The 54,571-nt window shown below is 67.4% G+C and carries 48 protein-coding genes and 1 CRISPR repeat array (1 of these 49 running past the window's edge); of the genes, 31 read left to right on the top strand and 17 right to left on the bottom strand.

All coding sequences use genetic code 11. The features are described 5' to 3' along the window. Positions 1 to 109: 109 nt before the first annotated feature. Positions 110 to 991: direct repeats of the CRISPR family, unit length 28 nt; unit sequence ATGCTCCCCGCGCACGCGGGGATGAGCC. 150 nt (positions 992 to 1,141) lie between these two features. From cas2e to ACFFN1_RS16325, 10 genes are all read right to left on the bottom strand, one after another. Further along, on the bottom strand, positions 1,142 to 1,501 hold the full coding sequence (gene cas2e, locus ACFFN1_RS16370) for a type I-E CRISPR-associated endoribonuclease Cas2e (RefSeq protein WP_376841961.1): 360 nt from the start codon (positions 1,499 to 1,501) through the stop codon (positions 1,142 to 1,144). After that, a complete protein-coding gene (gene cas1e / locus ACFFN1_RS16365) occupies positions 1,498 to 2,481 on the bottom strand; it encodes a type I-E CRISPR-associated endonuclease Cas1e (RefSeq protein WP_376841960.1) in 984 nt (327 codons plus the stop codon). Before cas1e ends, cas2e begins: the two co-directional genes overlap by 4 nt. A 1-nt stretch (position 2,482) precedes the next feature. Further along, positions 2,483 to 3,181, bottom strand: coding sequence for a type I-E CRISPR-associated protein Cas6/Cse3/CasE (cas6e, locus tag ACFFN1_RS16360; protein WP_376841959.1), 699 nt, complete (start codon positions 3,179 to 3,181; stop codon positions 2,483 to 2,485). Continuing rightward, positions 3,181 to 3,885 carry a type I-E CRISPR-associated protein Cas5/CasD gene (gene cas5e, locus ACFFN1_RS16355; protein WP_376841958.1) on the bottom strand — a complete coding sequence of 235 codons (705 nt, stop codon included), beginning with the start codon at positions 3,883 to 3,885 and terminating at the stop codon, positions 3,181 to 3,183. The genes cas6e and cas5e overlap by 1 nt, the downstream gene beginning before the upstream one ends. After that, the gene (gene cas7e, locus ACFFN1_RS16350; protein WP_376841957.1) at positions 3,882 to 5,012 is read right to left on the bottom strand and encodes a type I-E CRISPR-associated protein Cas7/Cse4/CasC; all 1,131 of its coding nucleotides are present in this window, start codon (positions 5,010 to 5,012) and stop codon (positions 3,882 to 3,884) included. The genes cas5e and cas7e overlap by 4 nt, the downstream gene beginning before the upstream one ends. Positions 5,013 to 5,060: 48 nt before the next feature. After that, complete coding sequence (gene casB / locus ACFFN1_RS16345; RefSeq protein ID WP_376841956.1) at positions 5,061 to 5,699, bottom strand: type I-E CRISPR-associated protein Cse2/CasB; 639 nt, start codon at positions 5,697 to 5,699, stop codon at positions 5,061 to 5,063. Continuing rightward, positions 5,692 to 7,485, bottom strand: coding sequence for a type I-E CRISPR-associated protein Cse1/CasA (casA, locus tag ACFFN1_RS16340; RefSeq protein WP_376841955.1), 1,794 nt, complete (start codon positions 7,483 to 7,485; stop codon positions 5,692 to 5,694). Before casA ends, casB begins: the two co-directional genes overlap by 8 nt. After that, positions 7,466 to 10,600 carry a CRISPR-associated helicase Cas3' gene (gene cas3 / locus ACFFN1_RS16335; protein ID WP_376841954.1) on the bottom strand — a complete coding sequence of 1,045 codons (3,135 nt, stop codon included), beginning with the start codon at positions 10,598 to 10,600 and terminating at the stop codon, positions 7,466 to 7,468. The genes casA and cas3 overlap by 20 nt, the downstream gene beginning before the upstream one ends. Before the next feature lie 528 nt (positions 10,601 to 11,128). Beyond that, positions 11,129 to 11,395, bottom strand: a complete 267-nt coding sequence (locus ACFFN1_RS16330; protein ID WP_376841953.1) for a hypothetical protein — start codon at positions 11,393 to 11,395, stop codon at positions 11,129 to 11,131. A 104-nt stretch (positions 11,396 to 11,499) separates the two neighbouring features. Next, on the bottom strand, positions 11,500 to 13,191 hold the full coding sequence (locus ACFFN1_RS16325) for an AMP-binding protein (RefSeq protein WP_376841952.1): 1,692 nt from the start codon (positions 13,189 to 13,191) through the stop codon (positions 11,500 to 11,502). 239 nt (positions 13,192 to 13,430) lie between these two features. Between ACFFN1_RS16325 and ACFFN1_RS16320 the strand changes: the two genes are divergently transcribed. The 9 genes from ACFFN1_RS16320 (at position 13,431) to ACFFN1_RS16280 (ending at position 20,340) form a co-directional block, all read left to right on the top strand. Further along, positions 13,431 to 13,799: a PH domain-containing protein gene (locus tag ACFFN1_RS16320; RefSeq protein WP_259844142.1), complete on the top strand. Its 369-nt coding sequence runs from the start codon at positions 13,431 to 13,433 to the stop codon at positions 13,797 to 13,799. A 100-nt stretch (positions 13,800 to 13,899) separates the two neighbouring features. Beyond that, positions 13,900 to 14,439 (top strand): MaoC family dehydratase, encoded by a 540-nt coding sequence (locus ACFFN1_RS16315; RefSeq protein ID WP_376841951.1) that lies wholly within the window; start codon positions 13,900 to 13,902, stop codon positions 14,437 to 14,439. Beyond that, the gene (locus ACFFN1_RS16310) at positions 14,439 to 15,257 is read left to right on the top strand and encodes an HpcH/HpaI aldolase/citrate lyase family protein (RefSeq protein ID WP_376841964.1); all 819 of its coding nucleotides are present in this window, start codon (positions 14,439 to 14,441) and stop codon (positions 15,255 to 15,257) included. The genes ACFFN1_RS16315 and ACFFN1_RS16310 overlap by 1 nt, the downstream gene beginning before the upstream one ends. Further along, on the top strand, positions 15,254 to 15,970 hold the full coding sequence (locus ACFFN1_RS16305) for a peptide deformylase (protein WP_376841950.1): 717 nt from the start codon (positions 15,254 to 15,256) through the stop codon (positions 15,968 to 15,970). Before ACFFN1_RS16310 ends, ACFFN1_RS16305 begins: the two co-directional genes overlap by 4 nt. A 55-nt stretch (positions 15,971 to 16,025) precedes the next feature. Then, complete coding sequence (locus tag ACFFN1_RS16300) at positions 16,026 to 17,000, top strand: hypothetical protein (protein WP_376841949.1); 975 nt, start codon at positions 16,026 to 16,028, stop codon at positions 16,998 to 17,000. Positions 17,001 to 17,162: 162 nt separating this feature from the next. After that, positions 17,163 to 17,402 (top strand): hypothetical protein, encoded by a 240-nt coding sequence (locus tag ACFFN1_RS16295; protein WP_376841948.1) that lies wholly within the window; start codon positions 17,163 to 17,165, stop codon positions 17,400 to 17,402. 245 nt (positions 17,403 to 17,647) lie between these two features. Beyond that, the gene (msrA, locus tag ACFFN1_RS16290) at positions 17,648 to 18,169 is read left to right on the top strand and encodes a peptide-methionine (S)-S-oxide reductase MsrA (protein ID WP_376841947.1); all 522 of its coding nucleotides are present in this window, start codon (positions 17,648 to 17,650) and stop codon (positions 18,167 to 18,169) included. Then, positions 18,169 to 18,966, top strand: coding sequence for a nitroreductase family protein (locus ACFFN1_RS16285; protein WP_376841946.1), 798 nt, complete (start codon positions 18,169 to 18,171; stop codon positions 18,964 to 18,966). The genes msrA and ACFFN1_RS16285 overlap by 1 nt, the downstream gene beginning before the upstream one ends. Continuing rightward, positions 18,967 to 20,340: an MFS transporter gene (locus ACFFN1_RS16280; protein WP_376841945.1), complete on the top strand. Its 1,374-nt coding sequence runs from the start codon at positions 18,967 to 18,969 to the stop codon at positions 20,338 to 20,340. On the opposite strand, the gene ACFFN1_RS16275 is transcribed toward ACFFN1_RS16280, so the two are convergent. The 4 genes from ACFFN1_RS16275 to ACFFN1_RS16260 form a co-directional block, all read right to left on the bottom strand. Further along, positions 20,319 to 20,966: an O-methyltransferase gene (locus ACFFN1_RS16275; RefSeq protein WP_376841944.1), complete on the bottom strand. Its 648-nt coding sequence runs from the start codon at positions 20,964 to 20,966 to the stop codon at positions 20,319 to 20,321. The genes ACFFN1_RS16280 and ACFFN1_RS16275 overlap by 22 nt on opposite strands. Before the next feature lie 115 nt (positions 20,967 to 21,081). Next, positions 21,082 to 21,846: a heme ABC transporter ATP-binding protein gene (locus tag ACFFN1_RS16270; RefSeq protein WP_376841943.1), complete on the bottom strand. Its 765-nt coding sequence runs from the start codon at positions 21,844 to 21,846 to the stop codon at positions 21,082 to 21,084. Next, positions 21,843 to 22,925, bottom strand: a complete 1,083-nt coding sequence (locus tag ACFFN1_RS16265; RefSeq protein WP_376841942.1) for a FecCD family ABC transporter permease — start codon at positions 22,923 to 22,925, stop codon at positions 21,843 to 21,845. Before ACFFN1_RS16265 ends, ACFFN1_RS16270 begins: the two co-directional genes overlap by 4 nt. Next, positions 22,925 to 23,953, bottom strand: a complete 1,029-nt coding sequence (locus tag ACFFN1_RS16260) for a heme/hemin ABC transporter substrate-binding protein (protein ID WP_376841941.1) — start codon at positions 23,951 to 23,953, stop codon at positions 22,925 to 22,927. Before ACFFN1_RS16260 ends, ACFFN1_RS16265 begins: the two co-directional genes overlap by 1 nt. 191 nt (positions 23,954 to 24,144) lie before the next feature. Here ACFFN1_RS16260 and ACFFN1_RS16255 point away from each other — a divergent pair, with 191 nt between their 5' ends. The 3 genes from ACFFN1_RS16255 (at position 24,145) to ACFFN1_RS16245 (ending at position 29,015) form a co-directional block, all read left to right on the top strand. Then, positions 24,145 to 24,609 carry a MarR family winged helix-turn-helix transcriptional regulator gene (locus ACFFN1_RS16255; RefSeq protein ID WP_376841940.1) on the top strand — a complete coding sequence of 155 codons (465 nt, stop codon included), beginning with the start codon at positions 24,145 to 24,147 and terminating at the stop codon, positions 24,607 to 24,609. 168 nt (positions 24,610 to 24,777) lie between these two features. Next, a complete protein-coding gene (locus tag ACFFN1_RS16250) occupies positions 24,778 to 28,236 on the top strand; it encodes an efflux RND transporter permease subunit (protein ID WP_376841939.1) in 3,459 nt (1,152 codons plus the stop codon). Continuing rightward, positions 28,233 to 29,015, top strand: coding sequence for a CPBP family intramembrane glutamic endopeptidase (locus tag ACFFN1_RS16245; RefSeq protein ID WP_376841938.1), 783 nt, complete (start codon positions 28,233 to 28,235; stop codon positions 29,013 to 29,015). Before ACFFN1_RS16250 ends, ACFFN1_RS16245 begins: the two co-directional genes overlap by 4 nt. A 23-nt stretch (positions 29,016 to 29,038) precedes the next feature. On the opposite strand, the gene ACFFN1_RS16240 is transcribed toward ACFFN1_RS16245, so the two are convergent. Both ACFFN1_RS16240 and ACFFN1_RS16235 read right to left on the bottom strand, forming a co-directional pair. Further along, complete coding sequence (locus ACFFN1_RS16240; RefSeq protein ID WP_376841937.1) at positions 29,039 to 29,680, bottom strand: VOC family protein; 642 nt, start codon at positions 29,678 to 29,680, stop codon at positions 29,039 to 29,041. Between the two features lie 234 nt (positions 29,681 to 29,914). Next, the gene (locus ACFFN1_RS16235; RefSeq protein WP_376841936.1) at positions 29,915 to 30,403 is read right to left on the bottom strand and encodes an inorganic diphosphatase; all 489 of its coding nucleotides are present in this window, start codon (positions 30,401 to 30,403) and stop codon (positions 29,915 to 29,917) included. 162 nt (positions 30,404 to 30,565) lie between these two features. Between ACFFN1_RS16235 and dacB the strand changes: the two genes are divergently transcribed. The 16 genes from dacB to ACFFN1_RS16155 all read left to right on the top strand — a co-directional run bounded on the left by dacB (position 30,566) and on the right by ACFFN1_RS16155 (position 48,605). Next, positions 30,566 to 32,092 (top strand): D-alanyl-D-alanine carboxypeptidase/D-alanyl-D-alanine endopeptidase, encoded by a 1,527-nt coding sequence (gene dacB / locus ACFFN1_RS16230; RefSeq protein WP_376841934.1) that lies wholly within the window; start codon positions 30,566 to 30,568, stop codon positions 32,090 to 32,092. Continuing rightward, on the top strand, positions 32,089 to 33,216 hold the full coding sequence (locus ACFFN1_RS16225; RefSeq protein ID WP_376841933.1) for an Rv3626c family coenzyme F420 biosynthesis-associated protein: 1,128 nt from the start codon (positions 32,089 to 32,091) through the stop codon (positions 33,214 to 33,216). The genes dacB and ACFFN1_RS16225 overlap by 4 nt, the downstream gene beginning before the upstream one ends. Then, on the top strand, positions 33,213 to 34,268 hold the full coding sequence (gene tilS, locus ACFFN1_RS16220) for a tRNA lysidine(34) synthetase TilS (protein ID WP_376841932.1): 1,056 nt from the start codon (positions 33,213 to 33,215) through the stop codon (positions 34,266 to 34,268). The genes ACFFN1_RS16225 and tilS overlap by 4 nt, the downstream gene beginning before the upstream one ends. Before the next feature lie 116 nt (positions 34,269 to 34,384). Further along, positions 34,385 to 34,936, top strand: a complete 552-nt coding sequence (gene hpt, locus ACFFN1_RS16215; RefSeq protein WP_376841931.1) for a hypoxanthine phosphoribosyltransferase — start codon at positions 34,385 to 34,387, stop codon at positions 34,934 to 34,936. 176 nt (positions 34,937 to 35,112) lie between these two features. Continuing rightward, a complete protein-coding gene (gene ftsH, locus ACFFN1_RS16210) occupies positions 35,113 to 37,116 on the top strand; it encodes an ATP-dependent zinc metalloprotease FtsH (RefSeq protein ID WP_376841930.1) in 2,004 nt (667 codons plus the stop codon). Between the two features lies 1 nt (position 37,117). Next, complete coding sequence (gene folE, locus ACFFN1_RS16205) at positions 37,118 to 37,681, top strand: GTP cyclohydrolase I FolE (protein WP_376841929.1); 564 nt, start codon at positions 37,118 to 37,120, stop codon at positions 37,679 to 37,681. A 53-nt stretch (positions 37,682 to 37,734) separates the two neighbouring features. After that, positions 37,735 to 38,631, top strand: coding sequence for a dihydropteroate synthase (gene folP, locus ACFFN1_RS16200; protein WP_376841928.1), 897 nt, complete (start codon positions 37,735 to 37,737; stop codon positions 38,629 to 38,631). Between the two features lie 67 nt (positions 38,632 to 38,698). Continuing rightward, complete coding sequence (gene folK / locus ACFFN1_RS16195) at positions 38,699 to 39,622, top strand: 2-amino-4-hydroxy-6-hydroxymethyldihydropteridine diphosphokinase (protein ID WP_376841927.1); 924 nt, start codon at positions 38,699 to 38,701, stop codon at positions 39,620 to 39,622. Then, positions 39,619 to 40,080 (top strand): DUF3180 domain-containing protein, encoded by a 462-nt coding sequence (locus tag ACFFN1_RS16190; protein ID WP_175293131.1) that lies wholly within the window; start codon positions 39,619 to 39,621, stop codon positions 40,078 to 40,080. The genes folK and ACFFN1_RS16190 overlap by 4 nt, the downstream gene beginning before the upstream one ends. After that, a complete protein-coding gene (locus tag ACFFN1_RS16185) occupies positions 40,077 to 40,631 on the top strand; it encodes a PH domain-containing protein (RefSeq protein ID WP_376841926.1) in 555 nt (184 codons plus the stop codon). Before ACFFN1_RS16190 ends, ACFFN1_RS16185 begins: the two co-directional genes overlap by 4 nt. Then, entirely contained in the window at positions 40,631 to 42,499 is a 1,869-nt protein-coding gene (locus ACFFN1_RS16180) for a PH domain-containing protein (protein WP_376841925.1), read from the top strand. Before ACFFN1_RS16185 ends, ACFFN1_RS16180 begins: the two co-directional genes overlap by 1 nt. Continuing rightward, a complete protein-coding gene (locus tag ACFFN1_RS16175) occupies positions 42,496 to 43,395 on the top strand; it encodes a Rossmann-like and DUF2520 domain-containing protein (protein WP_376841924.1) in 900 nt (299 codons plus the stop codon). Before ACFFN1_RS16180 ends, ACFFN1_RS16175 begins: the two co-directional genes overlap by 4 nt. Before the next feature lie 99 nt (positions 43,396 to 43,494). After that, positions 43,495 to 45,027, top strand: a complete 1,533-nt coding sequence (gene lysS / locus ACFFN1_RS16170) for a lysine--tRNA ligase (protein ID WP_376841923.1) — start codon at positions 43,495 to 43,497, stop codon at positions 45,025 to 45,027. A gap of 134 nt (positions 45,028 to 45,161) precedes the next feature. Then, the gene (locus ACFFN1_RS16165; RefSeq protein WP_376841922.1) at positions 45,162 to 45,410 is read left to right on the top strand and encodes a hypothetical protein; all 249 of its coding nucleotides are present in this window, start codon (positions 45,162 to 45,164) and stop codon (positions 45,408 to 45,410) included. A gap of 23 nt (positions 45,411 to 45,433) precedes the next feature. Beyond that, positions 45,434 to 45,775 (top strand): histone-like nucleoid-structuring protein Lsr2, encoded by a 342-nt coding sequence (locus ACFFN1_RS16160; RefSeq protein WP_376841921.1) that lies wholly within the window; start codon positions 45,434 to 45,436, stop codon positions 45,773 to 45,775. Positions 45,776 to 45,983: 208 nt separating this feature from the next. Continuing rightward, on the top strand, positions 45,984 to 48,605 hold the full coding sequence (locus tag ACFFN1_RS16155; RefSeq protein WP_376841920.1) for an ATP-dependent Clp protease ATP-binding subunit: 2,622 nt from the start codon (positions 45,984 to 45,986) through the stop codon (positions 48,603 to 48,605). Between the two features lie 975 nt (positions 48,606 to 49,580). Here the strand turns inward: ACFFN1_RS16155 and ACFFN1_RS16150 are convergent. Beyond that, positions 49,581 to 52,478, bottom strand: coding sequence for a zinc ribbon domain-containing protein (locus ACFFN1_RS16150; RefSeq protein WP_376841919.1), 2,898 nt, complete (start codon positions 52,476 to 52,478; stop codon positions 49,581 to 49,583). 223 nt (positions 52,479 to 52,701) lie between these two features. Between ACFFN1_RS16150 and ACFFN1_RS16145 the strand changes: the two genes are divergently transcribed. From ACFFN1_RS16145 to ACFFN1_RS16135, 3 genes are all read left to right on the top strand, one after another. After that, positions 52,702 to 53,538 carry a hypothetical protein gene (locus ACFFN1_RS16145; RefSeq protein ID WP_376841918.1) on the top strand — a complete coding sequence of 279 codons (837 nt, stop codon included), beginning with the start codon at positions 52,702 to 52,704 and terminating at the stop codon, positions 53,536 to 53,538. Between the two features lie 206 nt (positions 53,539 to 53,744). Then, positions 53,745 to 54,038 carry a hypothetical protein gene (locus ACFFN1_RS16140; RefSeq protein WP_376841917.1) on the top strand — a complete coding sequence of 98 codons (294 nt, stop codon included), beginning with the start codon at positions 53,745 to 53,747 and terminating at the stop codon, positions 54,036 to 54,038. 120 nt (positions 54,039 to 54,158) lie between these two features. Continuing rightward, a protein-coding gene (locus tag ACFFN1_RS16135) for an amino-acid N-acetyltransferase (RefSeq protein ID WP_376841963.1) crosses the window boundary here: on the top strand, positions 54,159 to 54,571 show its 5' portion. 88 nt of this gene lie beyond the right edge of the window; the window shows 413 of its 501 coding nt (coding positions 1–413); the start codon lies at positions 54,159 to 54,161; the stop codon falls past the right edge of the window.

Here is a 54,571-nt window from a genome sequence, read left to right as displayed (position 1 = left end):
GGCGCGTCGCCGACTGAACGTCATGTACGCGATGATGAAAACAGGCACGCTATACGAGCCCCGAATCTCTGCAGCTGCTTGACAACCACCATAGGGACACCCCCCCCACATGCTCCCCGCGCACGCGGGGATGAGCCCCGTTCCTGTCTGACGGCGCGCGCGACTCCGAGATGCTCCCCGCGCACGCGGGGATGAGCCCCGCAGCGAGCGGCCCATGATCACCGCTGACCGATGCTCCCCGCGCACGCGGGGATGAGCCTGCCGTGCCCTTTACCGCGGCGTTAGCCGATTCATGCTCCCCGCGCACGCGGGGATGAGCCGCACGTTCACCGTCGCGGTAGTGGAAGTGCAACATGCTCCCCGCGCACGCGGGGATGAGCCCAGTCTGCTCGCCGGCGTGGTCGCGCTGCGCGAATGCTCCCCGCGCACGCGGGGATGAGCCGCTCACCGAGGTCATGACCGCCCGCGACTCGGAATGCTCCCCGCGCACGCGGGGATGAGCCGCCCATTGAGGACAATTCGAAATGGACTAACGGATGCTCCCCGCGCACGCGGGGATGAGCCACGACATCACCCACACATACAGGCGTCTCGACCATGCTCCCCGCGCACGCGGGGATGAGCCGCGAGGGTGCGGGCGATGAACGACCGGATTTCAATGCTCCCCGCGCACGTGGGGATGAGCCCACCGGCAAACTCGGCTTCGACCAGGCTGGTGAATGCTCCCCGCGCACGCGGGGATGAGCCGGTCCTCGCTCATCTTGACGTCGGCGAATTGCTATGCTCTCCGCGCACGCGGGGATGAGCCCCACGCACCGGCCAGCTCACCGGCATCCACCACATGCTCCCCGCGCACGCGGGGATGAGCCCCAACACCACTCACGTGCCCCGACGAACCACGCATGCTCCCCGCGCACGCGGGGATGAGCCTTCACTATCCCGGACTTGAACAGACTGGTCGGCATGCTCCCCGCGCGCGCTGGGATGAGCCACCCGCCGGCAGCGGCTGAAACTCGATCAGCCCGTGCTCCCTGCGTACGCGGAGGACGGCCCGTGTGCGTCGGCGCCGTCCTGCTACCGCTCTCATTCGCCTGCTCATGCGGTTGCTGCGACAAACACGATTCTGAGTTGCGACCGCCAATCAACGTCGCCGGAATTTCCTCGCGTTCTGCTGTGCGGCGGCGCGACTCCATCCTTTGCGCATCTGCCCGCTGTATCGACTTTTCTGCGCAGCGGGACGGCGCATGAGCGTCAGGCCGTCCAGATCCACGGGAATCCAGGAATGGTCCTTGACTGCGAATCTCATGCGCTGCTCGCCATCTGAGGACCAGATAAGGATCGCGCGTCCGGTACCGGCATGCTCATGAACCTCATCCCACAGCTGATGTCGAATACGGGCGCTGACGTTGCCGACGAACACTCCGGAGGTCACCTCATACATCCACTTGGTGAGAGAACCGCGCAGGCCTTGAGGACAGGCAGAAAGGACGAGCACGATCATGACACGCCATCCTCGGGCGGGCTCTCCAATAGCGCCGAATCCTGCTGCGCGAAGTTCGTCCCGGCGGCGAAGGACCTGTTCCCGCGCCCTGACCAAATGGACAAGGTGCCGTCGTACTCGATCGGCGGTTCCTGAGCTGACTCATCTGCAGAGAAAAACAGACTGCGCAGTACAGCAACGCACTCATCCATGAGACCACTTGCCACCATGAAATCGCGCAGGTGTCTGCGCACGTCATTCTCCGGATCCTCCGATCCCGAGGCGACAACATCGAACGCCGCCGGAATGGTGGTCTTCGCTTTGAACAGGTCGGCGATGTCATAGACGAAACTCAGGTCATTGCCGGTGTGGATGAACCCAAGCCCGGTGCTCATTCCCAGCGCGTGGATGACAGAAGCCACAACTCCGTAGAGGCAGTAGTTGGCGCTCGACAGAGCTCGATTGACAGGATCGGTTCCCTCAAAGGTGCCCGGCACATAGTCGCGTCGTGCCCACTCGACACCCGTGCGTTCCGATTCCCGGCGGTAGATCTGACGGACGCGGGCACCTTCGCGTCCGCGCAACTGCTGCATCGTCAGGTCCGACACGTCTTCATCGGGAAATCTCAGCTCATACATGCGCCGGGCGATGTCGAGCCGTTGACGCTGGTTCGCGAAGGCGCGTGCCTGAGCTTCGAGCATTCGGCTTGAGCGCGCGAGAGGACGTCCGGTTGCGTAGCACCGGACCGCCCCCTCGCCCACCCAGACGACCGATGCTCCGCAGCTGCCCAGCAGAGACATGGCCGAATGCGTCACTCTCGTCCCCGGTCCGAACAGCAGCGCACCGATCATGGCGACTGGAATGTGGATGACGCCGTCTTCGTCGGTTGCGGTGATGGCGTTCGCGTCCCGGTGCACCGTACAGCGCTCCACGTAGACGAACGTCAAACGCTCTGAGACTGTCGCCAACTGCTGCCGCTCAGGCTGCTGCGATACAGACATGTCAGCTCTCCGCTGCCAGCGTCATGAGGCCGCACCCGTAGGCTTTGCCGCGTCCCATCCCGTGCGTGAGGAAGTGTCGCAGGTGTTCTGCCTCCGCTACAGCCAGCCGTCCGACGAAGGTCACGTGTCGTTGTGTGACCCTCCGCCGGTCCTCGCCGTGCCCTTTGGAGAAGGATCGATCTCCCACTCCGACGATCTTGACGGCAGGTTTCGGTTCTGCTGCGGTGCCGTCGTCGATCGTGTCCTGTGCCGGTGCGATTTCGGGAATGGAGAATCCCCACCTCTCAGACCGGCTGCGCAGCCACGCGATCTGCTCGTCCTCGCGGCACAGCGGCAGTCGCTTGCCCCGACTCGTGGCCACCCGCTGCTGCTTGACGGGGTTGAGCGTCACCCGGAAGGCATACTCCTGGCCGCGCGCAAGCCGACCGAGGAACCGCGAATAGTCCGTCGTCTGTCCCGGTGCAGCCGTCCACCCGACCTGTTCGACAACGTGCTCGAGGTTCGGTTCATGCGGTGAGACAACGTAGAGACGCACATCGTGCTGATCTCGGTCGACGCGCCACAGCAGTCGACCCTCGTCGCTTCTCTGCATGTCAGGAGGCAGCGCACTTGCGACCATGGCGTGCAGCACCTGCGGACTCGCCAGCGCCTCTCGCGTCTTGCGCCGCTGCGGGTTGAGTTGCACTCGTGAGAAGAACATCAGGCCTCCATCACTGTCTGGAAGAATGGGTCCCGAGGCGTCTGTCCGTCGCCGTTGGCGATCCGCACCGGAGGTGCCTGGACGACTTTGCGAGTCGAGTGCCGGCGATGCCGCGGGTCGAAGCTCACCGGCACGTCTTGGACGCTTTCGCCGATCTCACCGGCAGCCGCATCACGATAGATCGGCAGTCTCACCTCGGTCGGGCATTCCTTCCGATACCACTCAGAGGCCAGCCACGGCGCACGTTCGAGGTCTCGCAGAAGCGATTCCGGTTCGTCATCGGGAAAGACACCACCGTTGAGGCAGGCCGGTGCCGGGCACGACCGTCGTCCCAGGTAGAGCGGGAAGGCGGGGTTGTCGATCGCCTCTGAGATTCCCGCGATGAGCTCATCGGGCCCGGACACTGCTGCTGCGTAAGCCGCATCGACGCGATAATGCCGGTGCGAGAGAGCGGAGTTCTTCGCCCCTGGACGCCGTGCAGTGTGGTAGTCGATCATGAGCCTGCCCGGCTGGTCGACGCGGACCGCGAAAGCGAGTCCGACCAGGTCGGTGAGATCGGCATCCCGCGCTCGACCCTGGGCTGCTGCAAGCAGGCCGAGAACGCCGGACTTGCTTGGCATCAGCCCCGTTTCTCGCGAGCGGAACCGGGAGTCGGTCCCCCATGACTGCTGGGGGGCTTTGAGTCGCAGCAGAAGAGTGCTCATGACTGCGACACATCCACCGACTGCGCTGCCGACTCCGCGGCTGCCGCGGCGTTGTCGATGAGCTCCCTGCTGTTGGCGCGCTCACCGAGGCCGGCAGCGGCCTCTGCGAATGATCGCGAGGTCACGACCCACGACTGCTGCGGGATGAGGCCGAACTCCTTCTCGACGTCTGCTGCCTCCTCAGCTAGCCGAGCGATGGCATCGCGTCGCCGGTTTGCTCCGGTCACGGGTGACTCGAACGCATTGACGAGGCTGACCGGTCGCCGGTCGCGGACGGCGACGGAGACCAGGTCAGGCATCGACAGTGCGGCAAAGGTCGTCTGCTTGCCTGAGGGCAGGGTTTCGATGAACGTCTGAGCGAAGGCCGCGACCGCGCGCTTGACTGCTGCGTCGTCGCCGAGGTTGATCTTGAGCTGGTCGATGTTGATCGTTGCGTAGCGGTAGATCGTCGAGGACATCATCTCGACGGTTCCGATCATGCCGGCACCCGTGATCTCCTCTCGCTCCTGCTCGTCGTCGATGGCCGTGTAGTAGTCGAAGTCCGGGACCGCTTCGTGGACGCCGATCGCATGGGCGTACTGGCATGCGGCGTCGACGTTGAGGGCGCCGTCGTCGGCGATCATGCGGCCGAACAGCGCCATATCGACGGAGTGGTTCTGGTCGATGATTTCGACGACCTCACTCTTCTTGGCGAACGGTTCGCCGCGGCGCTCGACGAGAGCTTCAGCGAGTCGATTGATCTGGTGGCGACCGAGGAAGACGAGGTATCCCGACACCGCAGGCAGCACCGGTTCGTCCTTCTTCGTCTTGGGAGCAGCGACTTTGAATCCGGCTTTCTTGAACGCCGCCTCTGCCCAGCTCTGCGCCTCGGGTTCTGGAATGCTGCTGTCGAGGTCGACGATGCGGTCGGCGACGAGCTCGACGATCCGTTTCGTCCGCACGCCGAGCTCTGAGGGGTCGAGAAGTTCGGCGAATGCCCGCCGCTGAGCTGCTTTGAGAGCCTGGGATGAGACGCGCTGGCGTTGCACTCCGCCGAAGAACGCGGTCTTCGGGGCGCCGTCCTCGCCGCGATTGATGTTGTTGGGCGGAAGCGTCTGCAGAGCGTGGAAGTCGATGAACGTAGCCATGATGGTGTCCTCTTTCTGTTCAGGGGTGTGTTGTTGTGCTGGATGGTGTCAGTCGGTGTCAGCGAGTTCGGTTTCCGCTGAGGCTTCCTCCGTGCGGGGTGTGAGGGTGTAGGCGTGGAAGAAGTCGCGGCCCCAGCGTCGGATGATCCCGGAGCGGTGCCCGGGTTTCTGCAGCAGGAAGAGATCCTGCGCAAAGCGGCCGTAGTCGAGGGTGATCCCGTCAGTGCTCATGAGACCGATGAGGCTGCGGAGGTGATAGCGCCGCGCAGTGAAGCTGGTGGCCGTCAGCGCAGCGTCATAGCGCGCTTTGGTGGAGGCCGTGCGACCGCGCACCAGGCGCCCGCACGCGGCTCCGAAGCTCACACCGGACTCATGCATCGGCCGCGTGTTGCCCTGCTGATGGACGGCGTAGAACGTCAACGCGAGATGCACCGCCCACTCGCCGTCGCTCGGCTCGTCGGTCGTGCCGCAGTACGGCGGGGGGATGGTCTCCATCACCCGTTCCCACGCACCCGGTGTCTCACCTGGTTCCTCATCGACTGCCTGTCGCAGCTGCGCCAGCGCGGCGCGAGACGCTGAGGTGTCGCCCTCAACCCGTTCTCGCTGCAGACGGCTGATGGCACGCCTGACGGCTGTATCAAGCCGCTTCGGCCGCTCGTCAGTTTCGCTTGCCTCTGCTTCACGCATTGTTCTTCTCCTTCACCAGCGGCTCGGCGCTGCTCTGCGGGGTGGGTTCGGCTGAATCGGCAGGGTCGCCTTTCTGTGCTCCGGCCGTGGGGAATGTCGCTCCGGTCGCCTCTGCCAGGCGATTGCGGATCCACGTCTCGTAGCGGGCCGAAGAATGGAACGTTGTGCCGGTTTCGGTCTCCTCGATCCGCCCGATCGCCGCGCGCGGGCCGGCCTGCTCGACGCCGCGTTCAATCGCACGGCGGGTCAGGGTCCACATGGTCTTGCGCCATTCGAGGTCTGCGGTCTGGGCATCGGTGTGCGGGCCGAGGTCGCTGAGCCAGTGGACGAATGCCAGCTGCAGGTCGTCGAGCCATGCGCTCACCTGCTGTTCGGGATAGTCCTCCGGCGAATCTCCGGCGCTGACGAGCAGCTGGCGGAAGAACCAGCGCATCTGACCTCGGAACGACAGCACCCGATCGACAGCTGTGATCGCCGTGCGCCGCAACGGCCGGCCAGCGGCGGTGAGCAGAGCGAAGGAGACCGGAAGGGTCTCGCTCATCTCCATTTCGATGACCGCGTCCTGCGTTCCGTAGGCGATCCCCGTGAGACTCAGACCCAGATTCGTGTCGCCGTAGGCAGACTCGACAACGTCGCCGAGCTGCCTGCGCAGCTGTTCGAGGACGGGGGCCGGACGGTCGGGAACTGCTGTGCGGCCCTTCCCCGGAGCCGAGGCAGCCGCTGAGTCCGCCTCGACGAAGACCGATTGGATTCCCCGCCACACGGTCAGCTCCGGGTCGAGCTGGCGGGCGAAGCAGATCTCGTAACCGGCCTTCTTGGACTGAGGTGCGGAATGTCGTTGAGCTGCATACGGTTCGTCGAAGCGGTTCGCCCGTGCGATCTTGTCGCCATTGCAGATGAGCACGCCCACCACCTCGGGAGCGGAAGGCGCCGGGAACAGCCGGACGCGGCGCTGCTGCCAGGTGAGCAGATCGATCACACCGTTGGGTTGCACCTCATCAGGACCTCGACCGGCGGGAGTGTCGGGTTCGCGCTCCCACGGTGGCAGGTCGACGTCGGCCTCGAAGCCTGCAGCGAGAACGGCCTTCACCGGCAGATTCAGCAGCAGACTGTCGCGCAGCGTCGGCCCGGTGAGCATGATGGACCCGATCGCTCCGGCCCAGCCGGTGCCGATCGGGTAGCCCTTCCCGTCTTTGACCCGTGCGTCGCCGAGGGCACCGGACTTGATGCCGGAGAGGTCATAGGCATGCAGGCGCACGAGCCAGCGCGCGGCGCTGGCAGCGTCAAGGACCCGCGCGTCGTCGTGCGTGCGCGTGGAGAACATGCTCGGGCCCACATCAGGGATGAGGACCGAGGCGTCCGCATACTCGCCTTTGGCTGTTTCGAGATCGGCGACCTGATAGAAGGGCACCGCCGGGTCGAAGAGGTCGAACCGCGGTGCGCAGTAGTCGAGATAGTCACTGAGAATCTCCGAGAGATTGTCCGCAGCGTGAATCCGGGTCCACACATCGCTGAGATCCTTCTCGGCCGGGAAATCCAGTGTGAGCCGCAGGGCGCGGATGAGGATCGCCATGAGCAGCCGGAAGACTGCCGTGTCCTGCGTCGGCGATTCGCCGTCGAGCACAGCGATGTCACCCGCCCGGGTGTAGACCGTGCGCAGACTCATGACAGCGCTGCTGCCATCGCGCAGACGCACACGGATCCACGGCTCATCGACGAGATTGAACGTGGGGCGCGCGTGCACCTCGACCCTCCTCTCAGATGCGTCAGCAGGGATGGTGGTCATCTGATCCTCCTCTGTTCGGAATTGGTGTCGATGCAGTCAGGGGTACGATCCCCGTGTCCGGGTCGTAGGCGAAGTCGCGGCCGAGCAGCTGACCGCAGTGGTTCTCATCAAGGGGAAGAATGAGCTGCCCGCGCAGCCGGAAGTCGGACTGCCAGGCGCGGAAGCCCATACGCTCCAGCACGTCAATGGCCTCAGCGATCCTCTCCGGTGGTACCAGCCAGCGCGGCAGGCGCACGATCGAGTCGGCGATCGTCTGTGCGAGCCGGCGCGGGGGAGCGGCGACGTCGCTCAGAGCGATGCCGCGATCCTGGTCGCTCAGCAGCCATTGGAGCGGGTAGATGCTCTCATCGGTGCGCTGCACCAGGCAGACTTCGAGGCACGGCTCGATGTCACGCACGCTGGCCTGCGCGGCTGCATCGTGGACGTCGGCGTCGAGGGCGGTCATCGATCGCAGCGCTTCCGGCATCTGCCCGCGGGCGTCGGCAGGTGTGGTGAGCTGGAAGGCGCGCGCCCTACGGTGAGCGTCGTGCTGCCGCTGCTGTTCTGTGCGCATCGCTGCGGAGTAGGCGGCGTGCCAGGCTGCCGGAACTGGCACGTGCGGGCCATAAGTTGCTTCGACGGCAGCGGCCAGCTCATGACGGACACACCACGGTGCGCCGCCGAGGTATGGGTACAGGACGGCTGTCGTGGCCAGCAGGACGCGCTCGCCGTAGACGGCGATGGAACCGCGGTCGAATGAGGGGACTGGGCTGTCGAAGTCAGCGCCGCGGAGAACCAGCTGCGCACGCCTCAGCTTCTCTGGGCGGGACCGGCTGTGGCGGTGCATGCGTCCGGCTCGCTGTGCGAGGGAATCGGTGGGTGCGAGGTCGCTGATGAGGGCATCGAAGTCGATGTCGAGTGACTGCTCGATGACCTGTGTGCCCACGACGATGCGCAGCTGAGGTCGTGTGCCATCTGTCGTGGAGCTCGTGGCGCCGAGCGCGCGAGTGAGCGCTGTTTCCTTGCGTGCACGGTCAGCGGCGGTGAACTGAGAATGAAGCAGATCAGTCTGACCGGGGAAGCGCTCGCTGATGGCCTCGAATGCCTGCTGGGCTCGTGAGACGGTATTGCAGACGACACCGACGACACCGCCATCGAGAGTGAGGCGTTCGATGGCGGCGAGGAGGGCCGGCATGTCATCGGGGATGGTCGAGATGTGCACGTTGCGGCGCTGAGCGGGAGCGGGAACGTGCTCGGCGGTGGTGTCGGAGGCTGATACCGCGGTGACCCGCGGAAACGGTGCTGCGGGTGAAGCTGCTGACGGAGCGGAATGATCAACTGCTGATGGATGTGCGGTGCCGGCGACCGGTTGTGGCAGGCCGGTCTGGGCTCGCGCGGTGGGCAGCGCCCGTCTGGGCAGTGGTTTGGTGGGCAGCGGGCGGGTCGGCAGTGATGCTGCTGCCGCTGATCCCTGCTGCTGGGTGCTCCCGTCCGCCGGCCGTCTGGGTTCGGTCAGTCCGGAACGGTACGCGGCGATGAGCTTCTCCCGTGGTGCTGCTGCCAGCGTTGCCGACAGCAGGATGACCGACGACCCCTGTGCAGCCAGCCATGTGAGCGCTCTGGCGAGGTAGTCCGAGGTGTAGACGTCGTAGGAGTGAACTTCGTCGATGACGACGACTTTGCCGGCGAGCCCGAGGTGACGCAGCGTGACGTAGCGGGTGGCCAGTGCGAGCATGAGGATCTGGTCGACGGTGCAGACAAGGAACTCGGAGAGGACGCCTTTGCGACCGCCGAACCAGGCGTGGGCGATCACGTTCTCCGGGCCCGAGGTGGTCCTGCGCGGGTCGTCGTCTCCTGCGTTGACATGCCGGGTCGCCTGCATGAGCCGTGCGAAGTCCTCGTTGAGAGTCGCGCGAGAATGCATCAGTCGGAGCGAATGGCTGCTGTCCTTGCGGGGCAGGCGCTCAGTCCACGCGAGCAGTCTGGGCAGCATGGCATCCGTTGTCGTCATCGACGGAAGGGCGAATGCAAGGCCCCCGGCCCCGGTGCGTTCTGCCAGGATCTCTCCGGCAAGCTGTGCGGCTTCAGTCTTACCGCGGCCGGTCTCATCCTCCACAACGAGCAGTGTCGGCCCGGTCGCTTTTGCAGCGATGCGCATCGCGGCTTTTTGGCAAGGGCGCAGCTCGGCGTTGCGCGACCAGCCGAATCGAGCGCGGTAGTCGAGGGTCTCCGCACTCTCTGGGAGCCATGGGCGTGTGAGGTCAAGGCGAGCGAGGGCTTCATCAGCTCGGCTTGCAGGAGCGTCGTGCTGTCCTGATGTGGTGAGGGGGAAGAGCTCCTGATTGGACGCGATCCAGTCGCTCATGGAGACGAAGCCAGCAAGAAGGAGCTGATCGCTGATGGTCAGCCCGCCGGCCTGCAGAAGTGCTTCGATGGAGTCGAGGCTAGTAGTGCGTGCGGCGATGTCGTCAAGAATCTGCCACCACATGTCAGCCCAGCCCCCACCATGCTGGTCGAGCCAGCGCTCGGCGACATCTCTCTGGTGGTCAGACGTCATGGTGCGCTGCCAACTCAGCCCGCTTGGACGACCGTGATGACAGCCTGCAACGGCGGCAATCGAGGCGGTCGCGCTGTAGGGCGCACCGGGAAACCGGAGGAGCAGCCAACGGCGCAGAATGAGTTCTGAGTACAGCGAGTGCGCCCGGCGGTGAATGCCATCGGTGCGCAGCTGCGGAGTCTCCGGCAGAGCGCGCACCTGCTCCCACAGATGCGAGGTGCGAGGGTCGGTGGCGACCTGGGATTGGAAGCAGACGGTGGCTTTGCCGCAGTCATGAGTTCCAGCCAGAAATGCCAATAAGTTCGCGACTGCAACTGGATTCGCTGCGTCCAAGGTGCGTGAGAGTCGGGCCGTCACCGCAGGTGGCAGCCAGGACTCAGCTAAAGCGCGTCCGACGTCTGCGCTGTCCCTGCAATGCTGGACCAAGCTGAGCCAGAGTCTGCCGTCATCATCGTCGGGCACCACCCCGTCGGGTGGGCGCGGCTGAGTCTTCGCCCAGAGGGAGGCTGCGAGCGTGGAATCGTGCGGAAAAGTCACACCGGACGAGGTGCCTGAAGAGCTAGTCGCACGATGGCTCATGGCATGCTCACGCCGGCGCCGTCGAAGCTCAGTGGTTGTTGTTGGTGACCGTGCACGCTTGCGGGACCGTAGGTCATTGCAGCTCCATCAATGCCCGAATAGCCTATGAGTGATATGAATTACTTGCATACGTCATTCTCAGCCTAGCCTATGAGCTACAAAGTTAGGGCTGTGTCATTGGTGTGTGTCGTGTACGGGGTTTGAAGCGTTTGTGTCCTGATGCTGCTGTCGAACGGCGCCACTCTCAATCGCTGCCCTGAGTCGATAACCCCGCAGGCGGCAGGGAGCGTTTCGGGTTCTGAGCGACAAACGGCTCATCTCCGGTGCAGCCAGAGCGCAGTGACACAGGTCTCAGTGTACAAGCGATGGGCCCGGGCGTGCGGCCGGGGGAGGATTGTTCTCGAGGAGCGATCTAGGAAGCTCCCTGCTGTTGGCTTCGCTCCTCCAGCAACGCAGACAGCGCCGTTATGAAGAGGGGTAGAGCCGACTGCACACTGGCCTACTCCGGGTTCGGAATCAACAGCCTGCTCATCCACGCTGCTGTCTGGCGCAGACCCGAATCGCCTCCGAGACCGAGGTCCCGGGATGCTCCGACCGGTAGTTCTTGATGTCCTCCGGCGTGACGCCTTCAGGGAGCTTCGAAACGCCGGCAGGGTTGCCCAGGATCGGCCTGCTGAAGACAAAGGCCGCCGCCAGCGCCGCGAGCGCTGCGAGCATGGCGGCCGTTGCGTTCCCGGCGACGTAAAAACCGATAGCACCCAGCGCTAAGAGGGTGACTGAGATCGCTCTGATCATGCTTCTCCTTCGCTGACGCACGGGTTCGTGATCGGGGTAAAGCCGGGGAGCCAGCCCATCTGCGCCGCGCTCCGCACTCGACCGCTCGGCGCACGCCCACCCTACTACTTCACCAGCTCCTCAGCCTTCGCCCGCAGCTCGACCTTGCGGATCTTGCCGGAGACGGTCATGGGGAACTCGTCGGTGATCTGCAGGTAGCGGGGAATCTTGTAATGCGCCAGCTGGCCGGAGCAGAACTCGCGCAGTCCCTCGATCGTCAGCTCCTCGGCGCCATCGCGCAGGATCACCCAGGCGACGAGCTCCTCGCCGTACTTCTCATCGGAGACCCCGACTACCTGCACATCGCGGATCGCCGGATGCTGGTAGAGGAACTCTTCGATCTCACGCGGGTAGATGTTCTCTCCACCGCGGATCACCATGTCCTTGATCCGGCCGGTGATGTTGAGGTACCCGTCGTCGTCCATGATCGCCAGATCCCCGGTGTGCATCCAGCGGGCGGCGTCGATCGCCTCGGCGGTCTTGTCCGGTTCATTCCAGTACCCGAGCATGACGCAGTAGCCGCGCGTGCACAGCTCACCCTTCTCACCGCGCGGCACCGTCAGCCCGGTGACCGGGTCGACGACCTTGACCTCGGTGTGCGGCATCACTCGGCCGACGGTCTCGGTGCGGCGCTCCAGGCTGTCATCGGTGCGGGTCATCGTCGACACCGGCGCAGTCTCAGTCATGCCGTAGCAGATCGCCACCTCGGACATGTGCATGTCGCTGATAACCCGCTTCATCACCTCAACAGGGCAGGTCGAGCCGGCCATGACGCCGGTGCGCAGCGTCGAGAGATCGAAGTCGGTGAAGTTCGCAAGCTCCAGTTCGGCGATGAACATCGTCGGCACACCGTACAGCGACGTGGCCTTCTCATCGGCGACGGCCTGAAGGGTCGCCTGCGGGTCGAAGCCAGGGGACGGGATGACCGCGCACGCCCCGTGGGAGTAGATGTCGAGGTTGCCGATGACCATCCCGAAGCAGTGGAAGAACGGCACCGGCAGGCATACGATGTCCTCTTCGGTGTAGCTGAGCAGCTCGCCGATGAAGTAGCCGTTGTTCAGGATGTTGTGGTGGCTTAAGGTCACGCCCTTGGGGAATCCGGTGGTTCCCGAGGTGTACTGGATGTTGATCGGCTCGTCGGCTCCCAGCTCGGCACCGAGTGTTGCCAGCCGCACATCGGCTTTGACCGCCGGTCGGTCCATGAGCTCCCGGCCGCGGGCGAGGAGGTGGCCGAACGACTCCGACTCATCCAGGCCGCCGGCAGGGGAGGTGACGACCGCCTCGGCGGCGGTGTCGATGAAGACCAGCCGCAGGTTCGCCACCGCACCGGCCACCTCACGGGCCAGTGCCACGAAGTCCGAGTGCGGGGCGGCCATCTGTGAGATGAGCAGCGTCGTGCCCGACTGCTTGAGCACGTACTCGAGTTCGTGGGCGCGGTAGGCGGGATTGATATTCACGAGGATCGCGCCGATCTTCGCCGTCGCGTACTGCACGATCGTCCACTCCGGCAGGTTCTGCGCCCAGATCCCGACCCGGTCGCCCTTGGAGATCCCGCGGTCGATGAGCGCCATCGCCACCGCATCGGAGTCGCGATCGAGTTCGGCGTAGGTCCAGCGCCGGCCGGTCGGGGCGTCGACGAGGGCTTCCCGGTCGGCGAACTGGGCGACGTTCTTCTTGAAGTTCGCACCGATCGTGTCACCGAGCAGCGGCTGGGACGATGTGCCCGAGGTGTAGGAGAGTTCTCGTTGTGCGCTCACGTGATGGCTCCTCATCGAGATCGTGGTGTGACTGCCGTCACTGGGTGTCGTGCCCATCATAAACACCGGTTAGGTGGCTGACGAGTGCGGGGGTGAGGGCTGAAGAGTTCTGGTACGGTCATCCATGTCGTCCGGCGCAACGCGGCCTCAACGGCGCATTCGCCCTCGTGGCACTGTGTACTCTCATAACCGAGGGCCCACACGGGTCTGAATCAACGACATGATTGGGGGTCTTCTCTATGGAGACTGCAGCGATTACAGAGTGGATGTTCGCCCAGGAGATTCCGATTCCCGGGGACGTTCAGGAGCTTCTGGTACCCGGCGAGCAGCCGTATGCGGCGTTCAAGACGTTCCGGGATTCAGCGATCTTCACTTCGAAGCGGTTGATTGTGCGTGACGCGCAGGGGCTCAGGGGCAAGAAGGTCGAGATCTACTCACTGCCCTACAGCGCGATCAACATGTGGTCGACGGAGAACGCGGGCACCTTCGACTTCAACGCCGAAGTCGAACTGTGGACGCGGGCAGGACACATCAAGGTCAAGCTCGGCAAGGACGTGGACGTCCGCCGGATCGACGGTCTGATCGCCGCCTGCGTGCTCGGCTCCTGAGCCGTTGATCGACACTGTCTGATGTGGTGGCACTGGCATCCCGTCAGTGCCACCATGCAGCTGAGTGCCCCGCGTCACCTCCGGCTTGTACGCTTGAGCCATGACTGAGAACACACCATCGACTGAGCAGAGCGGCGCCGCTGCCGCCGCCGAGTCCACCCACGTCATCCAGCAGCGCGGACTGTGGTTCGAGGAGTTCGAGATCGGCGCGGTGTACAAGCACGCCCCCGGCCGCACCATCACCGAGGCCGACAACACCTGGTTCACCGCCGTGACGATGAACACCCAGGCCCTGCACCTCGACGCGGCCTTCGCTGAGACCGAGCCGTTCGGCCAGCGGCTGGTCAACTCGATGTTCACGCTGGCCACCCTCGTCGGACTCTCGGTCTCGCAGCTGACCCAGGGCACGATCGTCGGCAACCTCGGCTTCTCCGAGGTCGCCTTCCCCAAGCCGCTGTTCCACGGCGATACCCTGTACGCGGAGACGAAGATCGTCGACAAGCGCCTGTCGAACTCCCGCCCCGGCCAGGGCATCGTGAGCCTGGAGCACATCGGCCGCAACCAGCACGGCGACATCGTCGCCAAGGCGGTGCGCAAGACGATGGTCTTCACCGCCGACCACGCTGAGAAGGAGGCATGATGACCTTCGCCTTCGCTCCCGCCTGGCTGTTCGTCCCAGCCGATCGCCCCGACCGCTACCGCAAGGCCGCTGATCGCTCCGACATCGTCATCGTCGACCTCGAAGACGCCGTCGCCGAGGCGGACAAGGCTGCCGCCCGGAAGGCCCTGGCTGAGCACACCGCCGGTGACGACGCCCTCGACCCGGCGCGCACCGTCATCCGTGTCAACGCGCCCGACACCGAGCACTTCGCCGCTGATCTTGAGCTGCTCGGCACGCTGCCCTTCACCCACGTCATGCTGCCCAAGGCGGAGGACGCCACCGGGCCCGAGGCGCTGGCCGGCTACCAGGTCATCGCCCTCATCGAGACGGCCGCCGGAGGCATCAACGCCGCCGAGGTCGCCGCTGCTGAGAACGTCGCAGCGCTCATGTGGGGTGCCGAGGACCTGACCGCCGACCTGGGCGGCGGATCCTCCCGCAAAGCCGATGGCACGTACCGGGACGTCTGCCGCACGGTGCGCTCACTCACCTTGCTCGCGGCCAAGGCCCACGGCAAGCTCGCCCTCGACGCGATCTGGGCAGCCATCGACGATCTCGACGGCCTCGCTGTCGAGACCGAGGACGCTGTCGAGTCCGGCTTCGACGGCAAGGTCTCCATCCACCCCAAGCACATCGCCGTCGTGCGTGAGGCGTTCGCCCCGAGGGAGGAGCAGCTGACCTGGGCGCGTGAGGTTCTCGCACTCGCCGAGACCTCCTCAGGTGCTTTCAGCTACGAGGGCAAGATGATCGACGCCCCGCTGCTCAAACACGCCCAGACGATCGTGGACCGCGCCCGATGACGGCACGGACAACCAGCGCCGCACCGACCACGGACTTCGAACCGCCCAGCCGCGTCGAGCCGACCACCGTCGCCGAACAGGTCGAGGCCGCACTGACCGCAGCAGCCGACAACGACGGGGTCATCCCGATCGTCGAAGCTGGGCACCCGGTGCTGCGCCAGCCGACCGAGGAGGTCGACGGGCAGATCGACGACGCGACCCTGCAGCAGCTCGCCGCAGCGATGCGCGCCACGATGAACGCAGCCCCCGGCGTCGGGCTCGCCGCCCCGCAGGTCGGCATCAGCCTGCGGATGTTCGTCATCGAAGACCCGGCGCCGGTGCTCGGTGAGGTCGCCCGCATCCGTGAGCGCACACCCACGCCGTTCGCAGCGATCGTCAACTCCCATTACCGGGCCGTCGGCGACGAGCAGGTGGCCTTCTATGAAGGCTGCCTGTCGATCCCCGGCTACCAGGCCGTCGTCGCCCGCCCGCGCGCGATCGCACTCACCGGCCACCACCTCGGCGGCGGCAGCATCGAACGCGAGGTCACCGGCTGGGAGGCGCGCATCGTCGCTCACGAGACCGACCACCTCGACGGGGTGCTCTACACCGACCTGGCCGAGATGCGCTCGCTGGCCACCTCAGCCCAGGTGGCGCGGTGGTGGAGCCAGCCCAGCGCCGCCGAGGCCGCCCGCGCGCTCGGCTTCGACCTGCCCGACTCTCCGATCCTCTGACCTGCCCGAATCCCAGACCCCCGATCCAGTCCGCTCACGGCCCAAGGAGCCCCACATGCGACTCAACCCGTTCGTAGCCGCCTCTGTCGACCTCGGCTTCGCCGCGCTGTCCGCCTTCCGCCCGTGGTGGGTGCCGACGAAGCACCAGCAGACCGCCCGTCTCGTCTACGCCGGCGCCACCGGTGTGCTGTCTGCCGCCTCAGGCGCGGAATCCTACACCGGCGTCAGCATGCCGCTGGACGCGAAGAAGGAGAACGCGGTCAATGCCGCGATCGGGATCGGCAGCGCTGCGCTGACGTATGCGGGCTGGCCGCTGCTCACCCGCTTCAACCGGTGGGCCGATGACAAACTGGGCAGCTGGGGCGTGAAGAATCCGCCGCTCGTCAGCGCGGCCGTCTCCATCGGCGCGACGACCCTGGCCCACGTGGCCCTACTCACACTCGACGACATGATCTCGCGCGGAGCCGACGAGGACTGGGACGACCTGGCCGAGCAGAAGATCGTGCTGCCGGCCCATGTGCGCGAGGCCGTCCTCGCGCTGCTCGATGACAACCACGCCCTCGATGCGCAGACCGCTCAGGTGCTGCGCGACCAGTTCGCCGCAGCCGAGTTCTGGGCCATGCGCGATGACGAAGCCGGCAGCGAAGAGCCCAGTGAATGGCACGTCAGCAGCATCACCGTGCAGGTGCCCCACGATGCCGAACGCGTCGTACCCTCCCGCCAGACCTACCCGGTGCGTGGGCACATCATCGCCCCGGACGGCACCGACCTGTACCTCAGCATCGAGACCACTGACGGCCGGATCTCGAGCATCGACCTGACCGAGGACTTCGACATCTACCCGTACCTCGCCGCCGAGACAGACGGCGAGGCCTTCGGGATGTTCGATGACGGCGGCGCCGAGGACTGGGATGACGACGGTGGCGCCGACTGGGAGGCCCGTGAAGCGTTGTTCGTGCTGCGCAACTGGCCGCGCGCCGGCGAATTCGAGATCGTCTCCGACGCCGATCGGATGCCGAACCTGGGCTGAGCGCAGCCTGCCACGCCGAAGGCTTGCCTGGTAACAGTCGTTGACAGCCTGAGCTCCGGTGACTAGAATTACCAAAAAGCAGAGTGTAGATGGAAGTCAAGGACAGTGCTCTCAAGCACGGGGTTCGGCCCAAGTTTCTGCGGCGAAAGTGAGGGATCAGCGATGCGCAGCGATGAAGACCGGCTCGCAGAAATCGAATCCGGAGATGGTCCGGATCCGATCGCCTCAGTGTCGGGGGAACTGGCGCGTGTTGCGGTGGCTGCGATGGAGGTGGAGAGTGCTGAAGCTTCGCTCCGAAATGCAGTTGCTTCTGCCCGGCAGGCAGGACATACGTGGCAGTCGATCGGCGACGTGCTCGGCATGACGCGGCAAGGTGCGCTCAAACGTTTTCGGGTGGCCTGACTGCTGCGCCTGCATCACTGGTTCTCATCGGTTGCACGGTGCTGATGTTCGACTCTTGACAGTTGCCGCTTTGAGTCGAAACCCTTACTCGTCCTGCCGTGGTCGGGGCAACTTAGGTTGCGTCATTGGTGTTGCGCTTCCGCGTTCAGATGACAAGCACACTCGTCCTGGTCTGCAACTTTCGAGGCGTGCGTCGACTGCAGCACCCCTGGAATAACCCGCCGACTGCCGTCGTTGCGACGGGTATGCAGACTTTGACCCTGGCCGCAGGGTGCTTCTGGTGCTTGGAGGCCATCTACCGGCAGACCCGCGGCGTCGACTCCGTCATCAGCGGCTATACCGGTGGTCACACCGCCGACCCGGACTACTACTCCGTGTGCTCGGGCACCACCGGCCATGCCGAAGCCCTGCAGGTGACCTTCGACGAGGACGTCATCAGCGATGACGTGATCCTCTCGATGTTCTTCACCTCCCATGACCCGACGAGCCTCAACCGGCAGGGCAACGACGTCGGCACCCAGTACCGTTCGGCGATGTTCTACCGCAGCGAGGACGAACGGCAGCGCTTCGCCGCCGCCATCGACGAGGCCCAAAAGCTGTACCGCAAGCCGATCGTCACCACCCTCGAACCGCTGGGCGACTTCCACATCGCCGAAGACATCCACCAGGACTTCTACCAGCGCAACCGGTTCAACGGATACTGCATGTTCATCGTCGACCCCAAGCTCGCCGCCGCCCGGCGCACCTACGCAGAATGGATGCAGTGATGAGCCACCCACAGCCTGCCGCCTCCCGCTTCGACGACCCCGTGCTGGCCGCGATGGCCGCCCGCCGCTCGATCTCGAAGGTCGGCCCGCAGACCCCGAGCGACGACGAACTCCTCGCCCTCCTCGACGCCGTCACCCCGGTCGCCGATCACAAGGCGCTCAAACCGTGGCGACTGCTGACGATCCGCGGCGACGACCGCCTCCGGCTCGGCGCGGCCCTCGACGAGGCCGCTGGACGCGAACCCGGCGGCAAGCCGAACCCCAAACCGCTGCGCGCCGAGCTGCTCATCGCCGTCATCGCCTCACCGACCGAGCACCCTAAAGTCCCCGAATGGGAGCAGCACGCCACCGCCGCCGGTGCCGCCCACTTACTCGAGCTCGCCCTCTGGCGGGCCGGGTGGGGCGTGATGTGGCGCACCGGACTCGACGCCAACGCCCCGGCCGTGCGCGCCCTGCACGGGCTGGGCGAGAACGAGCTGCTCATGGGCTGGCTCTACGTCGGCGACATCGACCCCGCCTTCCGCAAGCGCCTGGAAACCTCCCGCCGCCCGCCGAAAGACCCCAGCCAGTTCCTCTCCACCCTGCCCGCACCCGAGGCGGAGACTGCGGAGAGCACCGACGCCGACGACCCAGCAGGGGAGCGCGCCGGTCAGCGCGCCGACGAGAAGGCGGCTACGACGGCCGCGAAGAGGACCGCCAAGAAGGCCGACAAGAAGGCTGCCAAGAAGTCCAAAGAGCAGGCGAAGAAGGCTGCCCAGAAGGCGAAGAAGAAGGCCAAGAAGAAGGACCGGCGGTAAGTGAGCCACCCCGCGCCCGCCGCCGCCCGGCAGCCGCTGCCCGGGGAGATCACCGTCCTCGTTGCTGCGGCCTTCACCGTCGCGATCGGCTACGGCATCATCGCCCCGGTGCTGCCGCAGTTCGCCGAGAGCTTCGACCTCGGCGTCACCGCCGCGACCATCGTCGTGAGCTCATTCGCCTTCTTCCGGTTCGTCTTCGCGCCCGCCGGCGGCAGCCTCGTCAACGCACTCGGCGAACGCCGCGTCTACATCACCGGCCTGCTCATCGTCGCCGCCTCCACCTTCGCCGTCGCGCTCGCCCAGTCGTATTGGCAGCTGCTGATCTTCCGCGGCCTTGGGGGACTGGGCTCGACGATGTTTACCGTCTCGGCGATGGCGCTCATCGTGCGGATCGCCCCAGCCCGGCAGCGGGCACAGGCCTCGAGCGCGTATGCGACCGCGTTCCTCGTCGGCAATATCGCCGGTCCCGTCGTCGGCGGGCTGATGGCCGGGCTCGGCATGCGGGTACCGTTCATCGTCTACGCGATCGCGCTCGTCATCGCCGCCGCGATCGTGTGGCTGCGGCTTGACGCCACCCGCATCGACGCGCTCGCCGCCCGCGCCCACCACGACGAGAACGCCGCCCCCGCCTCGGGTGCGGAGGCCCCGGACACCTCCCGGATGCGGTTCCGGGAAGCGTGGCGTGACACCGCCTACCGGGCGTCGCTGCTCTCGGGATTCGTTCACGGCTGGGCGTCGATGGGGGTGCGGGTGGCGCTGTACCCGCTGTTCGCCCTCCACGTCCTCGACGCCGGACCGAGCACCGCAGGCCTCGCGCTCACCTTCTTCGCCCTCGGCAACTTCGCCGCGGTGCGCGTCGTCGCCCGATACTCCGACTTCCGCGGCCGCAAGCCCTTCATCCTCGCCGGCCTGGCGATCATGGGTGCTGCGACGATCGTGCTCGGCTGGAGCCCGACGGTGTGGGTGTTCTACGCGCTTTCGATCCTCGCCGGGATCGGGGCAGGCCTGCTCAACCCGGCCCAGCAGGCCGCGCTCTCGGACATCGTCGGTTCGACCCGCAAGTCCGGCACCGTGTTCTCCCGCTACCAGATGGCGATGGACGCCGGGGCGATCATCGGCCCGATCCTCGGCGGGATGATTGTCGACGCCTCCGGTTATGCGCTCGCATTCGCACTCACCGGCGGGCTCGCTTTCATCGCCGTCATCGCGTGGCTGCCGGGCCGTGAAACTCTGCCGGCGATCCGCGATCCGCACGCCGCTGAGGCGGGGCCGGGCGCGAAGGCTGGTGGCGATTCGTCCGGTGGCGGCCCGTCCGGTGGCGGTCCGTCCGGTGGCGGCCCGGCCGACCCCGGTCAGGCGATGACGAGTGACTGACTGATGAGTCCTTTGCGCGTGCCGAGCAGGGCTGTGAGGTAGCGGCTGCCGTCGCCGACGTGGGCGAGGAAGCCGGTATCGGCGGCGAGGTGATCGGCGTTGTCGGCGATGACCCAGGCGCCGGGCGTGAGTCGATCCTCGAGGAGGGTGAGCATGTCCAGGTAGAGATCCGATGCGCCGTCGAGGAACAGCAGGTCGATCGGGCCGTCGAGCTCGGCGAGTGTCTCCCGGGCGTCGCCGACGCGAATCTCGGCGCGGTCGCCGAGCCCTGCATCGGTGAGGTTGGCACGCGCCTTCTCCGCTTTGTGCTGGTGGAATTCCGAACCGGTGACCCGGCCGCCGGTATCGGCGGCGGCAGCGGCAAGGTAGATCGTCGAGATGCCGAACGACGTGCCGAATTCGACGATGCGCTGGGCGCCGGTCGACCGGGCCGTGTTGTAAAGGAAGCGACCCATTCGCGGGCCGATCGACAGATACTGGGTGCGGTGCTTCGTCGAGGTGCGTAAGTCGGCGCTCGGCTCGCTGGGCGCTGCGATGCGATTGTGTTCGCGGCGCAGCCGCTCGGCTTCGGCATGTTCACGTTCGAGGACAGCAGCGACATCGGCGCGCAGCAGGGTGCAGGTCATTTCAGGCTCCTAGGTGAGGGCGGGCAGGTACGTCCGCGTGGAAGGTCAGCAGGGGTGGGAAGTGAATCGACGTGGCAGGTTCGGGGGAGTGCGAATGCCCAACCGCCGGCCGGGTTCAGTCGGTGGCGAGCACGAGCGGGCAGCCACGAGTCGGATGTTCGGTCACGAGCACACGCTGCCGGTAGACCTCGCTGATGAGCTCGGCGGAGAACACCTCGGCCGGTGTCCCGTCAGCGCGGATCTGCCCGTCGGCAAGCACGATGACCCGGTCAGAGTAGGCGGCGGCAAGATTGAGGTCGTGGAGCACCGTGATGACGCAGGCGCCGTGCTCGCGCAGCTGCCGCACCCGAGTCAGCAGGGACTCCTGATGACGCAGGTCGAGTGCGGCCGTCGGCTCGTCGAGCAGCACGATCGGCGTCGTTTGGGCGAGCACGCGGGCAAACGCGGCACGGCCCATCTCACCACCGGAGAGCGTCTGCACATCCCGCCTGCGCATCCCGGCGAGCTCGACATCGCTGATCGCCTGCGAGACGATCTGCTCATCCTCTTCCGGGCTTGTCTGATGGGACAGCCGGGCCAGCCCGACGATCTCCTCGACCGAGTACGAAAACCGGACGAGGTGATCCTGCGGCAGCACCGCCCGGGTGCGGGCGAGCTCCTTGAGTGAGAAGTCGCCGAGCGGCCGACCGTCAATAAGTGCTTGTCCACTCGTTGGCGCATGGTCACCGGAGAGCACACCGAACAGCGTCGACTTGCCGGCGCCGTTGGGCCCGACAAGTGAGATCACCTGCCCGGCCTCAGCACTGAGCGACACCGAACGGAGGATCTCATTGCGGCCGAGCGTGACGCTGACGTTCTCGGCAGCTAATGCCGGGCTCATGCGCGCATCTCCGTCCGTCGCCGGTAGAGCAGCCACAGGAAGAACGGCCCGCCGACAAGCCCGGTGAACAGGCCGATCGGGATCTCCGAGGGCGGGTTGAGGGTGCGGGCGCCGATGTCGGCAGCGACGAGCATGATCGCCCCACCGAGTGCGGAGATCGGCAGCAGCCACGTGTGTCCCGGGCCGACGATGAGCCTGACAATGTGCGGGATGACAAGACCGACGAAACCGATCGATCCGGCAACGGCGACCGCCGAGGCGACAACGAGGGCGGTGGCGACGACGAGGCCGATCCGGGTGGCGCGCACATTGAGTCCGACGTGCCGGGCCTGCTTCTCACCGAGGGCGAGCACGTCGAGCGGGAGGGCGAGCCGGTGGATCGTGACGAGCCCGAGCACGAAGAACGGCAGCACCGTGAGGATCGCCGGCCACGAGGCGCGGTTGAGCGAACCCATCTGCCAGTAGACGATCGATTCGAGTTCGGTGCTGTCGGCCAGATACGTGAAGAAGCCGTTGACGGATCCGGCGATCGCGGTGATCGCGATGCCGACGAGCAGCAGCTGGACGGTCCCGCCTTTCCGGTCGGGCTGGGCGAGGACATAGATGACGCCGGTGACGCCCAGTCCGCCGACGAACGACATAACCGGTACCGTCCAGGTGCCGAGCACCGTCAGGCCCGTGACGATCGCGATGATCGCCCCAAGTGAGGCGCCCGAGGTGACACCGACGATCCCGGGATCGGCCAGCGAATTGCCGAACAGGCCTTGGAGCGAAGCGCCGGCGACAGCGAGCGAGGCGCCGACGATCGCTGCGAGGATGACCCGCGGCAGCCGCAGATCCCAGACGACGTTCTGCATCGCCACACTGTGAGCGGAGAGATCCCCGCCGGTGAGTTTGCCGAACATGATCGCAAGGATTTCTCCGGCGGCCAGCCGGATCGGCCCGATCGCAACCCCGGCGATCATGACCGCGACAAGAGCGCCGGCGACGATCGTGAGGATGAGCATGCCCGGCGGCCGACGCACATCGCTGTCATCGTCAGCGATGCGCGAGGGCCGCCGCAGAGTCGGCGCGGCCATCAGTGCTCAGACAGCGCGTTCTGCAGGCTCAGCACCCCGGCGCCGGCGCTCAGCCCGCCGCCGGTGAGCTGCATGTCATCCATGACGATGAGCCGCTTGTTCTCCGCGGCCGGGGTGCTGGACAGTCCATCGACGTGGTCCCAGATGCCGTCTTCGCCGCCGAGCTGGTCGAGTTCGGAGGCTGCGACGAGGATGACCTCCGGAGATGCGGAGATGAGACCTTCCGGGGTGATCGACTGGTAGCGTTCGAGCCCGGTTTCGGCGCCGGTGTTGATCGCCCCGGCCTTCGTGATGATTCCGTCGGCCGGCGTATCGACCCCGGCCGCGGTCGTATTGCCGGAGTCGCCGGCCCCGGACGACGAGAGCACCATGACGCGAGCACGCTCGTCATCGGCGATGCCCTCGGTCTTCTTCGCTGCCTCATCGAGCTGCTGCTGCACCTGCCCGGCGAGGTCCTCACCGGCAGCGGCGGCCCCGAGCAGCGTCGCGGTCTTGCGGATCTTGTCAGCCGGCTCCTGGCTGCGATCGATCATCGTCGCCGGGATCTCGGCCGCCTGCAGCTTCTCGATGATCTCGCCCTGGCGGCGCATGTTCGTGCCGATGACGAGTGTCGGCTCGAGGGCGGCGACGCCTTCGACGGTCATGCTCGACGAGCCGGTCGTCTTCACCCGCTGCGCGCTTTCCGGCAGTTCGCTGTCGAGTGCGGAGCCCTCTGGGGCGATGGCGATGTTATCTGTCAGACCAAGGCTCTGCATGATCTCGATGGTCGGGTCGTCGAGCACGAAGACCCTGTCGAGGCTGGTGACCTCGATCTCCGTGCCGTCATCGCCGGTGAAGGTGACCGGCAGCTCGGGGGTGACCTGCTCCGCGCTGGGCACGGCGACTGCTTCTGCCGGGGCCGAGGCGGTCGTCGCCCCGCCTTCGGGGCTTGCGCTGGTATCGGAACCGGAACCGCAGGCGGTGAGGCTCAGGGCAGCGATGGTGAGCGAGCTGAGCAGGACGGCGCTGCGGTGGCGACGGATGGCCATGAGGGATGTGCTCCTTTGGAAAGACAAGCTGTGCGGTCGACCCGAGGAATATCTCGGTGACAGAGGCACTTTAGCATTGATGAGGTTAGGCAACACTAAATGCACGCGCAGTGTTTCAGATGCTGAGCGTCGGGCGGCCGCAGCGCCGCCGTAGACTAGCGGGGAGAGGAAGGGTGCACGTGAGGGAGGTCATGGACGACGGAGTGCGACACGATGCCGAGGTGCTTGCGAGTGTCATCGTCGAGCTGCGTCGGGCACTGCGACGGGCCAATGGCCGCAGTCAGGCCCCGAGCAAGCGCCGGACTGAATCCCAGACCGAGGTGCTGCGCTATCTTGGCAGCCATCCTGGGACCGGCACGAACACGATTGCCGCAGCACTGCGGCTGAGTCCGAACACGGTCTCGGCGGTGTGCAGCGCCCTCGTGCGCGAGGGCGCTCTGTCCCGGCAGCGTGATCCGGCTGATGGCCGTGCCGCCCGCTTCTACGTCACTGACGACCTCGCTCAGCTGCGCGCCGAGAAGCACGACCGGCGCGCCGATGTTCTCACCCAGGCGCTGGCTGCCATGGAGCCGGCCGACCAGGCGGTGCTCACGGCCGCCCTCCCGGTGCTCGCTACCCTGATCAGGGAACTCGACTCCCTACCGGATCGCCACTGAGCGGTATGGGGTGCACCGGCGTGGGCACCGCTGGGTTGTCGGGTTTACCCCACCGCGCTTTCCTCGGCGACTGTGGGACGCTAAAGGAACACTCCCAGCACCGTTTCCCAAACCCTGGCGCGCGTTCGGCGCGCGCCCGTTTCCGCTGTCCGCCGAGGAAGGACTTGTATGAACCTGCTCACCCGTGTGAGTCTGCGCAATCGAGCGCTCATCGCGCTCATCTCCGTCATCGCGATCGGCTTCGGCCTCATCGCCACCGCGCAGATGAAGAAGGAGCTCTTCCCCGACCTGCAGCTGCCGCAGGCCTTCGTCACCACCAGCTACGAAGGCGCCACTCCCGAGGCGGTTGAGACTGAGGTGACCGAGCCGCTGGAGGCGGCCCTCAACAACGTCGCCGAGGTCGAAAGCGTCTCCTCGGTCTCGACCTCCGGGTCCTCCCAGGTGATCGTCGAAACGAAGTACGGCACCTCCTCCGATGAGATCGTCCGCCAGCTGCAGCGCGCCGTCTCCCAGGTCCAGCCCCAGCTGCCGGAGGGCTCCGAGCCCGAGGTGTTTGCCGCCTCGACCTCGGACATCCCGGTGGCGATGCTCACCGTCACCGGCGGCGACAACCCCGAGGCACTCGCCCAGGAGCTCGACGACGTCGCAGTGCCCGAGCTCAAGCGGGTCGAGGGTGTGCGCGATGTCGAGGTCACCGGCGCGCCGGAGAAGGAAGTCGTCATCGACGTCGATGAGGACAAGCTCGAGGACGAGGGACTGAGCGCCGATGTGCTCGCCGGCATCCTGCAGTCCAACGGCATCCCCACCTCGGCCGGGGACCTGCTCGACGGCGACAGGACCACGCCGGTGACCGTCGGGGCGCGGCTGACGACGGTCGACCAGATCGCCGACCTCGCACTGCCCGGCGGCGATGAGCCGGTGCTGCTCAAGGACGTCGCCGATGTCGAGATGCGGGAAGCGGAGGTGCAGACGATCTCGCGCACGAACGGCGAGCCCGCGCTGTCGCTGACGATCATGAAGAAGCCCGACGGCAGCATCGTCGACATCTCCGACGGTGTGAGCGAGGCGCTGCCGGACATCGAAGAGAAGATGAGCGACGATGTCGCGTTCCACACCGTGTTCGACCAGGCGCCGTTCATCAAGCAGTCGATCGACGACCTCGTCAACGAAGGCGTGCTCGGTCTCGTCTTCGCCGTCGTCGTCATTCTCATCTTCCTGCTCTCCGTCCGCGCGACCGTCATCACTGCGATCTCGATCCCGCTGTCGCTGCTCGTCACGCTGCTGACCCTGTGGCTGAGCGGCTACAGCCTGAATATGCTCACGATCTCGGCGCTGACGATCTCGATCGGCCGCGTCGTCGACGACTCGATCGTCGTCATCGAAGCGATCCGCCGCCGCCACTCCCAGGGCGGGACGAAGTTCGCCTCGATCATGGGCGCGGTCTCCGAGGTCGCCGGCGCCATCACCGCCTCGACGCTCACGACGATGGCCGTGTTCGTGCCGATGATCTTCGTCGGCGGACAGACCGGCGAGATGTTCCGGCCCTTCGCGCTCACCGCCGCGATCGCCCTGGCCTCCTCGCTGCTCGTGGCGCTCACGATCGTGCCGGTGCTCGCCTACTGGTTCCTGCGCGCCCGCGAATCCCGCGTCAGACTCAGCCGCGAGCAGAAGCGGCAGATCCGCACCAACCGCACCGCCAACCTGCGCGAATGGAAGAAGGAGCGCAAAGCCGCCCGCAAGCGCCCGATCTCCATCGACGCACCGGCCGGCCGGCACGCCACGAGCGAACTGCCGGTCATCCCGGAGTCCGCTGGGGCCGCAGCTGCCGCCGCCCCCGACGAGCTCGCGGCGCTGCGCTCGCCGGTCACCCGCCTGCAGAAGACCTATGTGCCGTTCATCTCCGCATCGACGAAGCACCCGGTCATCACGCTCGTCGTGGCGGTGCTCGTGCTCGTGGGCACCGGATTCATGATCCCGCAGCTCAAGACCGAGCTGTTCCCCGATACGGGGCAGGACTTCCTGCAGGTCGATCAGACCTTCGAGCCCGGCAGCTCGCTGGAGGAGACGAGCGACCAGGCCGCGAAGGTCGAGGAGATCCTCGCCGGCTATGACGAGATCGAGTCCTATCAGCTGTCGATCGGCGATACGTCGATGGGCGGCGACTCGACCTCGGCGATGCACATCCTCAACCTCAGGCCCGGCACGAGCATCAAGGCGCTCGCCGGCAAGCTCGACGACGACTTCGAAGAGCTTGAGGGCGCCGGTGAGGTCACCGTGCTCAGCGACGCCGCCGGCGGCATGAGCAACGACATCGAGATCTCGGTGACCGGTTCGGACAACGACAAGCTCGCCACCGCCGCTGAGGACCTCGTCGCGGCGATGCGCGACCTCGATGAGGTGCAGAGCGCGACGACCGACCTGGAGGACACGCAGCCGACGATCGAAGTCGACATCGACCGGAAGAAGGCCGCCGAGGAGGGCCTCGACGAGGCGGCGATCGGCCAGATCGTGCAGCGGGCCGTCAACGGCCAGCAGATCGGCGATGTCGTCATCGACAACCTCGGCCACCGCGTCGTGCTGCACGCCGGCGACGTCAGCAGCGTCAAGGAGCTCGAAGACCTCGAGATCCCGCTCGACGCCCAGGCTGCCGGCCCCGGCGGTCCGGGCGCAGACCAGGGCGCTGAGGGCGCGCTGCCGCCGGGGGCCCCGGTGCCTGCACCGGAGCCGGAGACCGAGACGATCGCACTCAAAGAGGTCGCCGAGGTCAAACGCACCGAGACCCCGGCCCAGATCCGCCATACGGAGGGTCAGCGCTCGGTGACCGTCACGGTGACGCCTGCCGGCAACGACCTGGGGGCGGCCAGCCAGGCGGTGCAGCAGGCGGCCGACGAGGTCGACACCCCGCAGGGTGTGACCGTCGACTTCGGCGGTGGGACCGCGGAGCAGCAGGATGCCTTCACGCAGATGGGCCTGGCGCTGCTGGCCGCGATCCTCATCACCTTCGTCATCCTCGTGGCGACCTTCAAGTCGCTGCTGCAGCCGCTCATCCTGCTCGTGTCGATCCCGTTCGCGGCGACCGGCTCGATCGGCCTGTCGCTGCTGACAGATACGCCGCTGGGCATGACCTCGATGGTCGGCCTGCTCATGCTCGTGGGCATCGTCGTGACGAACGCAATCGTGCTCATCGACCTCATCAACCACTTCCGCCGCCACGGCGTGGAGCTGCGCACCGCGATCATCCACGGTGCCCGGCTGCGCTACCGGCCGATCCTCATGACCGCTGCGGCGACGATCTTCGCGCTCGTGCCGATGGCGCTGGGAATCTCCGGTGAGGGCTTGCTCATCTCCAAGCCGCTGGCGATCGTCGTCATCGGCGGCCTGGTGAGCTCGACGGTGCTGACCCTCATCCTCGTGCCGGTGCTCTACCTGCTGCTCGAAAGCGTTAAGGAGCGCCGCACCGAACGCCGGGTCATCAAGGACATGGCCCGCTCGCACGTCATCGACGAGGCCGAGGCCGCCGCCGAGCGCCGAGAGGCAGAGGCGACCCCCACCTCGGGCACGGACGCAACCGAGACCTCGGGCACGGACGCAGCCGAGGCCTCGGGACCGGAGCAGAAGCCGGAGTGATCCGTCCGCGCTTCGGTGTCGAGCTGCTCATCGTCGCTGCGCTCTCGCTGGGGAAGTCGGCGGCGTATGCGGTGGTGAACCTGCTCGACACCATCTCGCGCACGCCGCTGGCCGAGGCGCAGGCGAAGCTCAACACGGAGGCCTCGCCCAGGCCGTGGTTCGACCTGACCTATCAGCTCATGGGCATCGGGTTCGCGCTCGTGCCGGTGCTGCTGGCGATCTGGCTGATGAACCGCGACGCCCTGTACCAGCAGGCCGGCAGTCTGGAAGCCGACGCTGACACCCGCCCGGCACTGACCCGCATGGGCTTCGACCTCCGCAAGCCGGCGCGGGACACCGCGTGGGGGCTCGGGCTGTTCCTCGTCATCGGCCTCGGCACCCTCGGCGTGTACTTCGCCGGCCGGCTCACCGGGCTGACCGCCGAGGTGCTGCCGAACAACCTCGGCGCCTACTGGTGGACGATCCCGGTGCTCATCCTCTCGGCGGCCAAGAACGGCATCCTCGAAGAGGTGCTGCTGCTCGGCTACGGGTGCGACCGGCTGCAAAAACTGCGGGTGAGCCCGTGGGTCATCATCGTCGTGCTCGCCCTCGTGCGCGGCAGCTACCACCTGTACCAGGGCATCGGCCCGTTCATCGGCAACGTCGTCATGGGCTTCATCTTCGGCGCGGCCTACCTGCGTATCCGCCGGGTCATGCCCTTCGTCGCGGCTCACACGGCCATCGACATCATCGGGTTCCTCGCTCCCGAGTTGCTCGCCATCGTCGACCCGCGGCTCTGAGTGCCGCTACCATGGCGCCCGTATCAGATCGTCACCGCACCCTGCGGGGTCTCGAAGGTCACCGACATAAGGCCGGGCGTGCCGTGCGGGGAGTCCCAGTCGATGCCGATCTCGGAGATCGGCTTCTTGTCCTGGGTGCCGAGCCAGTCGCGCAGCCGGTCGCGGTCGCCGGCGATCTTGAGCGAGGCGATCGACACCCCGCAGCCAGCGCCGCGGGCCGAGGGATGCTCCTCCGCCGAGGAGACCCAGCGGATGAAGAACGGCAGCTGCGGATCGGCGATGAGGCCTTTGATGCCGATCTGCTTCCACAGCAGCTCGACACCGGTGTCGGGTGTGCGGTTGCCGTCGACGGCCTTGCGCTCAAGCCGCTCCTCGACCGGGCCGAGATCATCGACGGCCACGCACCAGCCCATCCAGCCGCCGCCGAGTTCGCTGCGGGCGCGCACTGCCTGACCGAACGGCGTCGACAGCGCTGCGGGATGTTCGAGGGCTTCGACGACCTCGACATAGTGGCCATCGGCGAGCGGGAAGATGAGGTTGCGAGTCCCGAAGCGCGGATGCACACCGCCGTCATAGGGCTCGATGCCCAGCTTTTCGGCGATTCTGGCCGCAGTCTTTTCGTAGCCATCGGGTTCGCTTGCGAAGGAGACGTGGTCGAGATGCATACGTGAAGAATCCCACACCGCCCCCAGCTCTGCTCCTTAGCCTTACCTAAGTCGTATGCCTTTCGGGGCATGTCTGCGCCGCCTCGCAGCACCCTGCGCAGTGCGTCCGCCGCGCCCGAGGCGGTGAAGACGCAGGTGGCAGCGGTGCCGTGGGTGCCGGGTCGGGTGGGCAGACGCAATCGGCGGCCTGTCCACCACGTGAACAGGCCGCCGAGATGTGCGGCACGGCAGGGATCAGTGACCCTGTTCCTGGAAGCGCTTGATCGAAGCCTCGACCTCCGCCTCGGCTTCGGCGCGACCGACCCACGAGGAGCCCTTGACGTACTTGCCCGGCTCCAGGTCCTTGTAGTGGACGAAGAAGTGCTCGATCGCATCGAGGGTGAACTGGTCGACATCGGCGATGTCCTGGTAGGACTCCCAGCGCGGATCGCCGGCGACCACGCCGAGGATCTTGTCGTCGCCGCCTGCTTCGTCCTCCATCTTGAACATGCCGATCGGGCGCACATCGACCTGGCAGCCGGGGAACACCGACTCGGTCAGCAGCACGAGCACATCGAGCGGGTCGCCGTCCTCGCCCAGGGTGTCTTCGAAGTAGCCGTAGTCGGCGGGGTACTCCATCGAGGTGTAGAGGTAGCGGTCGAGCTTGACCCGGCCGGTCTCATGGTCGACTTCGTACTTGTTGCGCGACCCCTTGGGGATCTCGACGGTTGCGAGCAGTTCCATTGCGTCTCCCTCTGTCAAGGACATCGTTCGATGGTCGGAAGGTGTGGTCCAGGGCGCTTCGGGAATCGCGCCGAACTCATTTAGCATAATGAATGCGCTGCCCGCTCACTGCATCGCCCCACTGGCGGCGCTTCCGCAACCGCAATGTGAAAGACCCCGACCGTGGATCAGACTCCTTCCCGTCAGCGCTCGGCGCGCCGCCGCAGACGCCGCCGCAGCGGCTGGATCGCTGCCGGCAGTGCCCTCGTGCTGCTGGCCGCCTACGGAGTCGCCGATGCCTATGACCGGGTGCCGGGCATCCTCACGGTCTCCGAACCCATCCACATCGACCCGATCCCGCACCCGCAGGCCCAGGCCGGGCAGGCAGGCGAGCCGCACGTCGCCAGCCCGCTCGACACCTCGGCGCCGGTGCCGGAGGACCTGGCGAGCCGGCTGGATGCGCTCTTCGACGATGATGAGCGGCTCACCGGTTCGCTCGGCGTCGACATCCGCGATGCCGAGACCAATGAGGTGCTCTACGCCCGCGGGGAGGGCGATGCGAAGACCCCGGCATCGGTGACGAAGGTGCTCACCGCAGCTGCGGCGCTGCTCAAGCTCGGCGGGGACACCCGCTTCACCACGAGCGCCGCGCTCGCCGGCGACGGCGGCTCTGGTGGCGAAGGCGACGGCGGTGGGCCGGCGCAGCTGCACCTCATCGGCGGCGGTGACGTGCTGCTGGGGGCCGGCGAGTCCGATCCCATGCAGGTGAGGGGCCATGCGGGGCTTGCGACCCTGGCGGAGCAGACCGCTGCCGAGCTGAGCGAGCGCGGCATCAGCAACGTGCAGGTCGCTGCCGATCTGTCGCGGTACTCCGGGCCGACCTACAACGACGGCTGGGATCCGGCCGACATCGGCAACGGCTTCATCACGAACATCGGTCCGCTCATGACCGACTCCGGCTGGACCGAGCTCAAGCGTGGCGCGCCCCGGCACGAACAGCCCGCCACCGTTGCCGTCGAGCAGTTCGTCACAGCCCTGAAGAAGCACGACATCGACGCCGAGGTCGCCGATCCCGCCGAGATCACCGATGCTTCCGGCGCGGGCTCCGGTGACGGTTCCGGGGACGGTTCCGGCGACGCCGAGGTGCTCGCCAGTGTCGACTCCGCGCCCGTCTCGGCGGTGGTCCAGTACATGCTGCTCGCCAGCGACAACGTCTCCGCCGAGGTGCTCGGCCGGGAGATCGCGCTGGCCGACGGCCGCGCCGGTGAGGCGGTCGAAGCACCCCTGGCAGTCATCGAGACCCTGCACGATGCCGGCCTCGACACCGGTTCGATCGCTCTGGAGGACGTCTCCGGGCTCAACTACGGCAACCAGATCTCCGCCCACGACCTCGCGACCCTCATGCAGGCCGCTGCCGCCTCCGATGGGGACCTGTCCCGGCTGGTGCCCGGTCTGCCGGTCGGCGGGCTGTCGGGCACGCTGACCGAACGCTTCCGCGAAGCCGAATCCAGGCCGGCGGCCGGACGGGTCAACGCAAAGACCGGCACCCTGCGCACCGTCACGAGCCTCGCCGGCACGGTGCTCACCGCCGATGGCCGGCTGCTCGTCTTCGCGATCATGGCCGATGATCTGCAGCCGGGCACGGCCGGCGGCAGCCGCGCGCTCTTCGATGAAGCCGTCGCCGCCCTGGCCGAATGCGGATGCTCATGACCGACCGGACCGACATGACCGACGTGACCGCGCAGTGGGTCTGGGTCGAGGCTGCCCGCCAGACCGCAGCCGAACTGCTCGGCGCCGGCACGCTGCCCGAACCTCATGAGGCCGAGGCGCTCGTGACCGAGCTGCGGCAGTCCGCCGAGACCGCCACCGATCTCGTGCTCACGGTGATGCGCCCGGACGCCGAGGCCGACACCCGCATCCGCCGCCGGCTCGCCGCCGGGCAGACGCGCATCGTCGACCGGCTCAGCTGGGTGGAGGCCAATGCGCAGTCCTTCGGCCGGGTGCTCGCCGAGGCGGCCGCTGCCTCTGGTGCCGAGGCGCCGGGCCGTGCCGCGCGCTGGGTGAGCTCCGTGGAGATGGGGGCGGCGCTCTCACTCGTCGGCGGGCGGGTGCTCGGCCAGTTCGACCCCTTCACCGCCGATGGCCGGCTGCTGCTCGTCGCCCCGAACATCCTCACGGTCGAACGCGAACTCGAGGTCCCGCCGCGGGACTTCCGGCTGTGGGTGACCGTGCACGAACGCACCCACCACGTCCAGTTCGCCGCCGCCCCCTGGCTGCGCGCCCACCTGCAGGAGCGCGTCCAGGCCTTCCTCGAACCCGTCATCGGCAGCTCCCTGCCCGGTGACACAGCCGAGAGCCCCGGCCTGCTGGAGACCCTCGTCGCGCTCGTGCGCGCCCTGACCGAGGACACGAGCCTCATCGACACGCTCATCGGCCCCGCCCAGGCCGAGCTGCTCGATGAGGTCACCGCGCTCATGAGCCTGCTCGAAGGCCACGCCGATGTCGTCATGGACGCCGTCGGCCCGCGCGTCATCCCGAGCGTGCGCCGCATCCGCGCGGCCTTCGACGACCACCGGCACGCCGCCACCGGGATCCGCGCGATCATCAACCGGGTGCTCGGCATCGACGAGAAGCTCGCCCAGTACACCCGCGGCACCGCCTTCGTCCGCGCCGTCGTGCGCCGCTGCGGGCACGCCGGCCTCAACCGCGTGTGGGAGAGCCCCGAGCACCTGCCGAGTCTGCACGAGATCGAGCACCCCCGCGCCTGGATCGCCCGCGTCCTCGACCGTCCCGCCGCCGAGGTGGCCGCGCCCACCACCTCGGAGCTCCCGTGACCGCCCGGCGCCCCCGCCTCGACCCGGCCACCGCTGCGATCCGCACCGCCCTGCGCGGCCACCTCGAGACCGCCGTCGCCGCGCTGCCCGCCAACCCCGTCCGGCTCATCATCGCCGTCTCCGGGGGCCCGGACTCCTTCGCCCTGGCCGATGCCGCCGCCTTCCTCGCCACCCGCCCAACCGGGCTCACCGCTGCCGGCCGGCCCATCGAACTCTCCGCTGCGACCGTCGACCACCAGCTGCAGCCGGCCACCGCCGAGGTGTGCGCCGCCGTCTGCGAGCATCTCACCGCCGCCGGCCTGCCGACCGTCGTGCTCACCCGGCCGGTCACGGCCGGGCCTGCCGGCCTCGAAGCCGCCGCCCGCACCACCCGCTACGCCGCCCTCGATGAGCACCGGCGCGACATCGGCGCCGCCGCGGTGCTCACCGCCCACACCCGCGACGACCAGGCCGAGACCGTGCTGCTCGGCTTGGCCCGCGGCTCCGGCGCCCGCTCCGTGGCCGGCATGCGCGCGGTGAGCGAGGTGGACGGCTGCCCGGTGTGGCGGCCGCTGCTCGACATCACCCGCGACCAGACCACCGCCTCGGCGGCGGCCCGCGGCCTGCCCGTCTGGCACGATCCGATGAACGACGACCCGGCCTATGCCCGCGTGCGGGCCCGCACCCAGGCGCTGCCGGCGCTCGAAGCCGCGCTCGGGCCCGGCATCAGCGAGGCGCTCGCCCGCACCGGCACCCAGCTCGCAGCCGACGCCGACGCCCTCGACGGCTGGGCCGCCGCCGTCCAGGCGACTCACACCTCGGGAACGGAGACCCGCGCCTCCTTGGCCGCGCTGCCGGCGGCGCTCCGCACCCGCCTGCTGCGCAGCTGGCTGCACGCGCTCACCGCCCGCCCGCAGGAGGTCACCGCCGCCCACATCAGCGCCGTCGACGCGCTCGCCACCGGCCGGCGGCTCGGGAAGGTGTCGGTTCCCTCCGCCGCCGAGGTGGTGCGCACCCGCCGCGGGCAGGGTCCGGCCGGGCTGCGGTTCCAGCGGCTGCGCACCAGCAGCTGAGAGACAGCGGCTGCGATGCGCCACGCGCCGCCGATGCGCGATAGTGTTGGTGACGAACAGCATCAGGTGAACAGGCGCAGGGCGAGGACTCGCCGGCGGACAAGGAGCTGACCACTGTGGATGAAAAGGACCTCGGCACCGACATCGAGCGGATTCTCGTCACCGAAGCGCAGATCAAGCACCGGCTCGTCGAGCTGGCCGCGGACATCGATCGCGACTATGCGGGCAAGGATGTGCTGCTGGTGGGCGTGCTCAAGGGCGCGGTCATGGTGATGGCCGATCTGGCTCGGGCGCTGCACTCGCCGCTGCGGATGGACTGGATGGCGGTGTCCTCCTACGGTTCGGGCACCAAGTCCTCCGGTGTCGTGCGGATCCTCAAGGACCTCGACACGGATCTGAAGGATCAGCACGTCCTCATCGTCGAGGACATCATCGACTCCGGTCTCACCCTGTCGTGGCTGCTGGCGAATCTGCGTTCGCGCGGGGCTGCCTCGGTGGAGATCTGCACGATGCTGCGCAAGCTCGAGGCGCTCAAGGTCGACATCGACGTCAAATACGTCGGCTTCGATGTGCCCAATGAGTTCGTCATCGGCTACGGCCTCGACTACGCCGAGAAGTACCGCAACGTGCCCTTCATCGCCACCCTCGCCCCCCACGTCTACGCCTGAGGCGGCAGCCGGAGCTCCGCGGCGGCGCCTGAGTCAGCGGCTCCCCAGACAATCCCACTAGGCTGGGCTCTTGTATCCTCAGGGAGTCACGCCCCGGCGGGACGATGCCCGGTCAGCGCAGGCCGGGCAGCCCGGCGTCCCTGAGCCCTGAGCACAGATCAGTCCTGGAAGGATCAATGGCAGAAACGAAGAACAACCGCCCGACGATGAAGAAGCTGGCGCGCGGGCCGCTCGTGTGGATCCTGCTGGCGATCATCATCGTCTCGATCGGCACGATGCTCATCGGCGGCGGATTCCAGCGCATCGATACCAATCAGGGCCTCAAGCTGCTCGAAGGCGACACCGTCGAGCAGGTCAAGATCATCGACAACGACCAGCGCGTCGACCTCGTGCTGACGAAGGACTTCACCCACGAGGACAAGAACTACGGCAAGAACGTCCAGTTCTTCTACGTCGAACCCCGCGGCGATGACGTCATCGAGGCGGTCAGCAAGGCGGATCCGAAGAAGGGCTTCACCGATGAGGTGCCCAAGCAGAGCTGGTTCACCAGCCTGCTCATCAACCTCATCCCGTTCGTCATCATCTTCATCGTCTTCTGGTTCCTGCTCTCCCAGATGTCGGGTGCCGGACGCGGGATCATGAACTTCGGCAAGTCGAAGGCCAAGCTCGTCAACAAGGAGAACCCGGACGTCACCTTCGCCGATGTCGCCGGTGTCGACGAAGCGCTCGAAGAGCTTGAGGAGATCAAGGAGTTCCTCGCCGAGCCGAAGAAGTTCCAGGACGTCGGCGCGAAGATCCCCAAGGGTGTGCTGCTCTACGGCGCGCCCGGCACCGGCAAGACCCTGCTCGCCAAGGCCGTCGCCGGTGAGGCCGGGGTGCCGTTCTACTCGATCTCCGGTTCGGACTTCGTCGAGATGTACGTCGGCGTCGGCGCTTCGCGTGTGCGCGACCTGTTCGAGCAGGCGAAGAACAACTCGCCGTGCATCATCTTCATCGATGAGATCGACGCCGTCGGCCGTCAGCGCGGCGCCGGCATGGGCGGCGGCCACGATGAACGCGAGCAGACCCTCAACCAGCTGCTCGTCGAGATGGACGGCTTCGACGCCACCACCAACGTCATCCTCATCGCCGCGACCAACCGCCCCGATGTCCTCGACCCGGCGCTGCTGCGCCCGGGCCGCTTCGACCGCCAGGTGCAGGTCGAGGCCCCGGACATGCAGGGCCGCCAGCGCATCCTGCAGGTCCACGCCCGCAACAAGCCGCTGGCCCCCGATGTCGATCTGGCGATGGTCGCCAAGCGCACGCCCGGGTTCTCCGGCGCGGATCTGGCCAATGTGCTCAATGAGGCCGCGCTGCTGACGGCCCGGTCGGCGAAGACCGTCATCGATATGAAGATCATCGACGAGGCGATCGACCGCGTCATCGCCGGCCCGCAGAAGCGCACCCGCCTCATGAACGATCATGAGCGGCTCGTCACCGCCTATCACGAGGGCGGTCACGCGCTCGTGGCGGCGGCGATGAACGACACCGACCCGGTGACGAAGGTGACGATCCTGCCGCGCGGCCGCGCCCTGGGCTACACGATGGTGCTGCCGAACGAGGACCGCTATTCGACGACCCGCAATCAGCTGCTCGACCAGCTCGCCTATGCGATGGGCGGCCGCGTGGCGGAGGAGATCGTCTTCCACGATCCGACCACCGGCGCCTCGAACGACATCGAGAAGGCCACCTCGATCGCGCGGAAGATGGTCACCCAGTACGGCATGAGCGAGAAGCTCGGCATGGTGAAGGTCGGCGATGAGTCCTCCGAGCCGTTCGCCGGCAAGGGCTACGGCCACGACGACGTCTACGCCGACCGCACGATGCAGACGATCGATACCGAGGTGCGCACCCTCATCGACGATGCGCATGCGGATGCCTACTGGGCGCTGACGACCAACCGCGACATCCTCGACCGCCTCGCCTATGAGCTGCTGGACAAGGAGACCCTCAACCAGCAGCAGCTGCAGGAGATCTTCGCCGAGGTGCGCAAACGCGCCAAGCGCGAGGTGTGGCTCGCCCACGACGACCGGCCGGTGTCCGACCGCCCGCCGATCGACGTGCCGCCGCGCCGCCAGGCCGATCCCGAGGCCCAGCCCCCACAGCCCGGCCCGCAGGGTCCCTGGCAGGACGGCCGCTGAGATGGTCGATCAGCCCCGCATCGAAGCAGCCGTGCGGGAGTTCCTCTTCGCGATCGGCGAGGACCCCGACCGTGAGGGCCTGCTCGATACCCCCGCCCGGGTCGCGCGCGCCTGCGATGAGATGTTCTCCGGCCTGCACAAGGACGGCGCTGATGTGCTCAGCACCGTCTTCGACGTCGGCTACGACGAGATGGTGCTCGTGCGCGGCATCGAGATGTACTCGACCTGCGAACACCATCTCGTGCCCTTCCACGGCGAAGCCCACATCGGCTACATTCCCGGCCCGGAGGGCAAGGTGACCGGGCTGTCGAAGCTCGCCCGCCTCGTCGAGGTCTATGCCCGCCGCCTGCAGGTCCAGGAGCGGCTCACGAGCCAGATCGCCGATGCGATCGTCGAGCACCTGCAGCCGCGCGGGGCGATCGTCGTCATCGAAGCCGAACACCTGTGCATGTCGATGCGCGGCGTGCAGAAGCCCGGCGCCACGACGATCTCCTCGGCGGTGCGCGGCCAGCTGCGCGCGGCCGCCTCCCGGGCCGAGGCGATGAGCCTCATCCTCGGCCGCTGACCCCGTCCGCCGCACCCGCCACCCGTCCGCCGCGAACCCAAGGAGCAGCTGAGATGCGCACCCAGATCATGGGCATCCTCAATGTCACCCCCGACTCGTTCTCCGACGGCGGCCGGTGGTTCGACTTCCGCGCCGCCGTCGACCACGGCCTGGAGCTGCTGGCCGAGGGCAGCGACATCATCGACATCGGCGGCGAGTCGACCCGCCCGGGCAGCGCGCGCGTGAGCGCCGAAGAGGAGCTGCGCCGCGTCATCCCCGTCATCGAGGAGCTCGCCGGCCATGGCGCGGTCATCAGCATCGACACGATGCGCGCCGCGGTCGCCCGCCGGGCCCTCGACGCCGGCGCCGCGATCATCAATGACGTCTCCGCCGGCCAGGCCGAAGCCGAGATGCTCACCGTCGCAGCCGATGCCGGCGTGCCGATCATCCTCATGCACTGGCGCGGGCTGCTGAGCGACGCCGGCGCCCGCTTCCACTACGACGATGCCGTCGCCGAAGTTCAGGCCGAGCTCAGCGAGCGCATTGACGCCGCACGCGCCGCCGGTGTCGCCGACGACGACATCATCATCGACCCGGGCATCGGGTTCTCGAAGAACGCCGAGCACAACTGGCAGCTGCTCGCCCAGATCCAGCGCTTCACCGAGCTCGGCCCGCGCCTGCTCGTGGCCGCCAGCCGCAAGCGCTTCCTCGCCACCCTGCTGGGTGACGGCACCGCCGCCGAGGTGTCCCTCGCCGACCGCGACGCCGCCACCGCAGCGCTCACGATGCTCTCGGCCCAGGCCGGTGCCTGGGCGGTGCGCGTGCACGAACCGCGCGCCTCCCGCATCGCCGCACAGGTCGCCGAGGCGCTCGCCGCCCACCGCCCGCAGGCGGCCCCGCTGCCGCTGGATCTGCCGGAGAATCCGGCCGGCGCCTCGGACGCGGAGCACCGGCCCTCCTGGCCCACCTGAGCGCACAGCGCGAAACCGCCGGGCGCAGTACGGTAGAGATCGAGGACGACACGACAGGGGAGGCACAATGGCCGAGAGTCTGCAGACAGCCGACAGCATCACGCTGACCGGGCTGAAGGTGTACGGCTACCACGGCGTCTTCGACTTCGAGCGCCGCGAGGGCCAGGACTTCATCATCGACGTCACCCTGCACACGAGCACGCGCGCTGCGGCCGCCTCCGATGCGCTCATCGACACCGCCGACTACGGCACGCTGGCTGAGGAGATCGCCGCGATCATCGCAGGTGAGCCGCTCAACCTCATCGAAACACTCGCCGAGCGCATCGCCGAGCACTGCCTCACCGTCGCTGCGAGCGCCACCGTCACCGTGCACAAGCCCGCCGCTCCCGTGCCGGTCGCCTTCGATGACGTCAGCGTCACCATCACCCGTCCCGCTCCTGAGGCACCGGCCGGCTCGCTGCAGGCAGTGCTCGGGCTCGGCGCCAACCTCGGCCAGCCGCTCGAGGCGCTGCGCGCTGCGCTCAGCGCACTTGACGCCCACCCGGACATCAGCATCGGTGCCGCCTCGACGGCCTTTGCGACCAAGCCGGTCGGCGGGATCGACCAGCCCGACTTCACCAACGCTGTCGCGATCGTGACGACCGAGCTGAGCCCGCTGCAACTGCTCGGTGTGTGCCAGGGCATCGAACTGGCCCACGGGCGGACCCGCGAGATCCGCTGGGGCCCGCGCATCCTCGACATCGACCTCATCCGCTGCAGCCGGCCCGGCGCCCTCGACGACGCGGCCGCCGAGATCACCTGCGAGACCGGCCAGCTCGTTCTGCCCCACCCCAGGGCAGCCGAACGCGCCTTCGTGCTCGCCCCCTGGGCGCAGCTGCGTCCCGCGGCCACGGTGACCACCGCCTCGGGCACGGTGCCGATCACCACTGCACTCACCCGCGCCGATGACGGCGGCGGACTGCGCGATACCGGCGAGGCGATCGGGCCATGACGCAGACGAAACCGGCTCAGCTGCTGACCTGGGGAGTGCTCGGCATCATCGCGGCACTGGGCTTCAACTACATCTGGGAGTCCCTCGGCCAGGCGCTGCCGGGGCTGCCGTGGCCGGCGATCCTCGGCATGCTCGCGCTGTCGATCGTGCTGCTCATCCTCGGCTGGCCGATCAAGAAGTGGAACGACGGCGACCGCACCAAGGAACTCGACCACGTCAGGGCCGCCCGCGTGGCGATGATGGCCAAGGCCGCGGCACTGGCCGGGTCGCTGCTGACCGGCTGGTACCTCGGCGGCACCATGTACCTCGTCGTCAGCGCCGCCGGCGTGCGCGCCGAACAGGCCGGCGGGATGCTGCTGGCCGTCGCAGCCGCCGCCATCGTCATGGTCGTCGGACTCGTCGTCGAATCCTTCTGCCAACTCCCACCTGACGACACCGCAGGAGCCGATACCGCATGAGCACCCCCGCCCCGCCCCCGCAGCCGCCCCGCCAGCCGGAGCCACCCCAGCGCCCGGTGCAGCCGGGCCCGCTGCCCCCGCCCGAGGCCGGGGTCGCCTTCCAGCCGGTGGACCGCAAGTACGCCTACGCGCGGCTGCTGACCGAGGCGATCTTCCTGGTCGGCGCGCTCATCGTCGTCCTTACCGTCGGCATCCTGTTCTGGAAGCCGCTGTTGTGGATCGGCCTGCCGGTCATCGCCGCTTGGGCGATCTTCGCTGTGTGGCTCATCTTCCGGCAGACGAAGGCCCTCGGCTACGCCGAACGCGCCTCCGACCTGCTCGTGCGCCACGGCATCATGTTCCACACCACCTCGGTCGTGCCCTACGGCCGGCTGCAGTACGTCGAAGTGTCCTCCGGGCCGATCGAGCGGATGTTCGGTCTGGCCGGCGTCGAGCTGCACACCGCCTCGGCCTCGACCGATGCGACGATTCCCGGTCTGCCGCGTGCCGAGGCCGAACGGCTGCGCGATGAGCTGGCCACCCGCGGTGAGTCCCAGCTGGCGGGCCTGTGATGGACCAGCCCGCACCCGGCCAGCCTGCCAGCGCACAGCCTGACAGCTCCCTGCCGCCGGCCGTCGACGCCCCGGCCGGTGACACCGGCTGGAAGCGCGTCCACCCGCTGACACCGGCGATCAACCTCATCGCCGTGTTCCTCGCGATGATCGCCGGCCTCATCGCCTTCGGCCAGTCGGTCATCGACGATGTCATCGCAGCGATCCGCGAGGGCCGCACCCCGGATATGGGCTTCTTCGCCTGGCTGGGGGAGAACCGGCTGCTGTGGGTCGCGGCGGCGGTCGTCGCGTTCTTCCTCATCGCCGGGCTCATCAACTACCTGCTGTGGCGGGCGATGAGCTACCGCGTCGACGACGAAGGCGTCTACCTGCGCGAGACCCTCATCAACCGCAAGCTGCGCTCGGCCCGCCTCGACCGCGTCCAGTCCATCGACGTCTACCAGAAGATCGTCCCGCGCCTCTTCGGATTGGCCGGCCTCGTCTTCGACGTCGCCGGCGGCTCGGACTCGAAGATCGAGATCGCCTACCTCACCCGCAGCCAGGCCGAGACCCTGCGCGCTGACATGCTCACCCGGGTGCGGGCGGCTAAGCAGCGCACCGCGCCCGAGGCGCCGGGCACCCGCGCAGGCGAGCCCACCCCAGCAGAGGGTCCCGCCGACGGCCGGGCGAGCACCGCCTCGGGCACGGGCGAGGGGACCGCGATCGCCCAGCCCGGCGTCCACGCCCGCGAGCTGCGCACCGGCGACACGCTCGGCGCCCGCGTCATGCGCGCCGTCCACGGAGCCGCCGGCGAGGTCACCGCCGATGCTGAGCAGACCCTCGACGAGGTCCTGGCCCCCTACCGGGTGGCGGCTCGCACCGATGCCGAAGGGCGGATCCTCAGGATCCCCGCCCACATCGTCGTCCTCTCCCAGCTGTTCACGCTCGGGATGATCGTCACGGTCGTGCTGCTGGCCGCAGCAGTGGGATTCTTCACGATCATGACGGTGTTCTTCCCCGGCCGGATCAGCCTGACGGTCGGGCTGAGCTTCCTGCCGGTGGTCTTCGGGCTGTTCGCCGCTGTGCGCAGCACGTTCACCAACGCGAACTTCTCCGCCAGCCTGTCTGAGGACGGACTGCAGGTGGCCCGAGGACTGTTCTCGACGTCCCGGCGCACGATCCGCCTCGAGCGCATCCAGGCGGTGCGGATGCGTCAGCCGCTGCTGTGGCGGCTCACCGGCTGGTGGAAGGTCGAGTTCAACATGGCCGGCGGGGAGACCGGCGACGGGGACGGCGACAACGTGCTGCTGCCGGTCGGCAGCCGGGAGCAGGCGCTCATGATGCTCGCCCTCGCCCTGCCCGACCCGCAGCCGGCCGACGGCATCGATACGCACACCCTCTTCGCCGCGGCGATGTATGCCGGCCGGGCCGCAGAGATCACCGACACCGACCCGGCCGCCCTCAGCGCCGTCGAGCAGCGCTTCGTCCGCCAGCCAGCCTCCAGCCGGTGGCTCGATCCGCTGACCTATCGGCGCAACGGGTGGACGGTGACCGGTTCGATGCTCATCATCCGCTCCGGCTGGTTCATCCGGCAGGTCACCTGCACCCCGCACGCCCGCGTGCAGTCGATGCGCTGGCACCAGGGGCCCCTACAGCGCCGCTTCGATCTCGCCAGCATCAACCTCGACTCCACCGCCGGGCCGATCGCCGCCTGCGTGCTGCACCAGTCGATCCCGGTCAGCTGGCAGTTCTTCTTCGACCATGCCGAGCGCACCCGGTCCGCTCGTGAGGTCCTCGACGGGCGGGCACCGGCAGCAGCACAGCAGACGGTCGGACAGGAGCTGGTCGGACAGCGCACACCACCCCGGCACGAAGGAGGAACGCGGTGAACCATGAGGACCAGACCCGGCTGGGCATCGGCATCGTGGGCTGCGGGCGCGTCGGCGCCGTCATGGGCAATGCCCTGCGCGCGGCCGGCCATGCGATCGTCGGCACCACCGCCTCCTCCCAGGCCTCCCGTGACCGGGCCGAAGCGATGCTGCCCGGAGTGCCGATCCTCGATGTCGAAACGCTCGTCGAACGCTCCGAGCTCGTCCTCTTCACCGTCAGCGATGACGTGCTGGCCGAACTCGTCTCAGGGTTGGCGAAGCTCGGCAGCTTCCGGCCCGGCCAGATCGTCATGCACTGCGCCGGGATGTACGGCACCGAGGTGCTCGAACCAGCCGCTGCCAGCGGCGCCTTCGCGATCGCCCTGCACCCCTCGCTGTCCTTCACCGGCACCTCGGTCGACCTGCCGCGGCTGCGCGCATCGACGATCGCGGTGACGGCGGCGAAGCCGGTGCTGCCGATCGGCCAGGCCCTCGTCGTCGAGATCGGCGCCGAGCCCATCATCGTCGCCGAAGCCGACCGGGCGCTCTACCACGCGGCCATCGCCCATGCCGCCAACCACACGGTGGCGATCCTCAGCCAGTCGCTCGACATCCTCGCAAGCGTCGGCATCGACGACCCCGCCCGGGTGCTGCGCTCGCTCGTCGAGGCGAGCGTGTCCAACACCCTGCAGGCCGGTCCCTCGGCCCTGACCGGGCCGGTGAGCCGCGGTGATACCGGCACGGTGGCCGCCCACCTCGACGCCCTGGCCGAATACAGTGCGACCTCCGGCTCGCTCGACGCCGCCGACGCCTACACCGCCATGGCGAAGGCGACGATCTCCCGGGCGCTGACCAACGGCACCATCACCGCCGAGCAGGCACGGGCCATGCACGAGCTGCTCGGCCGACGCGACTGACCTCCCGAACGTGACCCACGCCTCGGGAACGGACCCCCACCTCGGGAGCGGGAACCGGCGGATTCGTTGACAGGCGGGCGCGCTTAGTACCCTGGAGACATGCCAGAGAACGTCACGGCACCGGCTGGTGCGCCCGAAGAGACCCCTGAACATCTCGACCCCGAACAGCAGCGCATCCGCAAGGAGAAGCGCGCCCGGCTGCTCGCGTCGGGTCAGGAGGCCTACCCGGTCGCCGTCAACCGCACGCACACCCTCGTCGAGGTGCGGGCCGCCCATCCGAATCTGGAGCCCGGTGAGGAGACCGAGGACGTCGTCGGCGTGGCCGGCCGCGTCGTGTTCGTGCGCAACACCGGCAAGCTGTGCTTCGTCACCCTGCAGTCCGGTGACGGCACCCGCCTGCAGGGCATGCTCTCGCAGAAGGTCGTCGGCGCCGAGCGGCTGGACGACTGGAAGTCCGATGTCGACCTGGGCGATCACGTCTACCTGCACGGCAATGTCATCAAGTCAAAGCGCGGCGAGCTGTCCGTCATGGTCGACGAGTGGGCGATCGCGGCCAAGGCGCTGCGCCCGCTGCCGGCGCTGCACACCGAGCTGACCGACGAGACGCGCGTCCGTCAGCGCTACCTCGACCTCATCACCCGGGAGCAGGCGCGCACGACCGTGCAGACCCGGGCGAAGATCATGCAGTCGCTGCGCGCGACCTTCGACGCGCAGGGCTTCACCGAGATCGAGACGCCGATGCTGCAGACCCTGCACGGCGGTGCCGCGGCGCGTCCGTTCCGCACCCATATGAATGCCTATGACATCGACCTGTTCCTGCGGATCGCCCCGGAGCTGTTCCTCAAGCGCGCCGTCGTCGGCGGACTGGAGAACGTCTTCGAGATCAATCGCAATTTCCGCAATGAAGGCGCAGATTCCACGCATTCGCCGGAGTTCGCGATGCTGGAGGCATATCAGGCATATGGTGATTATCATTCGATCGCGAAGCTCACACAGGAGCTCATCCAGAACGCCGCAAAGGAAGCCACCGGCTCGCTGACGGTGACGCTGTCCGATGGAACGCAATACGACTTCGGAGGCGACTGGGCGGTTGTCAGCATGTACGAATCGCTCTCCGCAGAGGTGGGCCGGGAGATCACCCCGGAAACCACACTGGAGGAACTCACCGCAATTGCCGATGAGCACAATGTCGATCTCGACGGCGTTTTCCGCTCACACGGAAAATACGTCGAGGAGCTGTGGGAGCACTTCCACTCCGACCGCCTGTGGGAACCGACATTCGTCGTCGACTTCCCGGTCGACACCTCGCCGCTGGTGCGCAGCCACCGGGAGAAGCCGGGCGTGGTGGAGAAGTGGGATCTCTATGTGCGCGGCTTCGAGCTGGCCACCGGCTACTCCGAGCTCGTCGACCCGGTGGTGCAGCGGGAGCGCTTCGAAGCCCAGGCCAAGGACGCTGCGAAGGGCGATGACGAGGCGATGCGCCTCGATGAGGACTTCCTCATGGCGATGGAATACGGAATGCCGCCCAGCGGCGGAATGGGCATGGGAATCGACCGGCTCATCATGGCTCTGACCGGTCTGGGAATCCGTGAGACCATCCTCTTCCCGCTCATCAAGCCGATAGAGAGTTGAGCCGCTTCCCGCGCATTCGTGAGTTCAGTGCCCGAGGTTATCGATAGCTGCGGATTCATTGATCAGCAGATGAATCATCAGGTGGATGATTCGGTGACGGTGTACATAAGAGTCGATCAGGGTTAGGATCAGTTGTGGAATACGTCAAAGTCCTTCTGCCATCGCTGTGTGTGGCGCTGCTGTTCTGGTACGTTATCCGTGCCATCATCCGCGCCGACAGCATCGAACGGCGGGAAATGGACCGGTATTACGCTGAACTGGAAGACTCCGAGAAACAGGAAGAGAAGCGCCCCGACGAGGCCGCTGCAGAAGCGCGGGAGAAGACCGATGAGAACCAGTCCGAACCCGCCGCACAGGATGCAGACGAAACGTCGCGGCACTGAACCTCACAACTGAAAGGCTTTCTATGGCACGTGAAATGAAGCTTGTGCTCACCGACGATTTCGATGGCACGGATGCCGCTGAGACGGTCTCGTTCTCCATCGACCAGGGACACTACGAGATCGAGCTCTCGAGTGAGAACGCAGCCAAGCTGCGTGAGGCCCTCGCGCCGTTCATCGAGCGCGCCCGCCGGGTCGCTAACCCGGCCCGCGGCGCCCGCGGCGGCACCGGACGCAGCCGCCGCTCGCCCGGCTCGCGCGCAGACACCCCGAAGATCCGCAAGTGGGCGCAGGGACAGGGCTACCAGGTCTCCGACCGCGGCCGCATCCCTGCCGAGATCATCGAGGCCTACGACAACGCGCACTGATCCCAGCCGCCGCCTCGGGCACGGGGCGCCTCGGCAGCGGGCCCAGCCATCTCGGCTGGGCCCGCTGCGCTGTTCTCAGGGCAGATTCCCAGCCGGGCCGCACTGAATTTCGCCAGGAGCCGAATGCCGTTCGGCTGACGGCGAAACGGCAATAAATCCGGCGCCGCCTTGGTTAGAGTCAGAGGAATCGACAGACCGAGGAGGGCAAATGTTTGAGCGGTTCACAGATCGTGCCCGACGCGTAGTGGTGCTTGCACAGGAAGAGGCCAAGATCCTCAAGCACAACTACATCGGCACCGAGCACATCCTGCTCGGCCTCATCCACGAAGGTGAGGGCATCGCTGCGAAGGCGCTGGAAGGTATGGGCATCTCACTTGAGCAGGTGCGCGACCAGGTCACCGAGGTCATCGGCCAGGGCCAGCAGGCCCCCAGCGGTCACATCCCGTTCACACCCCGGGCCAAGAAGGTCCTGGAGCTCAGCCTGCGCGAGGCGCTGCAGTTGGGCCACACGTACATCGGCACCGAGCACATCCTGCTCGGGCTCATCCGCGAAGGCGAAGGCGTGGCCGCACAGGTGCTCGTCAAGCTCGGCGCGGACCTGGCGCGGGTGCGTCAGGAAGTCATCAAGCTCATCTCCGGCTACCAGGGCAAGGAGCCGGTCGGCGCATCCACCGGCGGCCGTGAGGAGGGCACCCCGTCCGGTTCGCTCGTGCTCGACCAGTTCGGCCGCAACCTCACCGCTGCTGCGCGGGAGGGCAAGCTCGACCCGGTCATCGGCCGCACCGAGCAGATGCAGCGCGTCATGCAGGTGCTCTCGCGCCGGACGAAGAACAACCCCGTCCTCATCGGCGAGCCCGGCGTCGGCAAGACCGCCGTCGTCGAGGGCCTGGCCCAGGCGATCGTGCGCGGTGACGTGCCGGAGATCCTGGAGGACAAGCAGCTCTACACCCTCGACCTCGGCTCCCTCGTGGCCGGTTCGCGCTACCGCGGTGACTTCGAGGAGCGGCTGAAGAAGGTCCTCAAGGAGATCCGCACCCGCGGCGACATCATCCTGTTCATCGACGAGATCCACACGCTCGTGGGTGCCGGCGCCGCTGAGGGCGCGATCGATGCGGCTTCGATCCTCAAGCCGATGCTCGCCCGCGGTGAGCTGCAGACGATCGGTGCGACGACGCTCGATGAGTACCGCAAGAACATCGAGAAGGACGCCGCGCTCGAACGCCGGTTCCAGCCGATCCAGGTGCCGGAGCCGACCCTGTCGGACGCCATCAAGATCCTCAAGGGCCTGCGCGATCGTTACGAATCGCACCACAAGGTCACGATCACCGATGCGGCGCTGGCATCGGCGGTCAACCTCTCGGATCGCTACATCAACGACCGGTTCCTGCCGGACAAGGCGATCGACCTCATCGACGAGGCTGGTGCGAAGCTGCGGATCTCGCGGCTGTCGGCCCCGCCGGAGCTCAAGGAGCTCGAGGAGAAGATCACCGAGGCACGGCAGCGCAAGGAAGCTGCGATCGACAAGCAGAACTTCGAGCTGGCCGCCGATGAGCGCAACACCGAGATGAAGCTGCAGGCCGAGAAGGATCAAGCTGAGAAGGAGTGGCGCTCGGGCAAGAAGGACCAGTCGGCGATCGTCGACGAGGAGCTCATCGCTGATGTGCTCGCCTCGGCCACCGGCATCCCGATCTTCAAGCTCACCGAGGAGGAGTCCTCGCGTCTGCTGCGGATGGAAGACGAGCTGCACAAGCGCATCATCGGTCAGAACGATGCCATCAAGTCGGTCTCGCGTGCGATCCGCCGCACCCGTGCCGGCCTCAAGGACCCGAAGCGTCCCTCGGGCTCGTTCATCTTCGCCGGCCCCACCGGTGTCGGCAAGACCGAGCTGGCCAAGGCGCTGGCGGAGTTCCTGTTCGGTGACGAGTCTGCGCTCATCTCGCTTGATATGAGTGAGTTCTCCGAGAAGCACACCGTTTCGCGGCTGTTCGGTTCGCCTCCGGGATACGTCGGCTACGAAGAGGGCGGCCAGCTGACCGAGAAGGTCCGCCGCAAGCCGTTCTCCGTCGTGCTCTTCGATGAGGTCGAGAAGGCGCACAGCGATATCTTCAACTCGCTGCTGCAGATCCTCGAAGACGGCCGCCTGACCGACTCGCAGGGCCGGGAGGTCGACTTCAAGAACACGATCATCATCATGACGACGAACCTCGGCACCCGCGATATCGCCAAGGGCCAGCAGATGGGTTTCCAGGTCGAGGGCGATACGACGACGAACTACGAGCGCATGAAGCAGCGCGTGAACGAAGAGCTCAAGCAGCACTTCCGTCCGGAGTTCCTCAACCGTGTCGATGACACGATCGTGTTCCCGCAGCTGCAGAAGGAGGAGATCGTCCGGATCGTCGATCTGTTCCTCGCACGCCTCGACGAGCGGATGGCCGACCAGGGCATGCGCATCGAGCTGACCCAGAAGGCCAAGGACACGCTCGCCGACCGCGGCTACGACCCGGTGCTCGGCGCGCGCCCGCTGCGCCGCACCATCCAGCAGGAGATCGAGGATCAGCTCTCCGAGCGGATCCTGTTCGACGAGCTGCGCTCCGGCCAGACTGTCTACGTCGACGTCGAAGGCGAGGGCACCGATGCGGTGTTCACGTTCCGCGGCGTCGACGAGGACCGTGCCCCGGTGAAGGTCGGTGCGGATGCGGCTGAGGACGAGGACGGCACGGGAGCCATTCCCGAGGCGGACAGCGCCAATGCCGCTGCTGCCCGGTCCGACGACACGCCCGATGAGGGAGGTCAGGCGCATGCCGAATCGGCAGGCACTCAGGAGCTGTAAGCCGCAGGACTGAGCCCAGCAGGCCGCGCGCCTGAGGCTGGCTGCGACAACGGGCCGGTGGGGAGACGATCCCTGCCGGCCCGTGGCAGCTCGTGAGACATGTGTCGGCGGACGGCTGCTTGGAAATCCGGTTGCGGGGACGATAACGCTCACGCTGCGTCTGAGTGAGAAGTCTCCAGCAGTCCTGACCGAAGGGACCGTGCTGAGAGGCGAGATGCTATCTACTGGCTCCCCGCCGAGATGACCGGTATCGCTGAACCGCGAGCACCAGTGCCGTTACGAGGAACACGAGTGACAAGCCCCAAAGCACGGCAGCAGAATCGTGCATTCCCGGAGCGAAAGCGAGCGCCTGGCTTCCGATCGCGAGCAACAGCAGAGCGACGATCCATCGTGCCTTCAGCGAGATTCTCATTCTTCCTCCATGAGTTCTGTCAGGTGCGATTCGTCAGCCTGCCTGGAACGGCAACCTGTCACCTACGTTAAATGGTGCTGTGTGACCGTGAGAACACGTGTAAAGGAATTGATGAATCCAAGAGGCAGCCGTGAGACCTCGTCTGTTCGGCGTGCGCGCGCGGTTGACGGCGGCTAGCGTTCAGCCTGACCGTTGCCGTTCTGTAATGTGAGTGGCTCTTATCGGCTCGGCCCGGGCCACACCTCGCTCGCGGAAGAACCGCGCCAAGTCCGTTGACGGGGCCGCCAGATCCATCGCTGTCATCTTGTCGTCCACCCGCTGATCGGATCGTGATCCCACCCCGAGGCTTCCAACGCCGCGTCATAGGGCCACTGCGAGATCGCGAGACGGATACGCGCATCAGCAGGCTCAGTCGTCTTCACACGGCCATGAGAACCACAGAAGTGTCACCGCCAAGAGCCCGGGACTGTCACCGCTGTCCTGCGGCATGACAGTTCGGCAACAGGGCTCTCAATAGCAGCAGTGATCGATTGTCTCCCTTCCGGCCCCGGCGAGACTGACCATCAGTATCCGCTGTCCTCCTCGACACTAATGACGACCTTGCCATCGACGATCTCGGCGGTGCCGGAGACGTCGAAGCTCACGGTGTTGTCGTAGCTCTCAGAATCTCCGAACAGGCTGTACCTGCCGGTGATGAGCGCGGATCCGGTGGACTCCGAGGTGATGCGCCACTTCGAGCCGTCGCTCGGCTCGGAATCGCCGTAGCCGAACCCGTAACCGCCGCTGTCGCTCAGGCTGATGTCCGGGTACTCCTCGATCGACCATTTGACGTTCGTGACATCGGAGTAGCTTGCCGACCGGGAGCCGAACGGGCAGCCAGCCGGTTCGGTCTCCGCCTTGCCCGCGCACGAGTCGAGCAGACTGCGCACCTGCTTGTTGACCTCATCGGTGAACGCCTGCGTGGGAGTGGCCTCCAGGATCGGCAGCTCCCCGCCTGCTTCCTCTGCGGAGGTGCCTTCGAAGAACGCCCGCGTCTGCACCTCATCGGCCTCCAGATAGTCCGACGATTCGGCGAGGCTGACAGTGTAGAGCGCCGGGAAGGCCGGCAGACTGAGCATGCCGTCGGCTGTCGGGACGGTCACGCCGTTGACGTTGACCTGGCTGAGGTTCGGGGTCTCGACGACGACACGGCCGAGGTTCGGCGAGGCCAGCCGCCAGTCGTTGAAGAAGATCCCGCGTTTGCCGACTTTGCGCACGTCGATCCGGACGTCGCTCTTCGAACCGCCGAGGTCGAACTCGGCTGTCACGACCGCGGTATCGCCGTCGACCTCGGTGTCGGTGATCGAGATGCTGTCCGGGCGCGCGGCTGCGCTGCTGAGCACCTCGTTGGTCAGCAGCGTGCGCTCCTCGACCGGCACATCGACATCGGCCAGGGCGAGTGCCCCCTCGGCGTCGCCGCTGGAGAGCTTCGACAGGTAGGAGCGCACCACCCCGTCGGGGCCGTAGAACCGTGAGTTGATCTGCCCGACGGCGATGATGCTGGCGATGAGCGCGAGCCCAAGCGCTCCGGCGGCGATGCCCCAGATCTTGGCTCTGCGCCGGTCGATCGGCTGCGGTGGGCCCATCGGCGCGGCCGCGTATCCCGGCGGCGGGGCCGCCCCGGGCGGTGGCATCGCTCCGACGGGCATGGCGTTCGGTGGCGGCGGGGCGCCCTGCACCGGACCCGAGGCGGCCTGCGGGGCGCTCGGCGTAGGGGCGCTCGGCGTCGGGGCGCTCGGCGGAGGCGGAGCTGCCGGACCGCCGGAGGCTGCCGCTCCGCCTGGGGGTGCGACCGGGGAAGGAGGGGTCTTCATATCCGGGTGACGGAGTGCACCGCGCGGTTCGCTGATGCCCAGCGGCTGACCCCAGTACGGGTGGACGGCGCGCCCGCCGAGCCAGGCGGCCAGCTGCGGCATCGTCAGCGCGATGCGGGGTGCGAGCGTGATCGCGAGGACCTCGATGAGCAGGCCCCAAAGGGCGAAGATGAGGAACGTCCACGGCAGCAGGCCGACACTGAGATTCAGCATCGCCGGGATCTCGCTGTCGAACAGCTCGGCACCCTGCCCGCTGACCCGGCCGCTGACGGTGACCGGCAGCAGCACGAGTGAGAGCAGCCCCCACAGCAGACCGAAGGCGACCGGCAGCTGCCAGATCGCGGTCCACGGACTGGAGACGCCGGGCTGGTGTGCCCAGCTCGGTCGGCGTGTGACAGCTGCGGCGATCGCGGCGATGAAGGCGGCCAGCAGCACGGCCAGGAGCCCGAGCCACAGGGTGCCCGGGATCGTGTCGCTGAACATCGTGACGGCTGTCGAACCGCCCTCATGACTGTCTCCGGCCAGTGCGCGGCCGCTGGCAGCCAGGCCCCCGAAGTGGGTCAGCGCTGCCATCATGAGGGCGGCGGTGCCGGCGAGCAGCGGCACGAAGCTGCCGTTGACATCGAAGTGCAGCGGCAGGACGAAGAAGCTGACGATGAGGAAGATCGTGCCGACGATGACGAGATGCAGCAGCGCGGTGCGCGCAGGCGCTGCAGCGTAGCGCAGCCACGGCAGCCCGGCGGCATCGCAGCCGCGGTGGTGGCCGAGGATCCGGCCGATCGTCGTGGCGATGAGGATGAAGATGAGCGGCAGGAAGAACGTCCGCGGAGTCACGGCGGAGAATTCGATGGAGGCTGAGAAGTAGTCTTCGGTGATGGTCGAGCGGGAGGCGAAGATGAGCTGCAGCAGGAACAGCACGGTGGTCAGCGTCAGGGTCGTCAGGCCGATGCGGATCCAGAATGCCGCGACCGTGCGCGATGGGTGGCGGCGTTCGCTCAGCATCGACCACCACACCAGGGCAGTGGTGAACACAGCGGTGATGAGCAGCGGGGCGCCGGCGAAGTGCACTGCAGCTGAGGCGCTGAGCTCATCGAAGGCCTGACCGCTGAATCGCAGTGCGGCCGACCCGCCCAGGGCGAGGGCGAAGAGGATGAACGGCAGCGCGAAGCCGAGCGATCCGGTCGGCAGGTCGTCGGCGAAGTCGGTGATGGCGTCGTTGATGGTGGAGACGACGATGACGGAGATGATGAGCGAGGCGATGAAGCCGGCGGCCAGCCCGATGGCAGCGGTCACGAGGCCCTCGCGGATCGTCAACCCGTCGACGGGGCTCTGGCGGGCCGGCCACGGGCCGGTGGGATAGCTGTAGGTCCCCGGCTGCGGCTGCGAGCCCGGGTAGGGGCCGGCGGGCTGGCTGTAGGCCTGCTGCTGTGCGTAGGTCTGCTGCTGTGCGTAGGTCTGCTGGTGATAGGCCGGCTGCGAACCGGGAGCCGGCTGCGGTCCGGTGGCCGGCCGAGGCGGTATGGAAGGGAGTGACGGGATGCCCTGCTGACCGAGGTTCGAGCCGGGCGGGTTCTCAGGTGGGTGGTCCGGTGGCGGCTGGTCGGTCATGACGGCTCCTTGGCTCAGTCGCCTTCGCCTGGGGAGGGGCGAAGCTGCTGCGACGTCGATTCAGTTCTCGTCTCCCACTGAAGGCCGAGCGACCCGCGCGAGGATGAGCGGATGGCAAGGCTCCTTGGTGCCCACCATACAAGAACCTGAACGCGCTGTGTATGGTTCATAAGAGAACAGTCAGTCCATGGGTGAGGTGCCGCCGAGGACAGGAGACAGAGCCATGAGTGTCCCGCCCCAGGGAAATCCGCACCACAGCGGCTGGAACCAGCCGCAGGGCCACTGGCCTGCGCCGCAGCAGCCCCAGCAGCCGCAGGGACACTGGCCGACGCCCCAGCAGCAGCCCCAGCAGCAGCCCTCGGCCGGCTACCCGCCCCACGCCCAGCAGCCCGGCCCGCCCTACACCGCCGGCCAGCCCTACACTGCCGGCCCGCAGCCCCCGCAGCAGCGCCGGAAGCGCGGCCCCTGGCCGGTGGTCCTCGGCATCCTGCTCGTCCTGGCACTCGGCGGCGGCCTCGGCTGGGGAGCCATCCAGCTGTTCGGCTCCGACGATGACTCCGATGCCACCGCCGCCCCGAGCGCGCCGCCGTCGGCCGCCCCCACCGAGGATCCGACCGGCGGGGAGACCAGCGATGAGGGAGCCGACCCCACCGGCGAGGCGAGCGACGGCGCCCTGCCCGACGACCCGGCCGAGGCGCTCAGACAGCGCATCAACACCGACGCCTCGGCGGTGGCCTCTGATATCGAGGGCAGCTGGGTGCCGCAACTGAGTTCGAAGAAGGTCGGCCTCGAAGCCGAGGGCCGGACGTGGGACGAGCAGGCGATCCTCGATGAGCACGAGCGGCTGCGCGCGGAGCACCCGCGCGTCAAGCTGCTGTGGTCCGGGGACTACGCGAGCTTCAAGAGCAAGGACTTCTACGTCACGATCGTCGGCATCACCTTCGACTTTCCTGACCAGGCGCTCGCCTGGTGCGGCTCCCACGGCCTCGACGCCGACTCCTGCTACGCGAAGAAGATCAGCACCAGCGGCGGCCACGACGGCACGACGAAGACGCGCTGATGGCCACGCGCAGCAAGGACACCGCAGCCTTCACCTCTGCCGGGGGAGAGTCGCTGTCCCACCGCGAACTCGCCGCCGTCGCCGCGGAGCTCTTCACCGGCGTCGACAATCTCGACTAGTGGGCGCAGGGCGCAGCGATCGCCTATGAGCAGCAGATCGGCCGCCGCCTGCCCGGCCAGCGCGCCGACGGCAGCTTCGCCGTCACCGTGTCGAAGACGCTGCCCGGTGATCCCGATGGTGCCCTCGCAGCCTTCGAAGCGCTCATGGCCAGCCGCAGCGCGCTGGGTGCGGTGCCCTTTGCCGAGGCGCCGGCGACCTCGCGGACGGAGAAGTGGCGCTACTGGCGGGTCCCGTTGGCCGACGGCACCCGCGTCGCCGTGACGATCGGCACCCGCCGGCCAGGCGCCTCGGGCGTGGCCGTGGAGGTCAGCCGGCTCACCGATCCCGAGGTGGTCGAGGCCTGGCGCGAGCACGTGCGCAGTCTGCTGGGTGGGATGTGAGCGGACGGCAGCCGGTGCTGGGACTACCATGACGGCATGAATGCCGACCTCACCACCGCCTCGGCCGCGGCCTGGGCCGAACGCGACTTCGCCCATCGCGAGCTGCCCGGCGGGCTCATCATGCGGCGGGCGCGCACGAGCGATGTCGCCGCGATCCGCCGGCTCGTCCAGCCGATGGTCGATGAGCGGATCCTCGTCGCCAAGGAAGCGGTCAACTATTTTGAGAGCCTGCACGAGTTCCGGCTCGTGGCCGATCCGCACGCCGCTGGCGGGGAGCGGATCGTCGGCTGCGCGGCGCTGCACGTGCTGTGGGAGGACCTCGCCGAGGCGCGCACCGTCGCTACCGACCCGGAGTACCGCGGGCGGGGGATCGGTCGCATGCTCATGGAGCAGGTGCTCGCCGATGCCCAGGCGATCGGGGTGCGGCGGGTGTTCTGCCTGACGTTCGAGACCCGCTTCTTCACCTCGCTGGGCTTCGAGCAGATCACCGGAACCCCGGTCTCCCCGGAGGTCTATGTCGAGCTGCTGCACTC

It is taken from the genome of Brevibacterium otitidis, assembly GCF_042429315.1.
GTDB lineage: Bacteria > Actinomycetota > Actinomycetes > Actinomycetales > Brevibacteriaceae > Brevibacterium > Brevibacterium otitidis.
Note: the sequence above shows the minus strand (reverse complement) of the source record. Positions and strands in the feature narration are given on the sequence as shown.

What these genes read in the sequence shown, in the direction of transcription:
- cas2e (WP_376841961.1), bottom strand. Translation starts at nt 1,501, where the DNA reads ATGATCGTGCTCGTCCTTTCTGCCTGTCCTCAAGGCCTGCGCGGTTCT.
- cas1e (WP_376841960.1), bottom strand. Translation starts at nt 2,481, where the DNA reads ATGTCTGTATCGCAGCAGCCTGAGCGGCAGCAGTTGGCGACAGTCTCA.
- cas6e (WP_376841959.1), bottom strand. Translation starts at nt 3,181, where the DNA reads ATGTTCTTCTCACGAGTGCAACTCAACCCGCAGCGGCGCAAGACGCGA.
- cas5e (WP_376841958.1), bottom strand. Translation starts at nt 3,885, where the DNA reads ATGAGCACTCTTCTGCTGCGACTCAAAGCCCCCCAGCAGTCATGGGGG.
- cas7e (WP_376841957.1), bottom strand. Translation starts at nt 5,012, where the DNA reads ATGGCTACGTTCATCGACTTCCACGCTCTGCAGACGCTTCCGCCCAAC.
- casB (WP_376841956.1), bottom strand. Translation starts at nt 5,699, where the DNA reads ATGCGTGAAGCAGAGGCAAGCGAAACTGACGAGCGGCCGAAGCGGCTT.
- casA (WP_376841955.1), bottom strand. Translation starts at nt 7,485, where the DNA reads ATGACCACCATCCCTGCTGACGCATCTGAGAGGAGGGTCGAGGTGCAC.
- cas3 (WP_376841954.1), bottom strand. Translation starts at nt 10,600, where the DNA reads ATGAGCCATCGTGCGACTAGCTCTTCAGGCACCTCGTCCGGTGTGACT.
- ACFFN1_RS16330 (WP_376841953.1), bottom strand. Translation starts at nt 11,395, where the DNA reads ATGATCAGAGCGATCTCAGTCACCCTCTTAGCGCTGGGTGCTATCGGT.
- ACFFN1_RS16320 (WP_259844142.1), top strand. Translation starts at nt 13,431, where the DNA reads ATGGAGACTGCAGCGATTACAGAGTGGATGTTCGCCCAGGAGATTCCG.
- ACFFN1_RS16315 (WP_376841951.1), top strand. Translation starts at nt 13,900, where the DNA reads ATGACTGAGAACACACCATCGACTGAGCAGAGCGGCGCCGCTGCCGCC.
- ACFFN1_RS16310 (WP_376841964.1), top strand. Translation starts at nt 14,439, where the DNA reads ATGACCTTCGCCTTCGCTCCCGCCTGGCTGTTCGTCCCAGCCGATCGC.
- ACFFN1_RS16305 (WP_376841950.1), top strand. Translation starts at nt 15,254, where the DNA reads ATGACGGCACGGACAACCAGCGCCGCACCGACCACGGACTTCGAACCG.
- ACFFN1_RS16300 (WP_376841949.1), top strand. Translation starts at nt 16,026, where the DNA reads ATGCGACTCAACCCGTTCGTAGCCGCCTCTGTCGACCTCGGCTTCGCC.
- ACFFN1_RS16295 (WP_376841948.1), top strand. Translation starts at nt 17,163, where the DNA reads ATGCGCAGCGATGAAGACCGGCTCGCAGAAATCGAATCCGGAGATGGT.
- msrA (WP_376841947.1), top strand. Translation starts at nt 17,648, where the DNA reads ATGCAGACTTTGACCCTGGCCGCAGGGTGCTTCTGGTGCTTGGAGGCC.
- ACFFN1_RS16285 (WP_376841946.1), top strand. Translation starts at nt 18,169, where the DNA reads ATGAGCCACCCACAGCCTGCCGCCTCCCGCTTCGACGACCCCGTGCTG.
- ACFFN1_RS16275 (WP_376841944.1), bottom strand. Translation starts at nt 20,966, where the DNA reads ATGACCTGCACCCTGCTGCGCGCCGATGTCGCTGCTGTCCTCGAACGT.
- ACFFN1_RS16270 (WP_376841943.1), bottom strand. Translation starts at nt 21,846, where the DNA reads ATGAGCCCGGCATTAGCTGCCGAGAACGTCAGCGTCACGCTCGGCCGC.
- ACFFN1_RS16265 (WP_376841942.1), bottom strand. Translation starts at nt 22,925, where the DNA reads ATGGCCGCGCCGACTCTGCGGCGGCCCTCGCGCATCGCTGACGATGAC.
- ACFFN1_RS16260 (WP_376841941.1), bottom strand. Translation starts at nt 23,953, where the DNA reads ATGGCCATCCGTCGCCACCGCAGCGCCGTCCTGCTCAGCTCGCTCACC.
- ACFFN1_RS16255 (WP_376841940.1), top strand. Translation starts at nt 24,145, where the DNA reads ATGGACGACGGAGTGCGACACGATGCCGAGGTGCTTGCGAGTGTCATC.
- ACFFN1_RS16250 (WP_376841939.1), top strand. Translation starts at nt 24,778, where the DNA reads ATGAACCTGCTCACCCGTGTGAGTCTGCGCAATCGAGCGCTCATCGCG.
- ACFFN1_RS16240 (WP_376841937.1), bottom strand. Translation starts at nt 29,680, where the DNA reads ATGCATCTCGACCACGTCTCCTTCGCAAGCGAACCCGATGGCTACGAA.
- ACFFN1_RS16235 (WP_376841936.1), bottom strand. Translation starts at nt 30,403, where the DNA reads ATGGAACTGCTCGCAACCGTCGAGATCCCCAAGGGGTCGCGCAACAAG.
- ACFFN1_RS16225 (WP_376841933.1), top strand. Translation starts at nt 32,089, where the DNA reads ATGACCGACCGGACCGACATGACCGACGTGACCGCGCAGTGGGTCTGG.
- ftsH (WP_376841930.1), top strand. Translation starts at nt 35,113, where the DNA reads ATGGCAGAAACGAAGAACAACCGCCCGACGATGAAGAAGCTGGCGCGC.
- folE (WP_376841929.1), top strand. Translation starts at nt 37,118, where the DNA reads ATGGTCGATCAGCCCCGCATCGAAGCAGCCGTGCGGGAGTTCCTCTTC.
- folP (WP_376841928.1), top strand. Translation starts at nt 37,735, where the DNA reads ATGCGCACCCAGATCATGGGCATCCTCAATGTCACCCCCGACTCGTTC.
- folK (WP_376841927.1), top strand. Translation starts at nt 38,699, where the DNA reads ATGGCCGAGAGTCTGCAGACAGCCGACAGCATCACGCTGACCGGGCTG.
- ACFFN1_RS16190 (WP_175293131.1), top strand. Translation starts at nt 39,619, where the DNA reads ATGACGCAGACGAAACCGGCTCAGCTGCTGACCTGGGGAGTGCTCGGC.
- ACFFN1_RS16185 (WP_376841926.1), top strand. Translation starts at nt 40,077, where the DNA reads ATGAGCACCCCCGCCCCGCCCCCGCAGCCGCCCCGCCAGCCGGAGCCA.
- ACFFN1_RS16180 (WP_376841925.1), top strand. Translation starts at nt 40,631, where the DNA reads ATGGACCAGCCCGCACCCGGCCAGCCTGCCAGCGCACAGCCTGACAGC.
- lysS (WP_376841923.1), top strand. Translation starts at nt 43,495, where the DNA reads ATGCCAGAGAACGTCACGGCACCGGCTGGTGCGCCCGAAGAGACCCCT.
- ACFFN1_RS16160 (WP_376841921.1), top strand. Translation starts at nt 45,434, where the DNA reads ATGGCACGTGAAATGAAGCTTGTGCTCACCGACGATTTCGATGGCACG.
- ACFFN1_RS16155 (WP_376841920.1), top strand. Translation starts at nt 45,984, where the DNA reads ATGTTTGAGCGGTTCACAGATCGTGCCCGACGCGTAGTGGTGCTTGCA.
- ACFFN1_RS16150 (WP_376841919.1), bottom strand. Translation starts at nt 52,478, where the DNA reads ATGACCGACCAGCCGCCACCGGACCACCCACCTGAGAACCCGCCCGGC.
- ACFFN1_RS16145 (WP_376841918.1), top strand. Translation starts at nt 52,702, where the DNA reads ATGAGTGTCCCGCCCCAGGGAAATCCGCACCACAGCGGCTGGAACCAG.